50 protein-coding genes and 2 pseudogenes (2 of these 52 only partly in view) are annotated in these 56,934 nt (G+C 70.3%); 24 read left to right on the forward strand and 28 right to left on the reverse strand.

Annotated elements, in window-relative coordinates:
* From macS to QYS60_RS00820, 5 genes are all read left to right on the forward strand, one after another.
* On the forward strand, positions 1-208 hold the end of the coding sequence (gene macS, locus QYS60_RS00800) for a MacS family sensor histidine kinase (protein WP_289378664.1). It extends 992 nt beyond the left edge of the window; the window shows 208 of its 1,200 coding nt (coding positions 993-1,200); the start codon falls outside the window, past its left edge; its stop codon occupies positions 206-208.
* 31 nt (positions 209-239) lie between these two features.
* Positions 240-890: a LuxR C-terminal-related transcriptional regulator gene (locus QYS60_RS00805; RefSeq protein WP_371382186.1), complete on the forward strand. Its 651-nt coding sequence runs from the start codon at positions 240-242 to the stop codon at positions 888-890.
* Between the two features lie 105 nt (positions 891-995).
* Positions 996-3,869, forward strand: a complete 2,874-nt coding sequence (locus QYS60_RS00810; RefSeq protein WP_289378667.1) for a BTAD domain-containing putative transcriptional regulator — start codon at positions 996-998, stop codon at positions 3,867-3,869.
* 53 nt (positions 3,870-3,922) lie between these two features.
* The gene (locus tag QYS60_RS00815) at positions 3,923-5,332 is read left to right on the forward strand and encodes an FAD-binding oxidoreductase (protein WP_371382148.1); all 1,410 of its coding nucleotides are present in this window, start codon (positions 3,923-3,925) and stop codon (positions 5,330-5,332) included.
* A gap of 97 nt (positions 5,333-5,429) precedes the next feature.
* Positions 5,430-6,104, forward strand: a complete 675-nt coding sequence (locus QYS60_RS00820; RefSeq protein WP_371382149.1) for a DUF1707 domain-containing protein — start codon at positions 5,430-5,432, stop codon at positions 6,102-6,104.
* 39 nt (positions 6,105-6,143) lie between these two features.
* Here the strand turns inward: QYS60_RS00820 and QYS60_RS00825 are convergent, their stop codons facing one another.
* Together QYS60_RS00825 and QYS60_RS00830 are read right to left on the reverse strand one after the other, a co-directional pair.
* Positions 6,144-6,545: a hypothetical protein gene (locus tag QYS60_RS00825; RefSeq protein WP_371382150.1), complete on the reverse strand. Its 402-nt coding sequence runs from the start codon at positions 6,543-6,545 to the stop codon at positions 6,144-6,146.
* A complete protein-coding gene (locus QYS60_RS00830; protein WP_371382151.1) occupies positions 6,520-7,794 on the reverse strand; it encodes an MFS transporter in 1,275 nt (424 codons plus the stop codon). Before QYS60_RS00830 ends, QYS60_RS00825 begins: the two co-directional genes overlap by 26 nt.
* A 314-nt stretch (positions 7,795-8,108) precedes the next feature.
* Here QYS60_RS00830 and QYS60_RS00835 point away from each other — a divergent pair, with 314 nt between their 5' ends.
* A complete protein-coding gene (locus tag QYS60_RS00835) occupies positions 8,109-9,935 on the forward strand; it encodes a DUF2339 domain-containing protein (RefSeq protein WP_371382152.1) in 1,827 nt (608 codons plus the stop codon).
* 9 nt (positions 9,936-9,944) lie between these two features.
* On the opposite strand, the gene QYS60_RS00840 is transcribed toward QYS60_RS00835, so the two are convergent.
* From QYS60_RS00840 to trmB, 3 genes are read right to left on the reverse strand one after another with little or no spacing between them, the layout of a single operon-like run.
* Entirely contained in the window at positions 9,945-13,040 is a 3,096-nt protein-coding gene (locus QYS60_RS00840; protein ID WP_371382153.1) for an MMPL family transporter, read from the reverse strand.
* 9 nt (positions 13,041-13,049) lie between these two features.
* Positions 13,050-13,742 carry an NYN domain-containing protein gene (locus QYS60_RS00845; RefSeq protein WP_289382127.1) on the reverse strand — a complete coding sequence of 231 codons (693 nt, stop codon included), beginning with the start codon at positions 13,740-13,742 and terminating at the stop codon, positions 13,050-13,052.
* Entirely contained in the window at positions 13,739-14,521 is a 783-nt protein-coding gene (gene trmB, locus QYS60_RS00850; RefSeq protein WP_193788867.1) for a tRNA (guanosine(46)-N7)-methyltransferase TrmB, read from the reverse strand. The genes QYS60_RS00845 and trmB overlap by 4 nt, the downstream gene beginning before the upstream one ends.
* A 105-nt stretch (positions 14,522-14,626) precedes the next feature.
* Here trmB and QYS60_RS00855 point away from each other — a divergent pair, with 105 nt between their 5' ends.
* From QYS60_RS00855 to QYS60_RS00870, 4 genes are all read left to right on the forward strand, one after another.
* The gene (locus tag QYS60_RS00855) at positions 14,627-15,208 is read left to right on the forward strand and encodes a hypothetical protein (protein WP_371382154.1); all 582 of its coding nucleotides are present in this window, start codon (positions 14,627-14,629) and stop codon (positions 15,206-15,208) included.
* Positions 15,205-16,644 carry a hypothetical protein gene (locus tag QYS60_RS00860; RefSeq protein WP_371382155.1) on the forward strand — a complete coding sequence of 480 codons (1,440 nt, stop codon included), beginning with the start codon at positions 15,205-15,207 and terminating at the stop codon, positions 16,642-16,644. Before QYS60_RS00855 ends, QYS60_RS00860 begins: the two co-directional genes overlap by 4 nt.
* 10 nt (positions 16,645-16,654) lie before the next feature.
* Positions 16,655-16,999, forward strand: coding sequence for a DUF6802 family protein (locus QYS60_RS00865; RefSeq protein ID WP_289382133.1), 345 nt, complete (start codon positions 16,655-16,657; stop codon positions 16,997-16,999).
* 278 nt (positions 17,000-17,277) lie between these two features.
* Positions 17,278-19,107 (forward strand): phosphoenolpyruvate carboxykinase (GTP), encoded by a 1,830-nt coding sequence (locus QYS60_RS00870; RefSeq protein ID WP_003939079.1) that lies wholly within the window; start codon positions 17,278-17,280, stop codon positions 19,105-19,107.
* Positions 19,108-19,186: 79 nt separating this feature from the next.
* Here QYS60_RS00870 and QYS60_RS00875 read toward each other — a convergent pair whose 3' ends face one another.
* Complete coding sequence (locus tag QYS60_RS00875) at positions 19,187-19,663, reverse strand: VOC family protein (protein WP_371382156.1); 477 nt, start codon at positions 19,661-19,663, stop codon at positions 19,187-19,189.
* Between the two features lie 252 nt (positions 19,664-19,915).
* Between QYS60_RS00875 and cysK the strand changes: the two genes are divergently transcribed.
* The gene (cysK, locus tag QYS60_RS00880; protein ID WP_003939081.1) at positions 19,916-20,851 is read left to right on the forward strand and encodes a cysteine synthase A; all 936 of its coding nucleotides are present in this window, start codon (positions 19,916-19,918) and stop codon (positions 20,849-20,851) included.
* A gap of 7 nt (positions 20,852-20,858) precedes the next feature.
* Entirely contained in the window at positions 20,859-21,437 is a 579-nt protein-coding gene (gene epsC, locus QYS60_RS00885) for a serine O-acetyltransferase EpsC (protein WP_040784247.1), read from the forward strand.
* Positions 21,438-21,524: 87 nt separating this feature from the next.
* Here the strand turns inward: epsC and QYS60_RS00890 are convergent, their stop codons facing one another.
* The 6 genes from QYS60_RS00890 to QYS60_RS00915 form a co-directional block, all read right to left on the reverse strand.
* Positions 21,525-22,973, reverse strand: coding sequence for an aldehyde dehydrogenase (locus QYS60_RS00890; RefSeq protein WP_371382157.1), 1,449 nt, complete (start codon positions 22,971-22,973; stop codon positions 21,525-21,527).
* Positions 22,974-23,002: 29 nt separating this feature from the next.
* Positions 23,003-24,142 (reverse strand): hypothetical protein, encoded by a 1,140-nt coding sequence (locus tag QYS60_RS00895; protein WP_371382158.1) that lies wholly within the window; start codon positions 24,140-24,142, stop codon positions 23,003-23,005.
* A complete protein-coding gene (locus QYS60_RS00900) occupies positions 24,139-25,278 on the reverse strand; it encodes a phosphotransferase family protein (protein ID WP_371382159.1) in 1,140 nt (379 codons plus the stop codon). The genes QYS60_RS00895 and QYS60_RS00900 overlap by 4 nt, the downstream gene beginning before the upstream one ends.
* A 70-nt stretch (positions 25,279-25,348) precedes the next feature.
* Entirely contained in the window at positions 25,349-26,263 is a 915-nt protein-coding gene (locus QYS60_RS00905; RefSeq protein ID WP_289380168.1) for a dienelactone hydrolase family protein, read from the reverse strand.
* Positions 26,264-26,343: 80 nt separating this feature from the next.
* On the reverse strand, positions 26,344-27,228 hold the full coding sequence (locus tag QYS60_RS00910; protein WP_289380170.1) for an ROK family protein: 885 nt from the start codon (positions 27,226-27,228) through the stop codon (positions 26,344-26,346).
* Positions 27,228-27,983 (reverse strand): class I SAM-dependent methyltransferase, encoded by a 756-nt coding sequence (locus tag QYS60_RS00915; protein ID WP_289380198.1) that lies wholly within the window; start codon positions 27,981-27,983, stop codon positions 27,228-27,230. Before QYS60_RS00915 ends, QYS60_RS00910 begins: the two co-directional genes overlap by 1 nt.
* Before the next feature lie 155 nt (positions 27,984-28,138).
* On the opposite strand from QYS60_RS00915, the gene QYS60_RS00920 reads away from it, so the two are divergent.
* On the forward strand, positions 28,139-29,374 hold the full coding sequence (locus tag QYS60_RS00920; protein ID WP_003939089.1) for a glycosyltransferase family 4 protein: 1,236 nt from the start codon (positions 28,139-28,141) through the stop codon (positions 29,372-29,374).
* On the opposite strand, the gene QYS60_RS00925 is transcribed toward QYS60_RS00920, so the two are convergent.
* Complete coding sequence (locus QYS60_RS00925; protein ID WP_371382160.1) at positions 29,279-31,036, reverse strand: hypothetical protein; 1,758 nt, start codon at positions 31,034-31,036, stop codon at positions 29,279-29,281. The two genes, QYS60_RS00920 and QYS60_RS00925, sit on opposite strands and share 96 nt — an antisense overlap.
* Before the next feature lie 90 nt (positions 31,037-31,126).
* Between QYS60_RS00925 and QYS60_RS00930 the strand changes: the two genes are divergently transcribed.
* Positions 31,127-32,353 carry a polysaccharide biosynthesis protein gene (locus tag QYS60_RS00930; protein ID WP_371382187.1) on the forward strand — a complete coding sequence of 409 codons (1,227 nt, stop codon included), beginning with the start codon at positions 31,127-31,129 and terminating at the stop codon, positions 32,351-32,353.
* Positions 32,354-32,442: 89 nt separating this feature from the next.
* Here QYS60_RS00930 and QYS60_RS00935 read toward each other — a convergent pair whose 3' ends face one another.
* Positions 32,443-33,663, reverse strand: coding sequence for a DUF3068 domain-containing protein (locus QYS60_RS00935; RefSeq protein WP_371382161.1), 1,221 nt, complete (start codon positions 33,661-33,663; stop codon positions 32,443-32,445).
* Between the two features lie 191 nt (positions 33,664-33,854).
* Between QYS60_RS00935 and QYS60_RS00940 the strand changes: the two genes are divergently transcribed.
* Positions 33,855-35,024: an acyltransferase family protein gene (locus QYS60_RS00940; RefSeq protein WP_371382162.1), complete on the forward strand. Its 1,170-nt coding sequence runs from the start codon at positions 33,855-33,857 to the stop codon at positions 35,022-35,024.
* Here the strand turns inward: QYS60_RS00940 and QYS60_RS00945 are convergent.
* The 4 genes from QYS60_RS00945 to QYS60_RS00960 all read right to left on the reverse strand — a co-directional run bounded on the left by QYS60_RS00945 (position 34,960) and on the right by QYS60_RS00960 (position 41,164).
* Positions 34,960-39,267 (reverse strand): alpha-(1->3)-arabinofuranosyltransferase family protein, encoded by a 4,308-nt coding sequence (locus QYS60_RS00945; protein WP_371382163.1) that lies wholly within the window; start codon positions 39,265-39,267, stop codon positions 34,960-34,962. The genes QYS60_RS00940 and QYS60_RS00945 overlap by 65 nt on opposite strands.
* Positions 39,248-39,421: a DUF2613 domain-containing protein gene (locus tag QYS60_RS00950; RefSeq protein WP_003939230.1), complete on the reverse strand. Its 174-nt coding sequence runs from the start codon at positions 39,419-39,421 to the stop codon at positions 39,248-39,250. The genes QYS60_RS00945 and QYS60_RS00950 overlap by 20 nt, the downstream gene beginning before the upstream one ends.
* Positions 39,422-39,569: 148 nt before the next feature.
* The gene (locus tag QYS60_RS00955; protein ID WP_371382164.1) at positions 39,570-40,652 is read right to left on the reverse strand and encodes an isochorismate synthase MenF; all 1,083 of its coding nucleotides are present in this window, start codon (positions 40,650-40,652) and stop codon (positions 39,570-39,572) included.
* A 44-nt stretch (positions 40,653-40,696) separates the two neighbouring features.
* Entirely contained in the window at positions 40,697-41,164 is a 468-nt protein-coding gene (locus QYS60_RS00960; RefSeq protein WP_010593519.1) for a universal stress protein, read from the reverse strand.
* A 125-nt stretch (positions 41,165-41,289) separates the two neighbouring features.
* Between QYS60_RS00960 and QYS60_RS00965 the strand changes: the two genes are divergently transcribed.
* On the forward strand, positions 41,290-42,465 hold the full coding sequence (locus QYS60_RS00965) for a glycoside hydrolase family 3 N-terminal domain-containing protein (RefSeq protein ID WP_003939227.1): 1,176 nt from the start codon (positions 41,290-41,292) through the stop codon (positions 42,463-42,465).
* 66 nt (positions 42,466-42,531) lie between these two features.
* Entirely contained in the window at positions 42,532-43,140 is a 609-nt protein-coding gene (locus tag QYS60_RS00970) for a TetR/AcrR family transcriptional regulator (protein WP_054371341.1), read from the forward strand.
* Between the two features lie 113 nt (positions 43,141-43,253).
* Here the strand turns inward: QYS60_RS00970 and QYS60_RS00975 are convergent.
* A pseudogene (locus tag QYS60_RS00975) lies at positions 43,254-43,514 on the reverse strand (DUF1016 domain-containing protein); the annotation flags it as partial.
* 8 nt (positions 43,515-43,522) lie between these two features.
* Here QYS60_RS00975 and QYS60_RS00980 point away from each other — a divergent pair.
* The 3 genes from QYS60_RS00980 (at position 43,523) to QYS60_RS00990 (ending at position 44,891) form a co-directional block, all read left to right on the forward strand.
* Entirely contained in the window at positions 43,523-43,699 is a 177-nt protein-coding gene (locus tag QYS60_RS00980; RefSeq protein ID WP_235157738.1) for a DUF4913 domain-containing protein, read from the forward strand.
* A gap of 258 nt (positions 43,700-43,957) precedes the next feature.
* Positions 43,958-44,425 (forward strand): hypothetical protein, encoded by a 468-nt coding sequence (locus QYS60_RS00985; protein WP_152442270.1) that lies wholly within the window; start codon positions 43,958-43,960, stop codon positions 44,423-44,425.
* Between the two features lie 115 nt (positions 44,426-44,540).
* Positions 44,541-44,891 (forward strand): hypothetical protein, encoded by a 351-nt coding sequence (locus QYS60_RS00990; RefSeq protein ID WP_371382165.1) that lies wholly within the window; start codon positions 44,541-44,543, stop codon positions 44,889-44,891.
* A gap of 413 nt (positions 44,892-45,304) precedes the next feature.
* On the opposite strand, the gene istB is transcribed toward QYS60_RS00990, so the two are convergent.
* The 7 genes from istB to QYS60_RS01025 form a co-directional block, all read right to left on the reverse strand.
* The gene (gene istB, locus QYS60_RS00995; protein WP_302071030.1) at positions 45,305-46,150 is read right to left on the reverse strand and encodes an IS21-like element helper ATPase IstB; all 846 of its coding nucleotides are present in this window, start codon (positions 46,148-46,150) and stop codon (positions 45,305-45,307) included.
* Positions 46,147-47,523: an IS21 family transposase gene (locus QYS60_RS01000; RefSeq protein WP_302071033.1), complete on the reverse strand. Its 1,377-nt coding sequence runs from the start codon at positions 47,521-47,523 to the stop codon at positions 46,147-46,149. Before QYS60_RS01000 ends, istB begins: the two co-directional genes overlap by 4 nt.
* 177 nt (positions 47,524-47,700) lie before the next feature.
* Positions 47,701-47,883 (reverse strand): hypothetical protein, encoded by a 183-nt coding sequence (locus QYS60_RS01005; protein WP_371382166.1) that lies wholly within the window; start codon positions 47,881-47,883, stop codon positions 47,701-47,703.
* A 312-nt stretch (positions 47,884-48,195) separates the two neighbouring features.
* Entirely contained in the window at positions 48,196-48,933 is a 738-nt protein-coding gene (locus tag QYS60_RS01010) for a TSUP family transporter (protein ID WP_371382167.1), read from the reverse strand.
* A complete protein-coding gene (locus QYS60_RS01015; RefSeq protein WP_371382168.1) occupies positions 48,930-49,229 on the reverse strand; it encodes a hypothetical protein in 300 nt (99 codons plus the stop codon). Before QYS60_RS01015 ends, QYS60_RS01010 begins: the two co-directional genes overlap by 4 nt.
* 25 nt (positions 49,230-49,254) lie before the next feature.
* Entirely contained in the window at positions 49,255-49,599 is a 345-nt protein-coding gene (locus QYS60_RS01020) for a DUF202 domain-containing protein (RefSeq protein ID WP_371382169.1), read from the reverse strand.
* Entirely contained in the window at positions 49,575-49,997 is a 423-nt protein-coding gene (locus QYS60_RS01025; RefSeq protein WP_235157731.1) for a YidH family protein, read from the reverse strand. The genes QYS60_RS01020 and QYS60_RS01025 overlap by 25 nt, the downstream gene beginning before the upstream one ends.
* 141 nt (positions 49,998-50,138) lie before the next feature.
* Between QYS60_RS01025 and QYS60_RS01030 the strand changes: the two genes are divergently transcribed.
* The 4 genes from QYS60_RS01030 to QYS60_RS01045 all read left to right on the forward strand — a co-directional run bounded on the left by QYS60_RS01030 (position 50,139) and on the right by QYS60_RS01045 (position 55,520).
* The gene (locus QYS60_RS01030; RefSeq protein ID WP_371382170.1) at positions 50,139-50,921 is read left to right on the forward strand and encodes an SDR family NAD(P)-dependent oxidoreductase; all 783 of its coding nucleotides are present in this window, start codon (positions 50,139-50,141) and stop codon (positions 50,919-50,921) included.
* A 124-nt stretch (positions 50,922-51,045) separates the two neighbouring features.
* Positions 51,046-52,194: an alpha/beta hydrolase family protein gene (locus QYS60_RS01035; protein WP_371382171.1), complete on the forward strand. Its 1,149-nt coding sequence runs from the start codon at positions 51,046-51,048 to the stop codon at positions 52,192-52,194.
* Positions 52,195-52,220: 26 nt separating this feature from the next.
* Positions 52,221-54,146 carry an NAD(P)-binding protein gene (locus QYS60_RS01040; protein WP_371382172.1) on the forward strand — a complete coding sequence of 642 codons (1,926 nt, stop codon included), beginning with the start codon at positions 52,221-52,223 and terminating at the stop codon, positions 54,144-54,146.
* A 30-nt stretch (positions 54,147-54,176) separates the two neighbouring features.
* The gene (locus tag QYS60_RS01045) at positions 54,177-55,520 is read left to right on the forward strand and encodes an MFS transporter (RefSeq protein ID WP_371382173.1); all 1,344 of its coding nucleotides are present in this window, start codon (positions 54,177-54,179) and stop codon (positions 55,518-55,520) included.
* Between the two features lie 382 nt (positions 55,521-55,902).
* Here QYS60_RS01045 and QYS60_RS01050 read toward each other — a convergent pair whose 3' ends face one another.
* A complete protein-coding gene (locus QYS60_RS01050; RefSeq protein WP_003939214.1) occupies positions 55,903-56,466 on the reverse strand; it encodes a TetR/AcrR family transcriptional regulator in 564 nt (187 codons plus the stop codon).
* A 399-nt stretch (positions 56,467-56,865) separates the two neighbouring features.
* Positions 56,866-56,934 (reverse strand): annotated as a pseudogene (locus tag QYS60_RS01055) (transposase); its annotated part runs 135 nt beyond the window's last position; the annotation flags it as partial.

Below are 56,934 nucleotides of genomic sequence, written 5' to 3' on the forward strand. Positions count from 1 at the left end.
CGAGGTGATCCTCAGTGTCCGCGACGACGGGAAGGGCATCGCGGAGGGGCGGCTCGCCGAGGCCCGCGCCGAGGGCCGGATGGGTGTGTCGAAGTCGATCGTCGGCCGCGCGCAGTGGCTCGGTGGCGTCGCGGTGCTCGACAGCGCGCCCGGCGAGGGCACCGAATGGGAGATCCGCGTTCCGAAGAGGGGAGCACGAGGTGGGTGAGGACAGCGCGACGAGCGGCCCGATCACGGTGATGGTCGTCGACGACCATCCGATGTGGCGCGACGGCGTCTCGCGGGACCTCGAGGCGGCCGGCTTCCGGGTCGTCGCCACCGCCGACGGCGTCGGTGCGGCCGCGCGCCGGGCCGCGGCGGTGCAGCCGACCGTCGTACTGATGGACATGTCGCTGCCCGACGGCACCGGCACCGAGGCCACCGTCGCCGTGCTCGGGGCCGCCCCGGCCAGTCGCGTGCTCGTGCTGTCCGCGTCCTCCGAGCGTGACGACGTCCTCGGGGCCGTGAAGGCCGGTGCCTCCGGGTATCTGGTCAAGAGCGCGTCGGCCGCCGAGCTGGCCGAGGCCGTGCGGGCGACCGCTGCCGGGCAGGCGGTGTTCACACCCGGACTGGCCGGTCTGGTCCTCGGCGAGTACCGGCGCATGTCCTCCGGCGAGTACCGCCGCATGTCCTCGGACTCCGGCCGGCGAGCCGCCCCGCCCACCCTCACCGAACGCGAGACCGAGGTGCTGCGGCTCGTCGCGAAGGGACTGTCGGCCAAGCAGATCGCCGCCCGGCTCACCCTCAGCCACCGCACGGTGGAGAACCACGTCCAGGCCACGCTGCGCAAGCTGCAGCTGGCCAACCGCGTCGAGCTCACCCGGTACGCGATCGAACAAGGACTGGACTAGCTCACCGGACGCCGCCGATCCTCTAGAATTCGACCGCTTCCGCAGTCCGGTTGCGGCAGTGGCGTGCTCGATCGAAAGGCTGGGCGATCGAAAGGTGGAGCGCCGATGACCATCGCTGGCGTGGCGCTCGGCGTACTGGGAGGCTTCGCCGTCAGCGTCGACGGACGACCCGTCGACCTCGGTGGCAGCCGGCAGCGCGCCCTGCTCGCCGCGCTCGTCGTCGCGTTCCCGGGCGACGTGTCGGGCGAGCGGCTGCTCGAGCAGGTCTGGCACGACGTCGACGACCCGAAGACGAGCTCACTGCACTTCGCCGTCTCCAAGCTGCGCGACCGGCTCAGCCCGCAGCGACCACGTGGGGACGAGGGGGTGATCGTCCGGGAGGGCTCGCGGTACCGGCTCGCCGTCGCCGCCGAGCAGATCGATGCCGTCCGGTTCACCGACCTCGTCGCACGGGGCGACCGGCTGCGCGAGCAAGGTGCCGCTCAGGCCGCGGCCGAGGCGTACGCGACCGCCCTGTCGTGCTGGCGAGGGTCGCCCTACGCCGACGTCGCCGACGCCGAGTTCGTCCGCTCCGAGGTCGCCCGGCTGACGGCCGTCGAGTTGCGCACCCGCAAGGCCCTGCTGCAGATCCGGCTGGACCTGGGCGGCGCCGATGACGTCGTCGAGACCGCCGAGCGGCTCGTCGCCGCGCATCCGCTCGACGAACGGGCCTGGGAACTCCTCGTCGTCGCCCTCTACCGGGCGGGCCGGCAGGCGGACGCGCTGGCGGCGCTGCGCCGCGTGCGCACCGTGCTCGACGGTGAACTCGGCATCGAACCGGGGACCGGACTGCGCGAACTCGAAACGGCGGTGCTGCGGCAGGACGACGCCCGGCTGCTCGGCACGGTGATCCCGCCGTCGGCCGCTGCCCCGCGGAACACGAACTCCACTCTGCCGTCCCCACGCACTGCACTCGTCGCCCGCAACCGTGAACTCGCGGAGGTCGCCGCGGCGCTGGCCCGGGAACCGTTGGTCACGCTCGTCGGCCCCGGTGGGGTCGGCAAGACACGGCTGGCGGTGGAGGTGTGCCGCCAGGGCGGTGAACGTCCCACCGACGGACCGTGGTTCGTGGACCTGGGGGCGGTGGGCACCGATGCGCTGGTCGCCGCGACCGTCGCGGCAGCCCTGCAGATCCTCGGCCCCGGGACCGTCGACCATCTGGCGACGGTCCTCGCGCCCCGCGAGTTCGTCCTCGTGCTGGACAACTGTGAGCACCTGCTCGACGGGGTCGTGGAGCTGGTGACGGCGCTGCTCGAGCGCTGCCCGGGCGTGCGGATCCTGGCGACGAGCCGGGAGCCGCTCGGCATCGACGGCGAGTGGGTCTACGAGGTGCCGCCGCTGGACGAGGACGCGGCCGTCGAACTGTTCGGCGTCCGCGCCGCCGGGGTGGTGCCGGGCTGGACGATCCACGACGAGGTGACCGAACCCGTGCGCCGCATCTGCACCGAGCTCGACGGAATCCCGCTGGGGATCGAGCTGGCGGCGGCACAACTGCGGGTGCTGTCCGAGCAGCAGATCGCCGAGGGGCTGAGCGACCGGTTCGCGTTGCTGCAGGGCGGCTCCCGCACCGCTCCGCCCCGGCAACGCGGACTCGCCGACGCGATCGAGTGGAGCTACCGGCTCCTCGACGACGAGCAGGCGCGGCTGCTGCGCGAGGTGGCGGTGTTCGCGGGCAGCTTCGATCTCGAGGGCGCTGCCGCCGTGCACGGCAGTGCGCCGCCGCTGAGCGTCCTGCCGCCGCTGACCGCACTCGTGCGACGGTCGCTGTTGCGGGTGGAACCGGCGTCGTCGCCGCGGCGGTACTCGATGCTGCAGACGATCCGGGAGTTCGCCCTGGAACGTGTGGACGCGTCCGAACGGGACCGGATCGCCGTCGTGCACCGCCGGTTCGTGCTGCAACGAGCCCTCGCGGCGACGCCCCACCTGCGCGGTTCCCGGGCACGGCAGACGTTCGACGCGCTGACCGCGGACATCGCCGAGCACCGCGCCGCGGCGGCGTCCGCCGCAGCTGCCGGCGATGCCGTCTACCTGCTCGAGCTCGCCGGAGCGCTCTACTGGTTCTGGTACCGGCGCGGGCACATCGGGGAGGGCCTCGGAGTCATCTCGGCGGGGCTCGGAGCGGTGGAGCGGTCCGCCACCGTCGTCCCGGATGCGACGCTGTCGTCGGCGCTGACCGGTCTGGGTGGACTCACCTACCTGGCGGGCGACCCGGCCGCCGCGGCGGCGGCGCTGCACCGGTCCGCCGAGACCGCGGCGCGCACCGGCGATGCCGTCACCGAGGCATGGATGCGCTCCTGGTGGGCCTACTGTTCCGCGATCACGGGACCGTCCGAGGAGTCCCTGCACGCAGCGCACGAGAGTGCCGACGTCCTGCGCCGGGAAGGCGCCGTGTGGCAGCGCGCCGACGCGCTGCTCATCGAGGGGATGATCCTGCGCTTCCTCGGCCGTCCCGAGCGGGCCCGGCAGGTGTTGCGGGAGGCCGTGGAGACGGGCGAGCGCTGCGGCCACGGCTGGGCGGTCGGCTCGGCGTCGTGGACCCTCATGCGCACAGCGATGGACGTGGGGGATACGGATGCGGCGCTCGACGCGGTCCGGGTGATGCAGCCGGTGCTCGAAGCCGAGGGCGACGTGACGTCGTGGCTGGTACTCGTCCACAGCGCCGCGGCCCTGGTGGCCCGGCTCGGCACACCCGACGTCGGCGCGATGCTGCTCGGCGCGGTCCGTGCCCTCGGTGGCCACATCGGCTTCCTGCCCGAGGTGATGGATCCCGTCGACGGCCCGCGTGAGGTGGCGGTCGTCCGCGATGCGCTCGGCGACGCGGAGTTCGAACGGTACGTCGGTCTCGGCGCCGGCCTGGACCGCGCGGAGGTGAGCGCACTGCTCGACCGGCTGTGCCGGACGGGGCACGTCGGTGCCCAGCCGGAGCTAAGCGGCAGCTAAGCCCCGTTCGCTGTCCTGGAGGGGACCCCGAGTCGTCCCCTCCGAGGAGCATCATGTCCCACCAGTCGTTCCAGACCCTGGCCGCCACGTCCGTCGCCGACCGCCTCCGCGCCGCCGTCGCCGGCGCGGTACACGCCCCCGGGGACGAGGGCTACCGCCTGTCCGCCACCGGCTTCAACGTCGCCACCGTGCACCGCAGCGCTGCGGTGGTGGTCGCCTCGAGCGCTGCCGACGTCGCCACCACCGTCCGGATCGCCGCCGAGTGCGGACTGACCGTCGCGGTGCAGGCCACCGGCCACGGCGCCGCCCCCGCCCCGGAGAACAGCATCCTGGTCGACACCGCCCTCCTCGACGGGGTGAGTATCAACCGCGCCGAACGCACCGCCACCGTCGAGGCCGGGGTCCGCTGGCGGCAGGTGCTCGATGCCGCCGCCCCGCACGGGCTGGCACCGCTGGCCGGGTCGTCACCCGACGTCGGTGTGGTGGGGTACACCCTCGGCGGTGGTCTCGGACCGATCGCCCGCACCCATGGCTTCGCCGCCGACCGGGTGCTGCGGATGGAGGTCGTCACCGCCGACGGACAGCTGCGGCGGGTCACCCCCGACGAGGAACCCGACCTGTTCTGGGCGCTCCTCGGCGGCGGCGCGGCGTTCGGGATCGTCACCCAGATGACCTTCGAGCTGCTCCCCATCCAGACCCTCGACGGCGGCGGCCTCTTCTACGACATCGCCGACGCACCGGCCGTGCTGCGCCGCTGGCGGGACTGGATCTCCGCCGCGCCGATGTCCGTGTCCAGCTCGTTGGCGATCGTCAACTTCCCGCCCCTGCCCGTACTGCCCGAGCCGCTGCGCGGCCGCACCGCCGTGCATGTGCGGTACGCGCACGTCGACGACCACGAGGACGGGACAGCACTGCTCGCACCGATGCGGGCGGCGGCCACCCCGATCCTCGACACCGTCGCCGAGATCGTGTACCCGGCGCTGGGCTCGATCCACGCAGACCCCACCGATCCGATGCCCGCCACGGAACGTTCCCTGTTGTTGCGGGAACTCCCGGACGCCGCCCTCGACGCTCTGCTCGCCGTCGCGGGTCCTGCAGGGGCGCTGCCGATCATGCTCGCCGAGCTCCGCGCGATGGGTGGAGCCCTGAGCGCGCCGCCGGAGACCGCCAACGCGGTCGGGGGCCGCGACGCCGCGTTCAACCTCTTCACGGTCGGAGTGCTGGCGCCGGCCGTCGCCGACGCGGTGCCCGGTGCCCTCGAGGCCGTCGTCGAGGCACTCGCGCCGTGGGGCACCGGGGGTGCGTTGACGAACTTCGCCGGCGCAGCGGACGGTGTCCCCGCCGCCCGCGTGGCGAGCGCGTGGACCCCGGCCCAGCGCGCGCGGCTCGCCCGGATCCGCGCGGCCTACGACCCCGCCGGGGTCTTCGCGTCCGCGGCGCGCTGGCCCGCATCGGCGATCTGAACCGACAGTGACGATTCCTCGACTCCACGATCGTCCGGCACTCGCGGCAGCGCTCACCCTGATGACCCCGGGTGCGGCAACGCCTACCCTGTCGATCATGGAGTCGAGGGATCTGCGTGTCTCGGACGCCGAGCGCGAACACGTCGGAACGTTGCTGCAACGTGCGGTCGGGCAGGGGATGCTGTCGCTGGGGGAGTTCACCGAACGCATGGACACCGCGCTGGCCGCGAAGACCCGCGGAGAACTGAACGCCGTGCTCGTCGACCTGCCGGGCGTGCAGGTGCGGCCCGAATACCTGCCGCACCCCGCCCAGCCCGGTCCCGTCCCGGCGCCACCCGTGCCCGGTCCGGGGCATTCCGCCCCACCGATGCCCGGCCCGGTGTATCCCGCGCCGCCCCCGCACATGCAGGTACCCACCATCCGTGGCCGGATGTCCACCCTCAGCCGCAAGGGCCGGTGGGAGGTGCCACCGGTGCTGCGGCTCGACACTGTGCTGTCTTCGGTGACCCTCGACTTCACCGAGGCCGTCATGCGCACCCAGGTCGTGCGAATCCAGGTCGACGACTATCTCAGCTCCCTCACCCTGATCGTCCCCGCCGAGGCCACGGCCGACATCAACGGTCTCGACACGGTCGCCGCGAGTGCCCAGTCGAAGGTGCGCAACGGGCCCCCGTTCGGTCCGCTGCATCTGATCGTCGACGGGACCGTCCGCCTCGGTTCCGTCAACGTCAAACACCCGCTGGGGACGACCCTGCGCAAACTGCTGGGCTGAGCAGCAGCATCCGGGGAGAGACCTGGGATCGGCTTCCGGTCATCGCGCGCATCGCGGGGCGAATCGCCGTTGCGACCGTTCGGCAGCGGGCAGCGGGTCCTGGTTGCCGCTCTGCACCCGACGTTCGGCAAGGACATCGGACAGCGAGGGGTGCGGTGAGTCCTGGTCGGGGCCGGTCGCCGAGTCGATGAGGGAGCGGCCCCGCCTCCACGGCATGAAGACGGCGAACACGATCGCGGTGGCGACGACGCTGGCGACCATGAGCAGCGCCGAGTACTTCCAGCCCTGCATCGCGGCGTCCTGCATCACGTAGACGAGGCTGTTCGGATCGTCCGGGTCGGTGATCATGGGTGGCAGGTCCGTGCGTGCCAAGACGGCGAGGACCGAGACGGGCGAGTTGGTGACGAGGTCGCGTTCACGGTCGGAGACGAGGCTGCCCACCAAGGGACCGTACGAGTCGAGCTTCTCGGAGACGATCTCGTGGTATTTGCCGAACAGCACCGAGCCGAGCACCGCAATACCGAGCGCCCCACCGACCTCGCGGGTGGTGTCGTTGACTGCGGAGCCGGCTCCGGCCTCCGACGGCGGGACAGACGACATGATCGAGTCGGTCACCGGTCCGGTGACGGTGCCCAGACCCAGGCCCATGAAGGATCATCGAGCCGAACGGAATCTCCCAGTACGTCGTAGCCACCGTAGCCTGGCCGGCCCAGTAGAGACCGGTGGCGAGGATCACCATCCCGGCCACGACGACTCCGGCATGGCCGTACCGATAGCCCAGCCAGGTGGCGACCGGGGCACTGACGCCGACCGACAGAGCGAACGGCAGCGAGTGGATACCGAACGTGAGGGGGTCCATCAGCAGGACGGCCTGGAAGTACTGGCTGACGATGAACAGGAAGCCGAACATCGCGAAATATGCCACCGCGAGTGCGAGGGCGGGGAACGCGAAGCGGGGGATCCGGAACAGACGCACGTCGAGCACGGGGTAGGTGGCGCGCAGCTCCCACCACGTGAAGACGGCGAGCAGGCCGAGTGCAGTGGCGATGCCGCCGAGAGTCAGTGGTGAGAGCCACCCGTGTCGAGGCGCTTCGATGAAGCTCCACACCAGCAGGAACACGCCGGCAATCGAGATCACGATCCCGGGCAGGTCGATCGGTCCGGTTGTGTCCGAACCCGATTCACGTACGAAGACGAGCGTCGCGGCAGCGACCACCAGGGCGATGGGGACGTTCGTCCAGAACGCCGAGTGCCATGAGAAGTGGTTCAGCAACCAACCGCCGACGACGGGGCCGATGGCGACGGCGAACCCGGACATCGCGGTCCACGTCGCAATGCCCAGTGCGCGTGCCCGCCGAGTGCGGAATTCCGTGGTGATGATGGCGAGGGTGGCCGGGAAGACCGCTGCGGCAGCGATTCCCATACCGGCACGCGCGATCAGCACCTGCGTGACCGACTCCGCGACGGCCCCGACGAACGACATCACCGCGATGCCGGCGAGACCGCCGAGCAGGATGCGGCGGCGTCCGAACCTGTCGCCGAGGTAGCCGAACATGAGCAGGAATCCGGCGAAGGGCAGCGTGTAGGAATCGACGACCCACTGCAGCCCCCGGAAGCTCGTGTCGAGTTCGTTGGCCAGCGTCGGTAGTGCGACGACGACGACGGTGTTGTCGAGCAGGACCAGCAACACGGCGAGACAAGAGGTTGCCAGTGCGCCGAGGGCCGTCCATCGGCGGTCCGGAAGCGCTTCCTCACGCGTTTTCCTCTGTGACGTATGCACCGCGGCACCTCCATCGAGACAGCATGTTTGTGTTACTTAAAGTTACGTATATTGCGCGCAACTGTAGAGAGGCTGTGGGGGACGGCGCAAGAGGGAGGCGCCACGTCCTGCACGATCTTCCGGTGAGGTGCGTGGTCACCTCCGCCCCCACCGCGGGGGACCGAGCCCGCATTTGCGGTAGTGATACTCATGCCCCCGGACGCCGAGCCACGGACCATGAAGGGATGAGTACGCCGACCCCGCCCGGTCTCGATCCGCGGCTCGTCGCCCAGCTGTCCGGCGAGTGCTACGCGCTCGAACAGCACCTGCTCGCTGTCGGCGCGCACGTCGCGCACCTACGGGCCCAGCTCGACCGCCTCGCTGTCACCCCGGCCCCGGCCCCGGTGCCGGTGCCGGCCCCCGCGCCGTCCGTGTCGCGGACCCCGCCGCCACCCCCACGGCCGGTCCCGCCCGTCGTCCCGCCGCCGCCGGCGTCGGCGCGGGAGCCGTGGTGGCAGCGCGACGGCGTGATCAGCCGGGTGCTCGCCGTCGCGGGAGTGGCGGTCACCCTCATCGGCGTCGTGATGCTGCTCGTGCTCGCCGCGCAGGCCGGGATCTTCGGTCCCGTGCCCCGCGTCGTCTCCGGTGCGGTGCTGGCCGTCGCGCTCGTCGCCGTGGGGATCCGGGTGCACCGACGCGAGGGCGGACGCATCGGCGGTGCTGCCCTGGCCGCGACCGGTTTCGCGGGCGGCTACCTGGTGCTCTTCGCGGCGACCGCGTACTACCGGTGGGTGCCTGCCGTCGCCGGTCTGGCCGCTGCCCTCGTCGTCGCCGGTGCGGGCATCGCGCTCGCGGTGCGCTGGTCGGACCGGATCCTGGCCGTGCTGCTCGTACTCGGTGCCGCTCTGCTCGCCCCGGCCCTGTCGGAGGGCGATCCGCTGCCGCTGCTCGGCTTCCTGCTGGTGTTGCTCGTCGCGAGCTTCCCGGCCCAGTGGCAGCGCAACTGGGCGCTGCTGCATCTCGCGCGGGTCGTGCCGATCGTCGCGGTCCTGCTGGCGACGATCGCCGGGGGCGAATTAGCCGACCGTGGCGAGCTGGCCTGGCTGGTCGGATTCCCGGTGGCGGTGGCCGTCTTCGTCGCCGGCACCGCGGTGCTGCTGCTGCGCCGGGACCCGGGCGACGTCGTCGCCGCGGTGTGCCTGGCGGTCGCGGCGCTGCCGCTGCTCACGGTCGGTCTGCGGCTGGACCGGTGGCCGGCCGTCGCACTCGAAGCCACGGCCGCCGCCGGGTACCTCGCGCTGTTCGCGCTCGCCGGCCCCCGGTCGCGCCCGCTGAGGGTGGCGTCCGCCGCGGTGGCGGCGTTCGCGCTGCTGCACGCATGCCTCACCGGTGCGAGCCCCGATGCGGCCGCCACGGTACTGCTTGCCGTCGCCGCCGGTTATGCAGGCGCGGCCGCATCGATGCGCTCGCGGTTGCTGTTCGTCGCCGGCCTCGGCTTCTGGGTGCTCGGCGGCGCGATGTTCTACGACGGGGCCGAAATCGAGAATCTCACCGACCGGATGCAGGCGGTGGACCGCCTCGACGTGACCACGCTGGTCACGGCGGTCCTGCTCGCCGCGGTCACGCTGCTGTTCGCGTGGACGGCGACACGACTGCATCTCGTCCGGGACCGGGGCGTGCCGTGGATGTGGAGCGGGGTGGCGCTCGTGGTGCTGTACGCGGTGACCACGGCGCTCGTCACGGCCGGCGTGCTCCTGGGGGGCGCGGATGCGGGGTTCGTCGCCGGGCACGCCGCCGCGACCATCTGCTGGATGATCGCGGCGACCGCGATGCTGGCGCTCGGTCTCGCGCGCACCGAGTACGCACACGCCGCCCTGGCCGCGGGGCTGTCGCTGACCGCTGCCGCGCTGGCCAAGCTCTTCCTGTTCGATCTCGCCGCCCTCGAAGGGGTGTGGCGGGTCGTCGCCTTCATCGTCGTGGGCCTGCTACTGCTCGCGGTCGGCACCCGCTACGCCAAGGCGTTCGCCGGTCGGGAAGCCGACTCGGCGGAGCCTGGACACGACGAGGACTGATCCGGCCGGTCAGTCGCGACGCTGCCGCGCGATCAGTTCGCTCACGCTGATCGACTGGCTGTTCTCGGCTCCTCCGTGCCGGCCGCCCTGCGCATCCTGCTCGTCGGTCTGCGACCGCTGCGCCGGGGCGTCGTCGGTGGGGGCGCCGGCCTCCGCCGGGGGTGTCGGCTGCGCCCGATCGTCGGTGACCGGCTGATCCGCCGTCCGCGGGTTGGCCCGTCGCAGCTGTGAGAGCCAGTTCTCGATCGCCTGCGGGTCCCGGGCCGGTGCGCCGGAAGAGCGCCGTTGCGGCTGTGCCTGCGGGCGCACGTAGGTCTGGGTCACCGGCGGTGGCACGTCGCCGCGTTGCCGGCGGGGCAACGGGGGCGTGGCAGGGTGACGGCTGTCCGTGGGGGGAACCCCGCCCCGCTCGCCGCTCGGGGTCGGGGGCGGCGTCTGCGGGTCCGGGACCTGCTGCGGGCGGGGCCGCTGCGGCAGGGGATGCTGTGCCTGCGGTTGCGGGGCCTGCGGTTGCGGGGCCTGCGCCCGCTCGGGGCGTGGCTGGGGTTCGGGTGCCGGCGGGCGGGGACTGTCCGGGGTGGGAGCCGGCCGCGGCGGCGTCGGGATCCGGCCCGACGGATTCGCCGCCGCCGGCTGCTGCGGCCGTGCCTGGGCCGGGGCGGCACCGGTCGGGCGGCGGGGCGGTCGGTCCCGATCCTCCGGGGCCCGTGCCGGCGGCTCCGCCGGGCGTGGTGGGCGAGGGGGCGCCGACCGGCGGACGGGTGGCTGCAGGTCGCGCACGCGCCGCTGCTCGGCGGCCGAGCGGGGTGGGGCGATCTTCGGCAGCGGCTGCGTCATCGGATCGTCCATGGCGACGCCGGCGACGGTCGGCAGGCGATGCGACCCGGTGGCTGCGACGGTGGCCGGACCGAACATGCCGACGGTGATCAGCTCCGGCACGTCCTGCGGCATGAGCTCGTTGTCGAGGATCGGCTCGGCGAGCCCGATCCTGGCCTGGATGCGCTTCATCCACGCCGGTGCCCACCAGCAGTCGTCGCCGAGCAGCTTCATCGTCGCCGGCACGAGCAGCATGCGGATGACGGTGGCGTCGATGATCAGGGCCGCGATCATGCCGTAGGCGATGTACTTCATCATCACCAGTTCCGAGAAGCCGAAGGCGCCGGTCACGACGATCAGGATCAGCGCCGCGGCCGTGATGATGCGGCCGGTGTGGGCCGTGCCGATCCGGATGGACTCGGTGGTGCTCGCCCCCTGCGAGCGGGCTTCGACCATCCGGGAGAGCAGGAACACCTCGTAGTCGGTGGACAGGCCGTAGATGATCGCGATGATGAGCACGAGTACCGGCGACATGATGGGGCCGGGGGTGAAGTTCAGGGCGCCGGCGCCGTGGCCGTCGATGAAGATCCACGTGAGGATGCCGAGGGTGGAGCCCAGGCCCAGTGCGCTCATCAGTGCCGCCTTGATCGGCAGCACCAGTGACCCGAAGGCCAGGAACATCAGCAGGGTCGTGAGCACCACGACCACCGTCACCATCAACGGCAGCGTGTTCATCAGGGCGGCGATCGAATCCTGCTCGATCGCCGGTGTCCCGCCGACGAGTACCTCCACGCCGTCGGGCCACTGCGCCGCGTGCAGATAGTCGATGGTCTCCGCAGAGTTGTTGCGGTCCTCGAGGCCGGCCTTGACGACGCGGACGCCGTCCCGAGCGGGGCCCTCGATGGAGAACTTCTCCACCAGGCCGGGCGCCGAGCTGGCCGTCTGGATGATCTGGTTGAGATCGCCCCCCTCGGCCCCGCGGACGACGATGCGTACCGGCTCGGCGCGCTGGCCGGGGAACAACTCGTCGAACTGCTCCTGAGCGAGCCGGGTCGGGTGGTCGGGCGGCAGGTAGGTCTCGTTGATGCCGCCGAACTTGATGCCGGTCAGCGGCACGATGAGCAGCAGCAGGCCGATCACGGTGGGAATCGTGACCTTGAGCGGGTTGCGCATCACCCAGCGGGTGATGCGTCCCCAGACGCTGTTCTCGATCTGTTCGTTGGACTGGATCTGCCCGAATCGGGACCAGCCCCACTTGTCGATGTTCTTGCCGAGGATGGCCAGCATGGCGGGCAGCAGTGTGATCGAGGTGATCGCCGCGAGGGACACCGTCGCGATCGCGCCGTAGGCGACGGACTTGAGGAATCCCTGCGGGAACAGCAGCAGGCCGCCGAGGCTGGTGACGACCATCGTCGCGGAGAACACCACGGTGCGTCCCGCCGTCATCACCGTGCGGCGGATCGCGGCGGGTGTGGCGTAACCCTCGGCGAGTTCCTCCCGGAACCGGGACACCATGAACAGGCCGTAGTCGATCGCCAGACCCAGGCCGATCAGCGACACCACCGGGGCGACGAACGAGTTCACCTCGGTGAAGTTCGTGATGAGCCGCACGATGCCGTTGGCGGCGACGACCGTCAGTCCGCCGGTGATCAGCGGCATCGCGGCCGCGATCACCCCGCCGAAGACGAAGAACAGCAGGATGCCGACCGCCGGGATGGCGAGCAGTTCCATGCGCTTGATGTCCTGCGCCATCGTGTCGTTGAGGGCGCCGGAGATCGGTTGCAGGCCGGCGAGCTGCACGTCGACCCCGTCGATGAGGAACTCGTCCTTCACGTCGCGGAAGTTGTTGGTCAGCTCGGTGTCGTTGTCGCCGGCGATGGCGATCGACGCCACCGCGTGCTGCCGGGACTCGTCCGCGAGAGCGGGCACCGCGGGGGCCCCGTTCGTCGGCCAGTATGCGCCGTTGATCTTCAGGATCTGATCGGAGTGGTCCGCGACCAGCGAGTTCAGGCTGTCCTTGACCTTCGCCGCGAACTCCGGATCGTCGACCGTCCTGCCCTCCGGCGCCGTGTACAGCGCGAGGACGTCGCCGTTCGTGTCCCGGCCGAAGGTGCCGTCGGCCAGCTTCGCCGCGGCGACGGACTCCGAGCCGGGATCGTCCCAGCCGCTCTGACTGAGATGATCGCTCAGGCCCGCGCCGTACCCGGCGAGCCCGAGCAGACCGGCGACCATCACCGCGATGACGGTGAAGCGCGCACGGTGGACGAGCTCTCCCCAGCGGTCGAACACGAAACTCTCCTATTCGGCCACGCTCTTGCGGCCCACGAGCAGGGCGGACAGCGGTCGGAACGGCTGCAACCAGGCGCCCTCGTCGGGCAGCGAGTCCAGGCTCACGCGTGGCAGCGGCTCGCGGAACACCCCCGGGATGTCCTCGAGGTCGAGGAAGTCGAGCACCTCGGACGTGACCGCCCAGCTGGCGTGCTCGCGGAAACCGAGGACCTGCACCGCCACGCCGGTGGCGGCGATCTCCTCGAGCGGTTCCCGGAACGCCTGCCCGTCGGCGGAGGCGACCATCACCCCCGCCAGACCCTCACTGCGTCGCAGCGCGATGTGCCGCAACATGTCGGAGTCTACGTCGCTGTCCTCGTCGATCTTCGGCTTGGCGAACACCGCGAAACCCACGTTGCGCAACGCCTCGACCCACGGGCGGACCACGTCGGCGCTGCCCGGGGCGATGTTCGTGAACACCGTCGCCTCGGGTTCGAGGGTGGCCGTCGTGGTGCGTGAGAGTTCGGCCGTGCGGCTGAGCAGCCACCGTCCGAGCGCGTCGAACCGCGGCCGGTACGCGGCGGTGGGCCGGCCACCCAGGATGGCACCGAGACCCATGTCCAGGTTCGGCGCGTCCCACACGAGCAGCACCCGCTCGCGCCGCTCGGTGCCGTCCGCCGGGGGAGCCGCGGACACGTCGGACACTTCTCCGTGGACGCTCATGCCCTGATCTTCCCCCAGACGAGCTCCGTGATGCTGCTGCCCACCCGCTGCGCCTTGTCCTCGAACTTCGTGACGGGTCGTTCGTGGCTGATGGGGGACTCCCAGTCGAGGCTCGTCAGCAACGGCTCGGCGTTGCCCGCCTCGGCGATGGCTTCGGCGTACTCGGCGTGGTCGGTCGCGACGTGCAGCACGCCGCCCGGCTGCAGCCGGCTCGCGATCAGGGCGAACGTCGGTGGCTGCAGGAGCCGGCGCTTGTGGTGGCGGGCCTTGGGCCACGGGTCGGGGAAGAACACCCGCACTCCGGTCAGCGACTCGGGGGCCACCATGTGCTCGAGTACCTCGACGGCGTCGCCGCGCAGGATCCGCAGGTTCCGGATCGGCGTGTCGGTGTCGTAGGTGCGCTCGATCTGCTGCAGGGTCTGCGCGATACCGGGCTTGTAGACCTCGACGGCGACGAGATTCACGTGTGGTTCGGCACGGGCCATCGTCACCGCGGCGGTTCCGGTGCCGGAGCCGATCTCCAGCACGACCGGTGCGGAGCGGCCGAACCAGGCATCCATGTCGAGCCGGTCGTCGCCGACGTCGCGGCCCAGCTCGGGCCAGCAGCGGTCCCACGACTCCTGCTGCGGGAGCGTCAGCGCACCCCGCCGCGAGCGGAAACTCGTCACCCGCGGGTACAGACGGTTTCCTCGGGTCGGGCCCTGCTCCAGCGTCTCGGTCGTGTCCAGATCGGCGTCGTTCACCCGACCATTGTCGCGTATCGACGGAGTGTGTGGCAGGAGGGACTGAAGTGACCACAGTGTTTTCTCAGGGTGCCGACGCCCCGGGCCGCTGCCGTCGCCCGCCCCCTCTGTCAGAATCGGCGGCGACACACGGGGGTGGTCATGGTGGGGGATGCGGGGGTCGCGCACGCTCGGTGGCGGCAGATCGTCGAGGACATCGGCCGGTTCGACGCCGGAGCCGGCCGACAGGCCCAGCGCGCCCTGGAGCGGCACGACGCCCCGCTGCGGGTGCAGATCGCCGGTCGCGGCGGGGCCGTCCGTCCCACCCTCCGCACCGCCGTCGAGGCGGCGGTCGCGCGCGTCGAGGCCGCGGAACTCGACTCGCCGGACCGGCCCGAACCGGTCCTCGACGCGGACGTCGTCCTCCTCGTCCTCGCCGCGCGGGCGCACCCCGCCGATCTGGCGGCGCTCCTCACCGTCGACGCCGAACGACTCGTCGTCGTGCTCGATCGGACCGAGGGACTCGACGACGCCGACGCCGCATTCGCCCACGCCGCCGCGCAGGTGCGACGGCCGGTCCTCGCGCCCGGGTCGGCGCCGGCGGCGGTGGCCGACCGGCTCGGATCCGCGCGCCGCCGCCGCGCCGCTGCGCTCGCCCGCGACCTGGCCGGCATCGCGGCCGGCCCGCGAGCCCGCGACGTCATCGAATCCGTCCTCGACGATCTCCTCGGGTCGGAGTGGTGATCCCGGCCGACGTCGGCGACGTCGTGCGCCGCTGGAACCCGGACGGATGGGCTCGGCTGCACGCACCGGCGGGCCCGCCGCGGGTCCGGGTGGCCGGGGTCGACGGTTGCGGTTGCGCAGTCCTCGTCGACGAACTCTCCGCGCTCGACGCTGCCCCGGAGTACGTCCGCGACGGTCCCGCGACTGTCGTACTCATGGTGTTCGAGGCCTCGGCCTACCTCGGCCGGACCGAACTCGCCGTCCTCGAGTCCGCCGGGCGGGGCGCCGGCCGCGTGGTGTGCGCCCTCACCGGCATCGACGCGCACCCGGACTGGCGGGACGTGCACGACAGGGACGTCGCGCTGCTGCAGCGGCACGCGCCCTGGCTCGGTCCGGTGGCCCTGCTGCCCGTCGGGACGTCGCTCGCCGCCCGCGCCCGCGTGGTCGGCGGCGACGCGGGCGCGGTGCTGCGACTCGAATCCGGGATCGTGGACCTGCACGAGGCCCTGACGGCGGCGCTCGTCGCGGGCCCGCACACGGATCGGGCCCTGCGCACCGCCGTCGTCGCCGAGACCCGCCACCTCGTGATCCGCGCGGCCGCCGAGTTGCGCGCCGGCGACGACACCGCGGCACTGCGCGCCGAACGGGCGCGATGGAGCCTGCGCGCGTCCACTCCCACCGACGACGGCAGTCTCCGAGCCGAGCTGCAACGGGCCCGCCTCGACACCGCGCAGGCCGTGGCGGCGGCCGTCCGGGCGGCGTCCGCCGAGGTCCGCGACGCACTCGAGTCGGTGGATCCGGCGCTCGTGCCGGATCTGCTCGACGACGCGGTGCGCGGCCTGTACGTCCGGGTGGACGCGGTCGTCACCGCGCGGCTGGCCCGCCTCGATCCGATCGAACAGCGACCGGCCGGACCGCCGATGGCGCCTCCGCGTCTCGCGCCCCCGTCCCCACGACGTTCCGTGGAGGACCGCCTCACCGTGGTGATCGGTGCTTCGGCGGCGGCCGGACTGGGACGGGTCGCGGTGTCCCCGCTGTCCCTGGTGCCCGGGCTCGAGCTGGCGACGGTACCGCTGAGCCTGCTGCTCGGCGCGGCGGCCGCGTGGTGGCTGGTGCGGATACGGCGCCGGCTCGCCGATCGGGATCGGATGCGCCGGTGGGCGCTCGAGGAACTCGTCGACGTGCGGGCCGAGCTCGAGGCCGTCGCGCTCGAGCGGCTCGTCGACGCCGAGGCCCGGCTCGCGGCCGCCGTCGCCACCGCGCGTGCCGCCCGGATCGCCGCCGCGCGGGAGCGCATCGCCGCCGTCGACGACGAACTGCGACGTCGCGCCGAGGACCGGGCCGGGAAGCTGGCGGCCTGCGAGCGCGATCTCGCGGTACTCGCCCGGGCGGGAACCGCCGGCCGGGCGGGTGCGTCCAACGCGATGACGGCATCCGACGGTGTGGCACGGGAGTGAGGAGCGCACGATGGTGGACGGTTCGATCGACATCGACGACGGGGAACCCGGTCCACCCGTCCCGGGACGTCCGTCGTTCGTCCCGGGACTGGTCCCGGCCCTGCTCGACCCGGTCGGCCCGGGCGCGCTGCCCCCGCCCGTGGACGTCGACGGCGACGGCCTGCCCGAGACCGTCACGTTCACCACCGCGGAGGCCCTCGTCGTCGCGTCGGACACCGACGCCGACGGCTGGTTCGACCGGGTCACCGAACTCGGCGACGACGGACGGTTCGGCGTGTGGCAGTTCCGGTGCGACGTCGACGGGGCAGAGTCCTGGACCCGCATTGACGAAGGTCACCTGGACGGGGGAAAGTGAGACAAATCGCCTGTGCCGAGAGGGCGTGAGGCGGGTACGCTGTCACCCCTCTGAATCGTTTCTGTGACATTTCCGACCGGCCCCGATTGCCATCACCCCGAAGTCCGGCGTTAACCTCTATGAATAGGACATCCGGCGCCCGCCTCGTCCGTTCGGCCACGGAGGAAGCGGGTGGTACCCCTGCCGAGAGGGGGAGTCCGGGTCCGCCGCTGGTCCCTGGGACGGTTCGTCGCAGGTCGGGGGAGGGATCCGGTTCCGGCGCACCCCAGGAGAGTTTGATGACCTCAGTGACCATTCCCGGTCTGAACGGCACCGACGGCACGCCCCCGACCCAGCACGCCGAGCTGCTCGCATGGGTACAGGAGGTCGCCGAACTCACTCAGCCGGACCGGGTCGTCTGGGCCGACGGGTCCGACGAGGAATGGGACCGGCTGACCACCCAGCTGGTCGAGGCAGGGACCTTCACCCGCCTCGACGACGAGAAGAAGCCCAATTCCTTCCTGGGTAACTCCGACCCGTCGGACGTTGCGCGCGTCGAGTCGCGCACCTTCATCTGCTCGCGCAACGAGGTCGATGCCGGACCCACCAACAACTGGATGGACCCGGCCGAGATGCGGGCCACCATGACCGAGCTGTACCGCGGCAGCATGCGCGGACGCACCCTCTACGTGGTGCCGTTCTGCATGGGCCCGCTCGGCGCGGACGACCCGAAGCTCGGCGTCGAGATCACCGACTCGGAGTACGTCGTCGTCTCCATGCGGATCATGACCCGCATGGGCACCGCGGCCCTGGAGAAGCTGGGCACCGACAAGCCCTTCGTCAAAGCCCTGCACTCCGTGGGTGCACCGCTCGAGCCCGGCCAGAAGGACGTGCCGTGGCCGTGCAACGACACCAAGTACATCACCCACTTCCCGGAGGACCGGGAGATCTGGAGCTACGGCTCCGGCTACGGCGGCAACGCCCTCCTCGGCAAGAAGTGCTACTCGCTGCGTATCGCGTCGGCCATGGCGCACGACGAGGGCTGGCTCGCCGAGCACATGCTGATCCTCAAGCTGATCTCGCCGGAGGACAAGGCCTACTACATCGCGGCCGCGTTCCCGAGCGCCTGCGGCAAGACCAACCTCGCGATGATCCAGCCGACCATCCCGGGCTGGCGCGCCGAGACCCTCGGCGACGACATCGCGTGGATGCGGTTCGGTGAGGACGGCCGGCTGTACGCGGTCAACCCCGAGTACGGCTTCTTCGGCGTCGCGCCCGGCACGAACCACGGCTCCAACCCCAACGCCATGAAGACGATGGAGGCCGGCAACACGCTGTACACCAACGTCGCGCTGACCGACGACGGCGACGTGTGGTGGGAGGGGCTCGAGGGCGATCCGCAGCACCTCACGGACTGGAAGGGCAACGACTGGACTCCCGAGTCCGGCACCCCGGCCGCGCACCCGAACTCGCGGTACTGCACCCCGATGTCGCAGTGCCCGATCCTCGCCCCCGAGTGGGACGATCCGCAGGGCGTGCCGATCTCCGCGATCCTGTTCGGCGGTCGCCGCAAGACGACGGTGCCGCTGGTGAGCGAGTCCCTCGACTGGCAGCACGGCACCTTCCTCGGTGCGACGCTGTCGTCCGAGCAGACCGCCGCCGCAGAGGGCAAGGTCGGCACCGTCCGTCGTGACCCCATGGCGATGCTGCCGTTCATCGGCTACAACGCCGGCGACTACCTGAACCATTGGATCAACATCGGCAAGTCCGCCGACTCGGACAAGCTGCCGAAGATCTTCTACGTGAACTGGTTCCGTCGCGGTGACGACGGCCGCTTCCTGTGGCCGGGCTTCGGCGAGAACTCCCGAGTGCTCAAGTGGATCGTCGATCGCATCGAGCACCGGGCCGGCGCCCAGTCCACACCCATCGGCTTCGTGCCGTCGGCCGCGGACCTCGACCTGGAGGGCCTCGACGTCGACCGCGACGACGTCGACGAGGCACTGAAGGTCGACGTGGCGGAGTGGAAGGAAGAGCTGCCCCTGATCGAGGAGTACTTCGAGTTCCTCGGTGAGAAGGTGCCCTCCGGCATCCGTGACGAGTTCGAGGCCCTGAAGCAGCGCCTCGGCTGACGCCTGACCGACCGAATGTCACATCGGATCGCTTGGATCGATCCGATGTGACATTCGGCGTTTCAAGGGTGCCGGCTGTTCAGGACGACCGGCTCGTGAGCCATTCGTCGATGCGACGTCGTGCCTCCTCGGGCGGGACGTCCTCGACCCGCGTCATGATCGCCCACCGGTGCCCGAACGGATCGAGGATCGTCCCGAACCGGTCCCCGGTGACGAACGTCGACGGTTCCTCGAAGACCTGCGCCCCCTGCTCGACGGCCCGGGCGAACGTCGCGTCGACGTCGGTGCAGTACAGCACGTAGGAATGGTCGACGGCGTTCGTCCCGTCCGGGGCGCGCAGGCCCATGGCCGGCGCGGGGTCGCTCAGCTGGAGCCGGCCGCTGCCGAAGTCCAGTTCGGCATGGGCGATCGTGCCGTCGGGTCCGTCGGTGCGGTCGACGACCTCGGCGCCGAACACCGTGCGGTAGAACTCGACGGCGCGGGCCGCACCGTCCACGACGAGGAACGGTGTGAGGGCGGTGTAGCCGGTGGGAATCGGTTTCACGGAATGCGTCATGCGACCAGTCTGGCGTCGTCACGAGCTGCAGTATTGGACGTTTCCGACATCCTTCGTCCCGGGCCACGGACCGAATGTCACACGGGTTCGATTCGATCGAAGGAATGTGACATTCGGTCAGTTCTGCGGCGAGGGGTTCGCGGTAGGGCCGTTGTCGGCTCCCCACGTGAATCGGGCATCCGGCGGAATGATGCAATAGGTGACGACGGAACCAATCCGGTCGGCACTGCGACCGGGAGGAGGATCGGGCCCATGAGCGGTATCTACAACAATGTCACCGAGCTGGTCGGGCGAACCCCGATCGTGCGGCTGAACCGGCTGACCGAGGGGCTCGACGCCCAGGTCGCGGTGAAGCTCGAATTCTACAACCCGGCCAACAGCGTCAAGGACCGGATCGGCGTGGCGATCATCGACGCGGCCGAGAAGTCCGGCGAGCTGCGTCCCGGTGGGACGATCGTCGAGGGGACCAGCGGCAACACCGGCATCGCACTGGCGATGGTCGGTGCCGCACGCGGCTACAAGGTCATCCTGACGATGCCCGAGACGATGTCCACCGAGCGGCGCGTGATGCTGCGGGCGTTCGGCGCCGAGATCGTCCTGACCCCCGGCTCCGAGGGTATGGCCGGCGCGGTGTCGAAGGCGGAGGAGATCGTCGCGAAGACCGAGAACGCGATCCTCGCCCGCCAGTTCGCGAACCCGGCGAACCCGGAGATCCACTACAACACCACCGGTGAGGAGATCTGGAAGGACACCGGCGGGGAGGTCGACATCTTCGTCGCCGGCATCGGCACCGGCGGCACCATCACCGGAGCGGGCCGCAGGCTCAAGGAATACAAGCCGGAGGTGAAGATCGTCGGCGTCGAGCCCATCGATTCGCCGATCCTCACCGGCGGGCAGCCGGGCCCGCACAAGATCCAGGGCATCGGCGCGAACTTCGTGCCGGACGTGCTCGATCGGGCGGTCTACGACGAGATCGTCGACGTCTCGTTCGACGACGCCGTGCGCGTGGGCCGGGATCTCGGCACGCAGGAGGGCATCCTCGGCGGCATCTCGTCCGGTGCGATCGTGTGGGCGGCGCTGGAACTGGCGAAGCGGCCGGAGAATGCGGGCAAGCTCATCGTCGCCGTGGTCTGCGACTTCGGCGAGCGGTACATCTCCACTCCGCTGTTCGAGCACATCCGGGACTGAACGAATCGTGAGTGTTCTGCGCACCCTCCGGGAAGACCTGCAGGCGGCCCGGGGCCACGATCCGGCGTCGCGTGGTGACATGGAGAACGCCCTCGTGTACTCGGGCCTGCACGCGATCTGGTCGCACAGGCTGGCACACCGGATGTGGGCGCGGCCGGCGCTGCGGGGACCGGCCCGCATCCTGGCGCAGTTCACCCGCTTCCTCACGGGCATCGAGATCCACCCCGGCGCGACGATCGGCCGGCGATTCTTCGTCGACCACGGCATGGGCGTGGTGATCGGAGAGACCGCCGAGATCGGCGAAGACGTGATGATCTATCACGGCGTCACGCTCGGCGGACGGTCGCTGGCACGGACGAAGCGGCACCCGACCATCGGTAACCGGGTCACCATCGGCGCGGGGGCGAAGGTCCTCGGGCCGGTGGTGATCGGCGACGACGTCGCGATCGGCGCGAACGCGGTCGTCACCCGCGACGTCCCCGCCGACTCGATCGCCGTCGGCATCCCGGCGACGATCCGGCCGCGCAAGTCGCACGAGGAACTCGTCGACCCGGCGTGCTACATCGATCCCGCGATGTACATCTGACGTCCATCGCCGTCTGACGGCCGAATGTCACATCGGGTCGACTGGATCGACCCGATGTGACATTCGGCCCAGACCCGGGAGAGGGGGTCAGGCGCCGTAGCCGGGCGGGTACAGCACCGACTTGGTCTCGCAGAACGCCTCGACGCCCTCAGGGCCGTTCTCCCGTCCGATACCGGAATTCTTGTAGCCGCCGAACGGCGAGCCCGGGTCGAAGGCGTACCAGTTGATGCCGTAGGTGCCGGTGCGTACCCGCGACGCCACCTCGAGGCCCTTGGCGACGTCGGTGGTGTAGACGGAGCCGGCGAGGCCGTAGTCGGAGTCGTTGGCGATCTTCACCGCCTCGTCCACGCTGTCGTACGGGATCACGCACAGCACGGGACCGAAGATCTCCTCGCGCGCGATAGTCATGGAGTTGTCGACGTCCGCGAAGATGGTCGGTTCGACGAAGTATCCCTTGTCGAGTCCGGCGGGCCGGCCACCGCCGAGCACCACTCGCGCGCCCTCCTCCTTGCCCTTGGCGATGTAGCTCTCGACGCGGTCGCGCTGCTTGGCGGAGATCAGGGGCCCGAGCTGTGCGGATGGGTCGTCGGGGGCGCCGACGGGGAAGAACGCGGCGGTCGCGACCATCTTCTCGACGACCTCGTCGTAGCGCGAGCGCGGCGCGAGGATGCGGGTCTGGCCGACGCAGGCCTGCCCGGTGTTCATCAGACCGGACATCACGAGCATCGCGATCGTCGAGTCGAGGTCGGCGTCCTCGAGGACGATGGCGGCGGACTTGCCGCCGAGTTCGAGCGAGCAGCGTTTGAGGTTGCGGGCCGCGATCTCGCCGATGTGCTTGCCGACGGCGGTCGAACCGGTGAAGGTGATCTTGTCGAGGTCCGGGTGCGAGACGAGGTACTCGCCGGTCTCGGCGCCGCCCGGGACGAGGGAGAGCACGCCCTCGGGCAGCCCCGCCTCGGCGAAGATCTCGGCGACCGCGTTGGTGGTCAGTGGCGACTCGGGCGCGGGCTTGAGCACGACGGTGCAGCCGGCGAGCAGGGCCGGCCCGAGCTTGTTGATCATCAGGAACAGCGGCACGTTCCACGCGATGACGGCGGCGACCACGCCGACGGGTTCGCGCGTCACCCGGGAGCGTCCGAAGGCGCCGGTGCGCTCTTCCGTCCAGGGAAACGAATCGGCAAGGCCCGCATAGTAGTTGATCGTCGCCAGCGACGGCGTCACCTGCATCATCTGCACCGAGGCCGGCGGCTGGCCCATCTCGGCGGACAGCGACGCCGCGAGGTCGGCGCTGCGTTCCTCGATCAGCTTGGCCGCCTTGGCGAGCACCTGGGCCCGCTCGGACGGCGTGGTTCGGGGCCACGGCCCGTCGTCGAAGGCGCGACGGGCAGCGGCGACGGCGGCGTCGATGTCCTGCGGTCCGGCGACCGGCACGGAACCGACGCGTTCCTCGGTGGCCGGGGAGAACACCTCGAGGCGCTCGTCGGTGGAAGGGGCGGCCCAGCGTCCGCCGATGAAGAGCTTGTCGTAATCGGTCATGTCACCTTTCCTCAACGATCTTCGGTTGCTCACTTGTCCGACCGGGCGGGGTGGGTGTCGACGAACCCGGTGAAGCCGTACTGCCGGTGCGGCCCGATCACGGCGACCTCGAACAGCCCCGTGCCGACCGCGTCCGACCCGGTGATCCGGAACCGCGCGAGATGGTCGGTGGGGCAGAACAGCAGCAACGCCGGGTCGATCTCGCGGACGTCGCGGCGCAGCGACTGCACCACCAGCTCGCCCTGCCACATGCCGTGCCGCCAGTCCTGCTCGAGCCCGTAGCCGGTACCGACGGCGAGCAGGTTCGGCACCAGCAGTTCGCAGTCGACGGTCACGACTTCCGACCCGGGCCGGTGGAATGTCAGTACCGCCCCCGTGACGTTGCGGGTGCCCGGCGCGAACACCAGCCGGTGTTCCGGCCGGCCCAGCCACTCGGGCTCGGCGCCGGACCGGATCCGGATCGCCTCCTCGACCAGACGCCGACCCTGGTCGTCCTCCTGCACGATCGTGACGAGCGTGTCGTTCTCGAACTGCATCACCGAATAGATCCAGAAGAAGCCGGGCGTGCCCTCGTGTGCCTTGCGTCCGGGCGGCTCCGGTTCCCCGACCGGGCGCACGCCCCACGAGCGGTCGCGGTTGCCGAGCCACGTCCGCGGATCCACCTGCCGCGTCTGCCCGTCGACCGTGAGAGTGCCCGACCATCGGCCGGACTGCACGAACCGTGACGTGTCCATGACGACGCGCTCGAGCTGGCGCAGTCGCTGCGGTGTCTCCTCGGTGGCCGGGACGGTGCCGTCGAAGGTGATATCGAAGGAGAGGTCGGCGGTCTCGGCGTGACCCGGCTCGAGGACCACCCGCAGCCGCTGCAGTCCCTCGAGCACCTCGACGCGCAGCGGTCCGACGGTCGTGTCGGTCCGATCGGTCCCGAGGGCCTTCGACGCCCGGACGACGAGGTGGTCGTCGCCGCGGCGCAGCACCGCGAAAGCGTCGGCCACACCGAGATTCGGGTACTGGCCCATGCCGACGATCAGGAACAGGTCGGCGGTGTCGGCGGGGTAGCAGTTGAAGTAGTACCGGTCGTAGAAGTTGCGATCGGACGTCGCGACGCGCCGGATCGGTTCGGCCGTCTGGTGGACGGGGTAGTCGTCCAGCGGGGAGAGGGAGCTCACGACGCCGGCCCCTGCCGGTCGGTGCCGTCGAGCATCGCCTCGAGGGTGGCGCGGTGCATGATCCCGTCGTCGGGGTCGTCGGGTGGTTCCGCGTGCCCGAAGTGCACCGCGCGAGTGTGGATGCGCAGCATGATGATCGCGTGCTGCAGCGCCGCGTGGACGGTGTAGAAGTGCAGGTCGCGGGGGACGTGACCGGTGCGCTGCACGTACGTGCGGGCCACGTCGTCGAGACGCAGGAAGTCCGGCAGGCCCGGGAGCCCGGCGGCGACGGCGATGTCCTCGAAGAACCGGTGCAGGAACGTCATCCAGGCCAGGTCCATCTCGCGGGCGCCCAGGGTGGCCAGTTCCCAGTCGAGCACCGCGACGGGCCGGAACCCGTCGAAGAGGATGTTGCCGATCCGCGCGTCGCCCCAGCACAGCACCGCGGGGGAGCGGTCTTCGGGACGGTGGGTGTCGAGCCAGGTGAGCGCCCGCTCGACGAGCGGGGAGCGGGGCCCGCCGGTGCGGGTGGTCCATTCGTAGTAGGCGCGCTGACGATCCAGGTGCGCCCGGACGGCGTCGGCGACGGTGCCGGCCGGTCCCAGCCCGGCGCTCGCCGGCGGGACGCCGTGGACCCCGGCGAGCACCTCGACGCAGGCGTCCTGCATGGCGGCGCGCTCGGCGTCGCCGGCCTCGGTGACCCAGGAGCCGAAGTTGTACGGCATCACGTCCGGCGGTACGCGACCGGCGACGCGGGTCATGACGAAGAACGGGGCTCCGAGCGGTGCGGGGTCGGGTTCGTACCAGTGCACAGCCGGGACGGGCACACGGGAGTGCTCGGCGACGGCGCGCATGACACGGGCCTGGCCCTCGAGGTCGTAGGTGGGGAAGACGGGCACGGCGGTCTCGGCCGGGGCGACGCGGGCGACGAGCGGACGGTCGACGCCGTCCCAGCGGGCGTCGAACAGCAGCGTCTCGCTGGACATGCCGGTGGTCTCGGGGATGTGCACGTTCTCGACGACCGGGTCGGTCACCTTCGTCGCGAGCCACGAACGCAGGTTCTCCCGAACCTGCTCGGGATCGCGCCGGGAGTCGCTGGGCCGGGCGACCTCGGCGTCGTGGCCGGCGGACGTCGACGCGGCAGGGTCGATGCTCACGCGCTCTCCTTCCGGCCACCGGGGACTGTGACCTCGAACACTAGAACACGTTACAGGTTTTCGGAAGGGGTCAGGCCAGGTGGGTCCCGAACCAGGCGAGCATCCGGTCGTACGCCTGGGCGGCCGCGTCCGCGTTGTACCGGGGGCCGGTGTCGTTGAAGAAGGCGTGGTCGGCGCCGGGGTAGGTGACCACCTCGTGGGCGAGGCCCGCCCGCTCGAGCGCCGCGGTCGCCGCGTCCCGCGAGGCGTTCACCCGCTGGTCGAGTTCGGCGTAGATCGCGAGGACGGCGGCGCGGGAGCCGGCGAAGTCGGCAGCGTCGGGCAGCGGTCCGTAGAACGGGACGGCCGCCGCGACGCGCGGGTCGCCGGTCGTCAGCAGCAGCCACGTCATACCGCCGCCGAAGCAGAATCCCACGGCGCCGATGCCCCGATCGGGTACCCGCCGGGTCAGTTCGTCGATGCCCGACCGCATGTCCTGGGAGAACCGTTGCGGCGGAACGGTGCTCAGCGCCGCCGTGGCCTGTGCCGGGTCCGTGAACACGGCCGTGCCGCCCTCCTCGGAGAGGAGGTCGATCGCGAGCGCCGAGTAGCCGGCCCCGGCCAGGCGCCCGGCCACCGAGCGGATGTGGTCGTTGAGCCCCTTGTTCTCGTGGATCACGAGCACGGCGCCCCGTGGGTCCGCCGCAGGCGCCCATGCGCCCTGCAGCGTTCGTCCTTCCGGCCCGGCGAACGTGATCGGCTCCGTCGCCACGGCCTCCGCGGTGCCCGGCGGCGGCCGGTCCGGCGATGCGGGGGCGGCCCCGGACGGGGTGGAAGATGTTGCAGACGAATCGTTCTCGGTCGCACAGGCCGCCAGCAGCGCGGACGACGCGGTGAGGCTCAACCCCAGCAGCCCCAGCCGGCGCAGCGCCTCGCGGCGGGTGAGCAGACCGTCGGCGTGATCCACCGCGATCTCCTCGGCGATGTAGCGCTGGAAAGGCGTCATGGCCGCTCCCGTCCCCGAGGGCAATACCTTCGTATTGTGACGCGAGAAGGGGCCGCGGCGCGGGCGATTCGCGCCGAAGCTCAGTCCGCGACGGCGAGGAACCCGGCGCCGGCCAGGGTTCCCGTGGCGGCGAGCCGCGCCGGGACGAGCCGCAGCCCGGACAGGAACGGCAGCCGCGCGTGCCGGGACGCAGCCGCGCGCATCGGCTGCCACAGCGGCGCGCCGGCCTGGGCGAATCCCCCGCCGACCACCACGAGGTCCACGTCGACCAGCGCCGCGGCCGACGCGATCACCTCCCCCAGGGCCGTCCCCGCCCGTTCCAGCGCGGCCACCGCGACAGGATCGCCCGCGCCCGCGTCGCGGGCCAGCGCCGTCCCGTCGGCACCGGACCAGCCGTGCGCCCGCGCCCACCGCACCGCGGCGGGCCCGCTCGCCACGGTCTCCACGCACCCGACGCCCCCGCACGCACACGGATCGGTACCCGAGCTCGACACCATGTGCCCGATGTGGCCCGCGTTGCCGGTCCGGCCCCCGGCGATCCGGCCGCCCAGCACCAGGCCACCGCCGATGCCGGTGGAGACCACCACGCCGACGAGGTCGGCGGCGCCCCGACCCGCCCCGAGCCGGTGCTCGGCCAGCGCGGCCGCGGCCCCGTCGACCGCGAGCCGCACCCGGGAGCGCGGGAACAGCCCGCGCACGGCATCGGCCAGATCGAATCCGCGCGCCCACTCGCCGATGTTGATCGGCGCCACCGAGCCGGCGCCGGCGTCGACCGGTCCGGCACTGGCGATCCCGACGGCCGTCACCTCGCTCCCCGCGGCGGCCTGCCGCAGCAGCTGCGCGCACGCCGCCCACACCCCGTGCACCGGCGTCGGCACCGTCCGTGGTGTGCCGAGCGTGCCGTCGGCGCGGACGCGGGCGGCCGCCATCTTGGTGCCGCCGACGTCGAGGGCGAGCGCGACCATCAGCGCCGGCGCAGCACGAGCACCAGGTTGCTGACCAGGAACTCCCGCAGCGCGGGGACCCGGACCAGCCACCACGCCCAGCGCGGGTGGTACCGGGGGAACGCGGCCAGCAGCTCCCCGTGCGGCGTCGACCGCGCCCATTGCAGCCCGTCGCGGCAGCCCACCTCGAACAACGAGACCCCGTACCGGTTCTTCGGTTCCCGGCCGTGCCGGCGGGCGTACCGCCGGGCCGCGTACTCGCCGCCGAACGCGTGCCACGGGCCGGTCTCGTGCCCGCCGAAGGGGCCCCACCACAGCGTGTACGACAGCACCGTCAACCCACCCGGCCGTGTCACCCGCAGCATCTCCTCGGCCATCACCCACGGCTGCGCCACGTGCTCGGCGACGTTCGACGAGAAGCACACGTCCACCGACCCCGTGCGCAGCGGCAGCGCGAGGCCCGAGCCGCGGACCGACCCGCCCACGGCGAGGCCGGCCGCGTGCATCTCCGACGGATCCGGCTCGACCGGCACGTAGCGGGCGCCCGCCGCGCCGAACACCTCCGCGAAGTATCCCGGTCCGCCGCCGACGTCGACGACGGTCGTGCCGGTGAGGTCCCGGCCGGTCAGGCCCGCGTACAGATCACCGATCAGGTCGACGGTGTCGCGTGCGAGCGAGCCGTAGAACAGCTCGGGTGCGGACTGCTCGTGCCGGAAGTCGCCGAGCAGTCCGACGGACCGGCGCAGGGTGGCGCGCCGGGCGAAGGTGCGGGCCACCGGGGGGACGGGCAGGGTCGGAACAACCACGAGGAGCAACCATAGCGGCACTCGCACTGCACTACCCGCCGGTAACCCTCCACCGCGGGTGCCCCTGCACCCGTTAGTGTGTTCCGGGATACAACCGTCGACGACGAACCACAGGGGGTCGCCACGTGCGCGAGGTTCTGTTGCTGTGCTGGCGCGATACCGGGCACCCCCAGGGCGGAGGCAGCGAACGGTACCTCGAGCAGGTCGGCGCCCAGCTCGCCGCGCGCGGCATCCGCGTCACCCTCCGCACCGCCGCCTACCCCGGTGCCCCCCGCCGCGACGAGATCGACGGCATCACCGTCAGCCGCGGCGGCGGACGGCTCACCGTCTATCCCCGGGCTCTCGCCGCGATCGCCGCCGGACGTCTCGGCTTCGGCCCGCTGCGCCACCTCCGGCCCGACGCGGTGATCGACACCCAGAACGGCATCCCGTTCTTCTCCCGGCTCGTCGCCGGGGCGCCCGTGACCGTGCTCGTGCACCACTGCCACCGCGAGCAGTGGCCCGTCGCCGGCCGCGTCATGGCCGCACTGGGCTGGTGGATCGAGTCCACGCTGTCGCCGCGCGTGCACCGCGACGACCAGTACCTGACCGTGTCGCTGCCGTCCGCCGACGAGCTGATGGCCCTCGGGGTCGACCGCGACCGCATCGCCGTCGTGCGCAACGGTGCCGACGCCGTGCCCGCCGGCGTCGAACCCGGCGACGAACACACCCGCACCGCGCACCCCACCGTGTGCGTGCTGTCGCGGCTCGTACCGCACAAGCAGATCGAGGACGCCCTCGTCGCCGTCGCCGCGCTGCGCGACCGCGTCCCCGGCCTGCACCTCGACGTCATCGGCGGCGGCTGGTGGGAGCGGAACCTGCGCGCGGCCGCCGCGGACCTCGGCATCACCGATGCCGTCACCTTCCACGGCCACGTCGCCGAGGACCGCAAGCACGAACTGCTCGCCCGGTCCTGGGTGCACGTGATGCCGTCCCGCAAGGAGGGCTGGGGGCTCGCCGTGGTCGAGGCCGCCCAGCACGGTGTGCCCACGATCGGCTACCGCAGTTCCAAGGGCCTGACCGACTCGATCATCGACGGCGTCACCGGCGTGCTCGTCGACTCCGCGGACGAGCTCACCGGTGCCGTCGCCGACCTGCTCGCCGACGCCGACCGCCGCCGCACCCTGGGCGGCAAGGCCCGGGTGCGCGCCGCCGAGTTCTCCTGGTCCGCGACCGGGGACGGGGTGCACGAGGTGCTCGCCGCGACGGCCGCGGGCCGTCGCGTCTCAGGACTGTTCCCGCGCCCGGCGCCGACCGCCGTGGTGCTCGCGGCGCCGGACGCGCCGTCGCAGGACCAGCAGGCCCACGAGCCCGCCTGCTGACACCGCCGCCCACAGCGCGTGCGCGGCGAGCGCCGCCGTCCGGTCGTCCGACGGGGTCCCGGCGACCCCGGGCACCCGGTACAGCGACAGCGCGGCGTCGGTGACCACCGGCTCGAGCTGCTCGAGCGTGCGGGCCGAGTCGCCGAGATCCCCGGGCGTGCCGTGCTCGACGAGCACCCATCCCACGCCGTGGGCCGCGAGGTCGGCCGGTGCCGCCCCCGCCAGCAGCAGGCGTTTCACCTCCGCGGCCCCCCGGCCCTCGCCGGCAACGGTGCCGCCGGCGACGACCAGTTCCCCGGACTGCAGCACGTCCGCGCGCAGCATCCGGGGGGCCGGATCGAGAACCGGTGCGGCGCCGCTGAACTCGAATCGGCGGAACATGCCGGCCGGCAGCACCGCCACATCGCCGTCGCCGGACGGGACCGTCGCCGCGACCCGCTGCCACGCGTCCGGATACTGCACCGGACGCACGCGTCCACCCACGCCCCACGCCAGGTCCGGAAGGGCCAGCAGCACCGTCAGTGCGGTCGCCGTGGCCCAGACGCCGGCTCGCCCGCCGAAGCGTGCGTGCAACGTGCCGACCCCCGCCGCCGCGGCCAGCGCGTACAGCGGCACCGCCCAGGCCACCCACTTCTGCGTGTCGCGCAGCAGACCCGCACCCGGGACGTGCACCATCGCCCACTCGCCGGCCTGCAGCCCCGGCCCGGTCGCCGCGAGGGCCGGACCGAGCACCGCGACCGCGGCCAGCGCCGTCAGCACGCCGAGCACCGGGTTGCGCCGCCGCCGCCACAGCGCCGGCACCCCGCACGCCACCACCAGCAGCAGCGCCGCCGTGCCGACCAGCGCCCACACCGTCGTCCGCGACGCGGGCACCGCGTCGGCGTTCCAGATGCCGCCGAGCCCCGCCACGCTGCCGAGCGTGCCCAGCGCGGGTTCGGCCCGTGCCGCGAAGGCGCGCACCCCCGCCGGATCCGACCCGTCACCCGCACCGCCGGACACGGCCGTCGCCACCAGCCACGGCGCCGCCACCGCACCCGCCAGCGCCACTGCACCGGCCAGCCGCGGCACCAGCCGGGACCGCCCACCCGGGGGCGCGAGCACGGCCAGCGCCGTCACCGACGCCAGCAGCGCACCCGTCGGGGTCAGGCCCGCCACGCCCAGGCACACCGCCAGCGCCGGCCACCCGGAGCGGGCGCCCCGCCGCACCGCCACGGCGGCCACCACCGTCCACGGCAGCGCCGCGTAGCCCACCAGCAGGCTCCAGTGCCCCTGCAGCAGCCGTTCCGCCACGTACGGGTTCCACACGCCCACCGTCGCCGCCACCAGCCGGGCCGGCAGCCCGGCCGTCGGCAACAGCACCGCCACCAGACGGGCGCTGCCCCAGCCGGCCGCCCACAGCGCGCCGGTGAGCAACGCCGTCACCACCAGGCCGCCGTCCACCACCGAACTCGCCGCCGCCAGCAGCGCGTCCTGCGGCACGGCCCGCGCCGCGGCATCGGTAAGGCCCAGCGCCGAGTCCGTCGGGAACGACCGTGGAGTGCTCACCGCGTCGCGCAACAGCAGGTAGCCGGGGGAGGTGAGCAGCGGCCCGAGCACCACGGCCGCCAGCGCGAGGCTGTAGAGGGCCGGGACAGCGGGACGCAGCGACACCGGCCTGGGCATGGCCGCACAATACCCATCCCGCGCCGGTGTCCCGGCGCCTCGTCGCCCGCACCTGCCGCGTGCAACCATGGTCCGATGCCGCGACCTGAGATGCCGCGCTCGGCCACCGGAACCGCCGTCGCCGGGATGACGATGGTGACCGCCGGTGCCATGACCGCCAACCTGGCGTCCTACCTGCTGCACCTGCCGGCGGCCCAGTGGCTCGGGCCCGCGGGATACGGCGAGTTCGCCAGTCTGCTGGCCGCCCAGCTGGTCCTGGCGGTGCCGGCCCTCGCCCTGCAGACCGTCGTCGCCCGGGAGACCGTGCGGGGGGCCGGCACCGCGGCTCTGCGCCGCCTCGGCTATCGCTGCGCCGGCCTCGCCGGGTTCGTCGCGCTCGCCGTCGTGCCCCTCGTCGCGTGGGCTCTCGACACCAGCGTCGCCGGGGCTCTCGGCTCGCTCGTCACCGCACCCCTGCTCGTGCTGCTCGCCGCCGAACAGGGCCTGCTGCAGGGCCGGGGACGGTTCGGCGCGCTCAGCGTCGTTCTCGCCGCCGCCGGCGTGGCGAAGGTCGTGCCCGCCGTCGCGGTGCTCGCCGTCGGCGGCGGGCCGGGGGCGGCGCTGTTCGCCGGTGCGGTCGGCACCGGATTCGTCGCGGCCGCGGCCGCCCTGCTCGTGTCGCGCTCCCCGGCGGGCCCCGGATCCGGGGCCACTCCGGTAGTCGGTGTGCTCGCGGTGCTGCGCGCCTCGCAGGTGCAGCTGGCGCTGATCGCGCTGACGTCGCTGGATCTGCTGCTCGCCCGCACTGTGCTCGACCCGCGGGACGCGGGACTGTATGCGCTCGGCGCCGTCGCGACGAAGGTCGCGTTCTGGCTGCCGCAGGCGGTCGGGGTGGTGCTGTACCCGCGGATGGCCGACCCCGCCCAGTCCGCGGCCGCGGTCCGATCGGCCCTGACCGTCCTCGTCGGGATCGGCGCGGCGCTCGTCGCGGGCGCAGCCGTGGGCGCGCCGCTGGTGCCGCTGCTCGTCGGTGAGGCGTACGCCCCGGTGCAGTCGCTGCTGTGGCTGTTCGCATTGCAGGGGGCGTGCCTGGCGGTCCTGCAGGGCGCGCTGCTGTCCGCGATCGCCGGCGAACGCACCCACCTCGCGGCCGTCGCGTGGGTCGGTCTCGCGGCGGAGGCCGCGCTCATGCTCACCGTCGCCACCACCACGCGGCAGTTCGTGCTCGTCGCGGTGGCCGTCGCGGCGACGACGGCCACCGTGGTCTCCGTTCTCGCCGTGCGCGCCGCCCGCACCGTCGGGCCGGATACGAGGCCCGCCCCCTCTGACCGAATGTGACATCCGTTCGATCCAACCGACGCGATGTCACATTCGGTCACACGACGATGCCCCTCCCGAACGGATCGGAAGGGGCATCGGCCGGGTAGTTACTGCTGCGGCGGTTCCTTGCGCAGGTCGGTGCGCGGGATCTCCTGCGTCTGGTCCGTGGTCCAGTCCCGCTGCTGCGGGGGAGCGTCCGTGCGGGGGATCTCCTCGGTGCGGTCGCTGGTCCAGTCGCGCTGGCCCGGGGCGGCGTGGGCCGGTCCGGCCGGGGCGGTCGGGCCACCCGTCGCGGCGACGGGACGGCCGCTGCGGCCGCTGCCACCGCGCAGGCCGAGCACGATGCCGGCGATCAGCGCGAGCAGGCCGAGGATGCCGAGGATGATCGGCACGGTGCGGCCGAACAGGTTCAGCGTGTCGATGCCGTTCTTGGCCTGTTCCACCTGGAACTCGATGGTGTCCTCGTTGAACGGCAGGGACACCTGCAGCACCGTCACCTCGGGACGGTCCGCTTCGCGGGCGTAGTACTGGTACTGCTGCTCCTGGCCCTTGATGACGACGCCGGTCTCCGGCTCGACCCACAGGTCACGAACGTTGGTGTACCAGCGGGTCATGGTCACCGGCGTCTCGCCGCCCTCGACACCCCACGTCGAGGCGGGCAGGCTCAGCTTGTAGGTCGGCACCGACGGATCGACTGCGGACAGGTCGACCGGCTCGATCTCGTGCCGGAAGTGGTAGACCTCCACGCCGTTGATCTCGGTCTCGTCGACGTAGTCGATCGGGTAGGTCTCACGCGCATTGAGGTCGAAGTACGGGTAGGACTTCTGTTCGGTGCCGAACGGGAAGCGGTACTGCAGGCCGTCGCGGTCCGGGATCTCCGTCGGGGGAGCCGTGGCCGAGGTCTGGATGGTGCTGACCGCGTCCGGGTTCTCCTCCTTGGTGACCGGCATGCCGCTGACCCGGTCCACCGTGACCCGGTCGACGGTGGCGGAGACCAGACCCGTGTCGCCCTGCATGTCCAGACGACGGACCGTCTGGCCCGCCTGCAGGGTCATGATGTCCGCATCCGCCGGGTCCTCGACGGTGACGAACCGCTGCGCCACGATCGGCACGTCGGTGTCGACCTGCGCCCGCCCCGACAGCAGCGCCCGCGCGTTGAGGATGTCGCCCGTGCCTTCGGCGACCGTGGTCACCTCGAGGTCCAGCGGCGTCTTGGCGAGTTTGCCGACGGTGTACGTCGGGATCAGTATTGCCGCGACGATGAGGAAGGCGCCGAGGCCCACCAATACCAATGCCAGTTTCCGGCCCGAGCCCGAACGCTCAGCCATGCTGTGTCTCCTCACTCAACGGTTCCATCGAGTACCCCCACCGGCAGCCGGTCTGCACGGATCGCCTGGCATCCGGCTCGCGAATACCACGTGAGCCCAGACACTAACAGGGCATCCGCCCGACGCGCGCCACCGTTCGGACTCGAGATCCCGGCTTCCCCGCCCCGAAGCGACCGGGCAGACTGTCGTCGATGACCAGCAGCGCCCCGCCCACCGCCTCGGCTCCCGCCGTCTCCGGCTTCCTGCCGGCGCTCGAGGGCATGCGCGGATTCGCGGCCGTCGGCGTCCTGATCACGCATGTGGCATTCCAGACCGGCGCCGTGCACGACCCGGTGCTCGGCCGCATCTGGGGGCGGTTCGACCTGGCCGTCGCCCTGTTCTTCGCACTGTCGGGCTTTCTGCTGTGGCGGCCGCACGCGGCGGCCGCGCGCGGTCTCGGGGCCGCGCCGCCCGCCGGGCGCTACCTGCTGTCCCGGGCCACCCGCATCCTGCCCGCCTACTGGGTGGTGGTGTGCATCGTGCTGCTCCTGCTGCCCGAGGCCGGCAGCGGGTGGCGGCTGTGGCTGGCGAACCTGACCCTGGTGCAGGTGTTCGTGCCGCTGAGTCTCACCGAGGGGCTCACCCAGATGTGGAGCCTGTCGGTGGAGGTGGCCTTCTACCTGCTGCTGCCGCTGTTCGCCGCAGCGCTCGCCGGTCTGCGTGGCGAACGGGCCCGGTTCCGCGTCCCGCTGCTCCTCGCCCTGAGTGCGCTGTCGCTGGTGTGGGCGTGGCTGCCGGTTCCCACCCCTGGCCACATCAACCACGACAACTGGCTGCCGGGCTATCTGCCGTGGTTCGCCGCCGGCATGGTGCTCGCGGAGCTCGTCACGGGCGAGTGGACCTGGGTGCACCGCCTCGCGGCGCACCGGGTGCTCATGGCGGTGGTCGCCGTGACCGCGTTCGCGCTGTCCACCACGGCCCTCGGCGGGCCGGAAGGACTCGTGAAGATCGATCCGTGGCAGTACAACGGCAAGATCCTGCTCGGCGCGCTCATGAGCTTCGCGCTGCTCGCGCCCCTCGTCCTGGCGCCGCGCGCCGAGCACCGCATCCTGGCGAGCGGACCGGCGCTGACCGTGGGCCGATGGTCGTACGGCATCTTCATCTGGCATCTGGCCGTGCTGTCCATCGTGTTCCCGGTCTTCGGCATCATCCCGTTCCAGGGCGACTTCTGGTTCGTGCTCGCGGTGACCCTCGTGCTGAGCATCGCCGTCGCGTCGGTCAGCTACGCCCTCGTCGAGGAACCGGTGCGCCGGGAGGTCAGGCGCCGGCAGAGCCGCGTCGCCTCCACCGCAGAACGCGTCGCAGACTCCGCCGCGCCCTGACCGAGACCGGCAGCGCGGCGAGTCCCAGCGCGACGAGCCCGCACAGCGCGGCGAACTGGACGACGAACGAATGCCCGACGTAGCCGCCCGGGGCCCGCCACGGCCCGGTGGACAGCAACGCCATCGCCGTCATGGTGGCGCATCCGGTCACGACGACCAGCGTGCGGGCCGCCACGTCGCGGCCCCAGCGCGCACCCACCGCCACGATCGCCGCTGCCGCCACGATCGTCGTCGCCGCCCCCACCGCGCCGGCCGCGAGGACGGCGACGGCCAGCACGCCGGCGAACCCGACGGTGGTACTGCCCCAGACCCGGGGCGCGGGCCCCGGATCGGCGACGGGGCGCCGGCGCGGCCACGCCGCGAGCGCGAACAGCGGCAGCAGCAGGAGCAGACCGCCGAAGATGCCGAGGCGATACCACCGGTCGGTGGCGAACTCGAGCGTCACGGTGCCGCCGGTGCCGGCGGGCACGACCCAGCCCTGCTGCCAGCCGTCGACCACCACGGGTGTCAGCTCGGTGCCGTCGGCGGCCGTGGCGACCCAGCCGACGTTGGTGCTCTCCGGCACGACGACGATCCGGTCCCGTTCGGACGCAGGCACCTCGAGCTCGCGCAGGTTCTCGGTCCAGGTGCCGACGGCGAGTTCGGTGGGTTCGGGGGCCGGCGGGCTCGCGGCGCCCGGAACCGGGAGCCGCAGCGTCCCGACGGTGAACGCCTGACCCGGATCGATCTCGACGTCGACGTGCCCGGCGGGCAGCGGTGCGACGGTCTCGTCGCACAGGGTGGTCGGCACCTCGACGCCGGCGGCGAGGTCCGCGACGGTCGCGGTGACCGAGGTCCGGTAGCTGCGGCCGTCGACGGTGAGCACCGGGCCCGTGTCGCAGCCGACCGTGACCTGCCGGTCGTACACCGAATCCTGCGGGCCGATCGGACCGTCCGGGCCGAGGACGGTCACTTCCGCCAGACCCGGCGGGACGACCTTGGCGAAGCCGAGCACCGTCTGGTCCAGCACGTCCTCCCAGCCGACCAGGCCGAGCACCACCCGATCCGTCACATGTGGTTCGAGATCGATTGTCGCCGTTGATGATTCGACGTCGCGCACCTGGGGTCCGTTGCCGAGGTCGACGGCGACGCGGGTCGGGCGCGCCGGCAGCGGTCCCAGGCCCGCGGCCACCTCCAAGCCGGTCACCAGCTGCGGGGACGGCAGGTCGAGCGTGACGGTCGGTCGCGGTGCGCCGGGACGCACCGACTCCTCCGACGCCGTCCACGTGGTCCGCGGATCACCGTCGGTCGCGGCGAACGCGGAGCCCTGCAGGTCGACGACGTCCGCGGCGCCGCGGGCGACCACCCGGTCCGGCAGCGCGACGATCTCGGCGAGGGCCGGGCCGGGCCGGGCCCGCACCCACGGCTGCGGCGCCACCGACGTCGCTTCCGGCACCGACAGGGTGCGGGTGAAGAGGTTCGGCTCCTCGGCCGCGACGGCCAGACCCCGCGCACACCGCACCCGATCGGGGGTGTCGACGCAGCCGCCGCGTCCGGGCAGTTCCTGACCGAGATTCCAGCCCCGCACCGTCGCCCCGGCGACGACGTCCGGCAACACGATCCGCTGCCGGATCTCGACGGGCCGGGGGTTGTCGCGGTCGGTGAAGTCGTCCACCGCCACCTCGGTCAGCCCGAACTGGTTGCCCACCGACCCGTCCTCGGTGCGGGTAGAGGTGATCCGGATCCAGGTCGTCCGTCCGAGCGGCAGCGCCACGGTCTGTTCGCGGCCGGGCTTCTCGACGCGCACGGCGGTGCTGCCGCGGTCGGTGGTCACCTCGAGCCATTTCACGGCGGGGCCGAGCGCGCCGGGGCTGGTACTCAGCCGCAGCAGCCCGGCCTCGAGGGGCCGGTCCAGGTCGAGTTGCAGCCACTGGCCGACCGCGGACTCGAGGCCGTTGCTGTGCCAGCCGGTCGTGGGATCGCCGTCGACGGTGGCCGCCGGTCCGCTCCCCACGGAGGTGCCGCCGAGCTGGGTGGCGTCGGCCGCGGAGCTGGACACACTGATCCGGGCGCCCTCCCATTCGGCGTGCACGAGGTCGGTGTCCGGCACCGGATAGTCCGGCACGAGGTTGTAGGTGCGCCGCGGGTCACCGGCGGCACGGATCGCCGAACTGTGGTGGTCGACCTGGCCGTAGTCGGTTTCGCGGGCGGTGGGGGTGTCGGTGACGAGGACGTCGTCGACTGGCAGACCGGCGCGGTTCGCGTCGGCGGCGAGCAGGACGGGGCCGGTGCTGCCCGGCTCGGCGTCGTCGAGGCGCAGCAGGGCCTCGGGGCCGCCCTGCACACGGGGCACGTCGGCCGCGTCCACCGCGTACGGCCCGACCGGGGCGCCGGGCAGGTCCACGCGGTAGATCTCGATCGCCGGGTACGCCGGCCGCAGGTCGGAATCGGCGGTGAAGCCCTCCTCGAAGTTCCGGGTGATCTCGTTGCCGAACTCCGCGACCCGGACCAGCCCGGAGGAACCTTCGATCGCCCGGTGCACGAGCACCGGCCGCGCCGACGGCGACGTCTCCGGGTCGAGGTCGTTGCGGATCACCACATATCCGATGCCCTGACCGCGCAGCGTCGCCGCCAGCCCCGGGGTGGGCCGGCCGTCGGCGATGTGCCGCTGCACCGAGTCCAGGGCCCGGATCGCGCCGGGCGGCACGAGGGGCACGGCGTCGCGGGAGGCCCACGGCGTCGACGCGAGGGCCTGGATGGGCTCGTCGCGGGTCAGGCCCCAGATCTGGCTGCCGAACGGGGCGCCCGGCACGATCAGCGCGCGTTCCCCGCGGGTGTGCTCGTCGAGCCACGCGGCGGTCTCGTGCCAGTATCCGGGCACCGCATCGTAGGCACCGCGCGGGGCGAGCCGGCCGGTCCACGCCAGCGACGTCGCGAGGGTCAGCGCCACGAGGATCAGGGTGGTGAACGCGACCATCGGCTGTCGCTCGGGGTGCGCGAACGCGGTCCGGGCCTGCCGCCACGGCACCGCACCGGGCAGCGGCACCCGGCGCAGCAGATGCGCGAGCCCGAGCACGAGCGGCAACCGCACCAGCGGCTCGAGCTTGTGCACGTTGCGCAGCGGGGCGCCGGTCGAATCCAGGAAGAGCCGGACCTGCTCGGCGATCGGCGAGCCGAGGTCACCGACGTACCCGGCGGCCAGCCCGGCGATGCCGGCGAACAGGATCAGCGTCCACCGCCCCCGGGCGGGCATCGAGCGCGTCGCCAGTCCCGCCAGGCCCGCGGCCGCGAGCAGCCCGGTGACCAGGACTGCCGCCGGTTGGGTGACCAGCACCGCGCCGGCGATGCGCTCGGGGGAGACGAACGGGGTCCAGCTGTCGGTGCCGCGCAGCACCTCCGCCAGTGAGGTCCACTGCGTGGTCACCCCGGACGATTCGATGTAGTCCAGGAACGGGGGACTGACGCGGCCGAGCAGCAGCAGCGGCACGATCCACCACAGCACCGCGACGACGCAGGCCGGGATCCACCACAGCGTGAACCGCCACCAGCGCCGGTTCGGGCGGTGCGCCAGCCACCACAGTCCGGCGACGAGGCACGCGGCGACGGTGGCGACGGCGTTGATCGCGCCCATGAGTGCGACGGCGACGGCGGACTGAGCTGCCGTTCGACGAGCGGAATACGACCCGTCGCCGTCGAGGTAGCGCACGAGCGGCAGCAGCACCCACGGCGCCAGCATCATCGGCAGCGTCTCCGACGAGATGGATCCCAGGGTGGTCAGCACGCGGGGAGAGAGCGCGAACGCCGCCGCGGCGATCAGCCGGGAGCCACGATTGCCGACACCGAGCGCCTCCGCGAGCCGCACCACGCCCCAGAACCCGGCGAGCAGCAGCAGCGCCCACCACACCCGCTGGGTGATCCACGGCGGGATGTGCAGGAGCTGGCCGACGGCGAAGAAGGAACCGTGCGGGAAGAAGTAGCCGTACGCCTGGTTCTGGACCTGGCCGAGCGGCGCGATACTGCTCCACTGGTGGGCGGCGCGGGCGAGGAATCCCAGGGGATTCTGGGTCAGGTCGTACTTGGTGTCGGCGACGATCAGGCCGGGGGCCTGCGCGAACGCCAGCAGCAGCGACACCACGGCGGCCCCGTACAACCACCGCCTGGAGAAGGGGTCGGCGGACGGTGCCCCACCGGGGTGGGGTGCCGTGCCGTGGGAAGTGCGTGAACTCGTCGCGTGGACGGCGCCGTCAGCGGCTGCCGTACTCAACCTGGTTCAGCAGGGAGGAATCGGCGTTGCCGCTGCGGTCGACCTGCGGGCGGGTGTTCTCCTGAACCGCCGCCGTGACGCCGAACACCGCCACGGCGCCGAGGACGGCACCGATCGCCGCGCTGGCCAGGCCCGGGCCCACGAACTTCGCCATACCCATCTCCCCATCGTCCATCGTCGGCTCCCGTGTGAGCCGACATCCGTCGCGCGCGCCGTCGCCGGGTCCGACCCGGTGTCGTCGCGCTCCGCGTCAAGGTATCACCCGTACGGGGACAACTGTGGCGTGCTCCACTCGTGGCGGCCTAGAGGCCGAGCGCGCCCAGCAGTGTGCGCAGCTTCGCGGTGGTCTCGTCGAGTTCGGCCTGCGGATCGGATGCCGCGACGATGCCCCCGCCGCCCCACGCGAGGGCGCGCCTGCCGTCGGCGCTGAGTTCGGCGCAGCGGATCGCCACCAGCCAGTCCCCGTCGCCGTTCGCGTCGCACCATCCCACCGCCCCGCCGTAGAAGCGACGGTCGCCCTCCGTGCCGCGGATCGCGGCGAGCGCGGCCTCGGTGGGGGTGCCGGCCACGGCCGGGGTGGGGTGCAGCGCGGCGGCCAGGGTCAGGACGTCCGTCGCGGGATCGCGCAGGGTGCCGGTGATCGGGGTGGCCAGGTGCCACACGTCGCTCGTCGCGGTCAGCACGGGTGTGCCGGGGATCTGCAGGTCACCGCACAGCGGGGCCAGGCGGGCGCGGATCCACTCGACGACGAAGGCGTGCTCGGCAAGGTTCTTCGCCGAGGCGAGCAGCTGCCGGCCCGCCTCCCGGTCGGCGTCCGGGTCGGCGCAGCGCGCGACGGTGCCGGCGAGCGGACGGCACGTGACGGCGTCGCCGCGGCGGCTGACCAGCAGCTCGGGCGTCGCACCGACCAGGGTGTGACCGCGGTACCGCTCGCCGGCAGCGCTCAGATCCGCCGCATAGACGTGGGCGGTGGGGTGGCGTTCGGCCATCCGGGCCGCGAGGGCGAGCGGGTCGACGGGTGTGTCCGCGACGAGCGTGACCGAGCGGGCGGCGACGACCTTGTCGAGTTCGCCGCGGCCGAGCCGGTCGCGCAGCGCCGCGACCCGCGCGACGTGTTGCTCGGGCTCGGGGGTCTGCGCGGCGATCCGCACCGTGGGCAGGTCGGGCAGGGTGTCCGGCGGCTGCCAGGCCGTGCCGGTCACCTCGGCCGTTTCGGGCTGGGTCAACGCGGCCGGACGCTCGGGATCGAAGGGCAGGGCGCCCACGATCAGGTCGGCCTCCCCGCGGCGCAACGCGAGGGAGGCCTCGGCGATGTCGGTGAACCGGCGGCGCGTCCCGGTGGTGTGCACGGTGCGATCGGCGCGGGAGAGGAGGAAACCGTCCATGGTGGGTCGACGATATCCCCGCCCGCATGCGGTTCGCGCCGCGGCTAGCGTCCCGGCGGGACGATCAGCACGGGCCGATGGCTGTGCCGCAGCACATGGTCGGCCACCGACGACTGCAGCAGCGAGCGCAAGCCCGTGGTGCCGCGGGTGCCGGTGACGATGATGTCGACGTTCAGCTCGTCGGCGGCCTCGACGATGGCGGTCCACACGGCACTGACCACCTCGAGGGTGCGGCCCTCCGCGGCGAGCCCGGCGGAGCGGGCCAGATCGAGTCCCTCCGCGTTGATCACCTTCGCGTCGGTGAGTGCGACGTCCTCGGTCTCCTCGTCGGGGACCCATTCCGGCTGCATCACCCCCGACAGCCCGGACATGCGGGCGGCCTGACGGACCATCGGTTCCCAGGCCGTGACGACGACGGCGCGGCACGAGGCGAGGAATCTCCCCGCATATTCCACGGCCCGCTTGGCGTTCTCGGAGCCGTCGTAGGCGATGAGGATGAGATCTGCGGGCATCACGAATCCCTGCTGTCGTGGCGGTCCTTGGGGGACACTTTACCGGCCGTCGTAGGCCGTGGGGACCACCCGCCGCCGCGGGTCGTGGGGACCGCCACGGTGGTGGTCGGCTACCGTCGGAGGCCATGCGGATCCGTCACACCCTCACCGTCGCGGTCGCGGCCGTCCTCGCCGTCGCCGGGTGCGGAGGACAGGACGCTCCCCGGGCTGCCGAGTCCACGCCGCCGCCCACGGACACCTCGGCCGTCGCGCCGCCACCGTCGCCCGCCCCGATGGCGACCGCGTCTGCCGCGCCGGCGTGCGGCGACGAGCTGCTTGCGTCGCTGACGGTGCGGCAGCGGCTTGCGCAGCTGCTCAACGTCGGCGTCACCGGCACGGCCGACGCCCTCGAGGCGGTGCAGTCCGAACAGATCGGCGGGATCTTCGTCGGCAGCTGGACCGATGTGTCGATGCTGGCGAACCGGGAGATCCCGCAGGTGGCGGCGGCAAGCCGGCTGCCGCTGATGGTCACCATCGACGAGGAGGGCGGCCGGGTCTCGCGCGTCGGGGCACTGCTGGGTCCCGATCCGTCGGCACGGGTGACGGCGCAGACCATGACGGTGGAAGAGACCTACCGGATGGCGCTCGAGCGGGGCCGGGAGCTGCGCGAGCTCGGCGTCACCGTCGACTTCGCGCCCGACGTGGACGTGAGCAGCCAGCCCGACGACGCGGTGATCGGCGACCGTTCCTTCTCCGCCGATCCGCAGGTGGTGGTGCAGTACGCCGACGCTTACGCGCGCGGGCTGCGCGATGCGGGAATCCTGCCGGTGCTCAAGCACTTCCCGGGCCACGGCTCGGCGTCGGGCGACTCGCACACCGGTGCGGTCACCGCGCCGCCGCTCGACCAGTTGCAGCAGGTGGACCTGGTGCCGTACCGGGAGCTCGTCGATTCCGGTGTCGCGGTGATGCTCGGGCACCTGGACGTACCCGGTCTGACCGAGGGGCTGCCGGCGAGCATCAGCCCGCAGGCCGTGCAGTTGCTGCGCTCCGGAACGGGCTACGGCGCCCCGCCGTTCGACGGGGTGGTCTTCACCGACGACCTGTCGGGGATGCAGGCCATCACCGACACGTACGACATCACCGAGGCGGTGCAGGCGGCGCTCGCCGCCGGGGTGGACCAGGCGCTGTGGCTGTCCACCGACGACGTCCCACGGGTGCTCGACCATCTCGAGCAGGCGGTGGCGACGGGAGCGCTGCCGGCCGCGCGGGTGGACGACGCAGTACGCACCGTCGCGCGCGCCAAGGGCGCGCTGGACTGCTGAATCGACGTCGGAAACCCCCTCCTTACTCTAGAGTAAGGAGGGGGAGCATCGGGACTTGGAGGACACATGGCCGGCGGTACCAAGCGACTGCCTCGCGCGGTGCGGGAACAGCAGATGCTGGATGCCGCGGTGGAGGTCTTCTCCGAGAACGGATTCCACAACACCTCGATGGACGCCATCGCGGCCCGGGCGCAGATCTCCAAGCCGATGCTCTACCTGTACTACGGCTCGAAGGACGAACTGTTCGCCGCGTGCATCAGCCGGGAGGGGCAGCGGTTCGTCGAGGCGCTGACACCCGCCGGCGACCCGGGGCTCACGCCGCGCGACCAGCTGCGGGTGGCGCTCGAGTCGTTCCTCGGATTCGTCGACGCCCACCGCAACTCGTGGATGGTGCTCTACCGCCAGGCGATGTCGCAGCAGGCGTTCGCCGGGCAGGTCCGCAGCAGCCGGGACCGGCTCATCGAGCTCACCGCTCATCTGCTCGAGTCGAGCACCCGCGACCCGGAGCCCGGGACGGACTTCGTCATCATGGCGGTGGCGCTGGTCGGCGCCGGTGAGGCGGTCGCCGACCGCATCGCGGGCGGCGAGATCGACGTGGAGAAGGCCGCCGATCTGCTCGAGAATCTCGCCTGGCGCGGCCTGGCCGGCAAGAAGCGCACCGACCAGCACGGCTGAGCAGCCCCGAGGCCCCGTCGGGGCCGTCCGGAGACGACCCCGACGGAACCGGGGGTCCTTCCGCCGGATGGGGGGTCGGCGGAAGGAGCAGGCGCCCGGACCTCGCCCGGGCGAGCCGAGGTGGCTTCCCGTTCGGCGACGCGATCGCTGAAGAGGAAGTCGAAAGTGTATGGGTCCCGGACTAGCTGCTGGGCCAGATCCGACTCCTGCGGCGGGAGATGGTCGGGGAAGTTCGACGGTGCTGCTCCGATCCGCCGATGCAGCTGTCCCACGATCTGGTGGGTAAGGACGTTGCGCGACCAGCCGTGCTCGGCGGCCTGGGAGGCATACCAGCTGCGTTCGTCCTGCCTGTCGAGCTTGTCCAGCAACACCGATGTCCGCGATGTCCTCATGGTGGATCCAACACCTCGAACCGCACCTGCGGCCTATCCCCGACGGCGACACGGGACCGATGGCCAACGCCAAATCCGATCACAGCTTCATGGGACGGCCGGCCATGCCCTCGGACCCTGTACCTACAGCCGTTCTCAACGTGATCCTTACGCAGCACAGCGGGTGAGTGTCAAGGGAAATCCGCGTAGAGATACTTGGACTGATTTCCAGGGGTGCCAACGTCTGAGGTACTGCCAACCCCCTTAGATTGCGAATAGGGTAAACGAATTCTGGTGCAGCACTTAGAGTGAGAGCTGCCCACAAGTGAGCCGTTTCGGCGAGCACCTCGGAGCACATCGATGATCCTCACCGAATCTTGCAGAAATGGGGATGCATGAATATGACACGCAGACAGCGACGCAGTGACAGTGGTAGTGCGCGGAGAGTGGCGATCGCCTTCGCTGCCGGAACAGTCGCGATGGCGGTTGGTTTCGTCGGCCCAGCGGGCACTGTGTCTGCGGCACCGGTCGAGCGCAGCACCGAAACCTACACCTTTTCCTTTACGTTCGAGGGGCCGGTGACCTGCAACGGGGGACCCACCTACACCTTGACCGACACCGTCACTGCCACTGACTATTACCTCGAAAATCCAGGTGGAAGAAGAGTTTTCCGGTCAGTTTTCATGGAGTCGCTCACCGGCGTCCCGCTGGATCCGTCGCTGCCGACCGTCACCGCGACTACCGAAGGCCAAGCCACCGCGAGCACGTCGACGCAGGGGGCCTTCACCAACACCTACCACGGGAAAACAATCGCGACCTACTCCGACGGGAGCACGGAAAGTGCCTCGTTCATCGGTCATGCGACCGTGAGCCCGTATCACCAAAAAATCTTGAACTTCGACAGATGCCACTGAATCGCCACTTCCGAGGTTCTTCGACCGAGTCCCGGAGCTTTCTCAGACCGGTCTCAGCGCCAATACACTGAGGCACAACGGATCGAGGATCCACGTCCTCTCCCGAGATGAACGGGTGACGGCGGTGAACTCGGTGTATATCCACGACCGTGTGATTCTGCTGCCGATGGTGACCGCCATATCGATCCACAAGCAGGGGATCTCGGGGTGCGGTTCGGACACGTCGCCGCGTTCGCTCGGAACGGCCCCACTGGTCATTTCCGGCGTGCGCTGGCGACTGGCAGTCCCCTCGAGGCTGGCGATAGGAACCTCCCAGGAGCAGGAGCAGGAGCAGGAGCAGGAGCAGGAGCCGGTCGCGGCAGCGTCAAGCGCCACATCCGATCGCAGCTTTATGGGCTGTCCGGCCATGCCCGCCGACCCGGTTCCGTCGACCGTCCTCGACAAGATCCTCAACAAGTACACCTAGGAGACAGCGATGAGCATCCAGATCGTCGCGTCTTAGCTCAACCCATCGACCCATGATCCCGCTGGGCTATAAGACCATGCCAAGTACGCCGCCGGATGCAAATGTGAACTCGACTCAAGAATTGGTTCTGACCCACTTTCCGTGATGATCCAGGGGCTCGGTCAGCGTTACCGGCTAACGGATTCCTGGCTGTTCTGAAACCACGAAAACGCCCAACCGAGGGCGGTATCCCTGGACCAGTTCAGGTGATCTTCGGCCGACGCTCCGGGCCCGGGCCTGGTGTCCAATGCGTTCGGGGTGCGGGCGGCGCCGAACACCGACCGCTTCGCGGATTCGGTGACTTCGCTGCCGTGACGAGGCTCGGGGAAAATCCCCAGCTGTGCTCGACGAAAGTCCCCACCTGTGAGCGGTGTTCACTGTAGCGGTTGCCGGGTGCCGGTGGTGGCTTTGCGGAGGTTCTCCGAACGTGCGTGATGGTCTCGCAGCCGGTAGGAATCACCGTCGAGGTTGAGCACCACCGACCGATGCAGGAGCCGGTCGAGCATGGCGGCGGCAACGGTCGTGTCGCCGAGGACCTCACCCCATTCCCCGACCCCACGGTTGGTGGTCATGACGATCGAGGTCTTCAGATAGCGTTGCGCAACAACCTGAAACAACGCCGATGCGGCCTCCCCGGGTAACGGCAGATAACCGAGTTCGTCGATGACCAACAGGGTCGGGCCGGCGAAGAACCGCATCGTCGTCGCCCACCGACCCTCGATCGCGGCGCGATGACAGCGAGCGGCGAGGTCGGCCGCGGTGGTGAAATAGGTGCGATACCCGGCATGGACCGCAGCACGGGCCAATCCCACCGACAGGTGGGTCTTCCCGACCCCGGGCGGGCCGATGAGCAGCACATTCGTCGCCGTTTCCAGGAACCGGCAGGTCCCGAGTTCGGCGATGAGCGGTCGGTCGAGGTTCGGGGCGGCATCGAAGTCGAAGTCCTCCAGCGAGGCCGGCGTGGGCAGGCAGGCGAACCGCAGCCGGCCCGCCAGCCGGCGCGCCTCGGTGGCGTCGACCTCGATCGCCAGCAACTGCTCGAGGGTGGCGGTCATCGACAGGTTGTTCTTCTGGGCCCGGTCGAGCACCGCCGGTAGCGCTTCGGCGGCGTCGTGCAGTTTGAGCACGGCCAGATGCCCGCGCAACCGCTGATAGAGACTGGCGGCTTCGCTGGTGGCGGGTGCCGGGATCGGGTCCGGCGGGGTAGATGCGGTGCTCATGCCAGGGTGTTCCTTCCGCGGGCGGCCCGTTCGTAGGTCGACAGGTCGATCACCGTCGAGGCGGCCGGGACCGGGGTCGGTTCGCTGTCACCGGACGATGAGGTGGTGGTCTCGTCGCTGGTGCGGAGCTTGCGTGCTGCAGCGATCGCCTCGGGTCCCGGTGGGATCCGTTCCTTGCGGCGGTGCGGACGGCCACCGGTGCCGGCGGCGGCCATCGCCACCTGTTCGAGGGCGAGCACGTGCCCGTGGTCGCGGACCATCACTCCGGCTCCGTCCGGCGCCAGGCGGTGTCGAGCGATGGTGATCTGCGAGGTGGTGACGATGTCGATGACCTCCGATCCCAGCACCCGGGTGACGGTGACCTGCGCCGACGCCAACTCCGGTGGCACCGAATAGCGGTTGCCGCGATAGGACACCAACGCCTGCCGCGACACGACCCGGGACTCGGTGAGGATCGCCGGATACGGCACTGTCGGTGGCGGTGACAACGCTTCGGCAGCGGCGAGTGCGGCCACCGTGGTCCGCCCGTCGGCGGTGCGGCGGGGTCGGGTGTCGCTGCGCACCCGGCAGAACTCGTCCAGCCTCGTCTGCGCCTGCTCGACGGTGACGTCGTCGGGCAGGGTGCGCCACCACCGCCCAGCGGCAGTATGGTTGGCCTTCTCGACGACTCCTTTGCGGTTGCCGGCCCGGGGTGGGCAGATCGTCACCGTCACGCCGTAGTGTTTCGCGACCCCGGCGAAGCTGGCGGTCATCCGTCCGCTGTCGGGGTGGCAGACCGTGGCCATGCGGTCGAAGCGCCAGCTGCGGGTCAGCCCACCGAGACCGCGGCAGATGCGGTCGAGACCGTCGACCAGATGCGGCTGGGTCATCGCCGGCGCCAGCATCCCGCGCCAACGCCCGGAATGCGCGAGCGAGCCGACCAGCAGATGCGCCATCGAACCCCACCCCCAGGATGCGGGTGGGTTCGGCAGATCGACCCAGTCCCACTGGGTTTCCTCACCGGGCGGGTGCTCGATCACCGCGTTCGGCCGGTCGGTGGCGCTCGCGCAGTGCTCGCACACCGGCCGGAGTTCGCGGTCGCGGATCTGCCGGGTCAGCGTCTGATACGACATGCGGTAGCCCAGCTCTTCGAGTTCGTCGCACAGGGTCCGCGCCCACAGGTGCGGATCTTCCCGCAGCCGGCAGGTGATGTAGTCGACGAACGGTTCGAAGGGGTCGGGTTCGGTGCGTTTGCGCACCCCAGGGGTGCGTTCGTTGTTCAGATAAGCCCGGATGGTCTTGCGGTCTCGGCCGGTGTGACGGGCGATCGCCGAGATCGTCCAGCCTCGATTGCGTAGGGCGTGTACTTCCACATCGTCCTCCCATGTCAGCATGAGAATGCGGGTCTCCTTCGACTGGCTGATGTGTGGTCAGAGACCATCAGCATCGGAGGAGACCCGCCCTCGTTGGCGGTGCCACACGGGTGGGGAATTTCGATGAGCGTTACTGGGGAATTTCAGCGAGCGCCGTCAGCCGACCTCGACACCGACCTTCTCGGCCAATTTGCCGCACTAGGTGCCGGGCGGAGTGCCCATGGCGACGTAGTAGTCGACCGCATCGGGTTTGTGGGACTCGGTGGCGTCGCCCTTGGCGACGTGCTTGGTGAGATAGACATAACCGTCCCCGGCACGATCCGGCCCCGTCGTCTTACCCGCGACGGCCACGCCGGTCCCGGCGCCTGCTACCGACGACACGCAGCCGGTGCCCGCAGCGTCCTGACATTCCGCCGGTCAGGATCACCCCCGGCGAACCGCTGCTCGCGTTCGAACTTCCCGATGCCGAAGTCGAGTACGTCGGCATCGGAGCCGTCGGATCAGCCACGGTGGATGCGGCTGCCGGACAACTCGTTGCGGCCGTCGACGGCGAACGTCTCGCGTGAGATCGAGTCGCTGGTGTGGTCGCTCATGTGGGCCTCGATGAGGGGCCTTTGCGCGTGACGCCGCGGAAGAACCGCTGCCGTTCGGTGCGGGACACGGAGTCGGGTGTCAACCTCATCCGATGCCTCGTCACAACGCGGTGACGCAGGTGCCGATGCCGGCGACGATGACAAGCGTGGCAACGATTGCCTGGAAGGTGGCGCCTTTGACGTGGTGGGCGATCTTGAGTCCTAGGCGGTTGCAGACGACAGCTGTGACGATCAGGGCGGGCATCCATGGCCAGAACGAGATGCCGGTGAGTCCGCCCTGGACTGCGAGAACGGCCAGTGTGGCGGCGCAGGCGACGATGAGGTAGCCGGAGATGTTGGCGATGAAGACGACTGGGGTGGTGCCCGAGCGCAGTAGCATGAGCGCAGGCGCGGGCCCAGTAAGTGATGTGGTCGCCGATAGGTACCCGCTCAGCAGGCCGGTCAGGAACTGGATACTCCTTGTCGGCTGACGTACACCCGCTCTAACTCGGCGAGCCATCATTACGCCGCATACGATGACAGCGATTCCTGCGATGAATTTGAGTAGGACTTGAGGTGTGATGTCGAGGGTGATCGCGCCGACCAGGATCCCGGGGAGGCAGCCTGCGCTGAGTAGGGCGACACAGCGCCGGTCGATCGCGGCGAACAGTTGAGCAGCCGTTCCGCAGCGCGTGGCCAGCCCGATCATCAAGTTCACGACGACTGTGTCGGTGACGTCCATGCCGATCACCAACAGAAGCGGTGTTGCGAGTAGGGCAGCACCGAAACCGGTTACTCCCCCGAGAACCGACGTCGCCCCCACGACCACGCACACCACCGCCGCCATGGTCACAGTCATGGTCGCGTCCTGGGTGTGGGGCGCGCACTTTCCGCCTCGCGGTAGTTGCGGCGGCGCGGACTGTCGACCGTGTCGAGGCGAGCGTCGCGGTGCCGTTCGCGATACTGCTGGTATTTGACGTGGCAGAAGGACCGCATCGCGCGGCGCTGAGCGTCGTCCAAGCCTGCGCCGATCGGGTTGGCCGCGAGAATGGCATCCACGCGGGTGTAGAACTCGAGCGGGCTGAGGCCGAAGGTGACGTAGATGTCGTCGTCTGCGCCGCCGTAGCGCATCCATATGCGGACGTAGGTGAGCATGTGGTGTTCGTGCGGAGTCATATGGCTAGGTGTGCTGGATCGTTACGAGAAGTGACATGCCGACGCCGGCGGTCACGGCGATGGTGACCACAAATAGCGAGGTCGGCAGGACCGCGGGCGAGGCATGGTCGAGTCGGTAGCGGCGCGTGCGGATCGCCATGCCCACACACAACAGCGCAACCACCAGCGCGCTGAGGGTAAGCATCGCGCTCGCCGCCCAGCAACGGTCCGAGGTCCAGGCGCGGTAACACATGAATGTGAGGCATGCGCCGGTGAGAGTTGTTCGACGCCACGCCAGGATGGTCCGCTCCGGCTGAAGCCCAGGATCTCGTCGCGGTGAGGATTTCACGCAATCACCACCAGCGCACATACCCCTGCCACAACGCACACCCCACTGACCGTTACGCGCACTATGAAGGCCGACGGCAACGGTGCACTGCGGCGCATCGCTGCCTGTACGCGGCGCCATCGGTGGAAGGCACCGAGGGACAACGCGGTTGCTACGACGACACAAATCACCGCCAATACGGCATGTCCGACGCCGTCTGACACGTCGGCGAACAACTCACCCACTGCTACGCCGGCGGCCAATAGAGCGAGGCTGGTCCGGATCCAAGCGAGGAAGGTGCGCTCGTTGGCCAAGGTGAAGCGATAGTCCGGCTCTTCGTCGCGCCCCTTACCGCTCTCCCGCGCAGCAACCTCCTCGAAGTCCGACCCCATTCGGCCGCCGTTGTTCTCATGCTTCGCCGTCTGTCCGTGTGGCGTCATCGCATCCTCTCCCACTGGGTTGACTGATCTGTCAGTCAGTCCTATCTTATCAGTGGGCTGCATCACACCTAGCAGCTCCCGCGGGCCCCTCTCACACTTCCGGCGCTCGCCACGACCACCGAGAAAAGGCAGGTAGAACACATGGATGCAGCACTGGAAGGTCGAGTCATCGTGGTAACCGGGGGTGCTCGCGGACAAGGACTAGAAGAAGCCGAGCTGATGGCGGCACAGGGAGCGACGGTTGTCGTCACCGATCTTCTCGAGCCCGAAAGAGACCTGCCCAGCGGCGTGACATATCGGCACATGGACGTGACGTCACCCACCGACTGGTCACAGCTGGCGGCCGAGCTCGAGAAGTCCTACGGCTCGATCTTCGGGCTGGTCAACAATGCCGGCATCGTCGGAGCGCGCGGGAAAGCCGGTCGCTTGGAGCACATCTCACTTGAGGACTGGAACAAGCTGCTCGCGGTCAACACCACCGGTCCGTTGCTGGCGATTCAGGCTCTGGCGCCTCTGATGTCTTCCGGTGAGGGGTCGATCGTCAACATCAGCTCGATCGCAGGCGTCGGCGCGCACCTCGCCGCCGGCTACGGCGTGAGCAAGTGGGCGCTGCGCGGACTCTCGCGGATTGCCAGCATGGAGCTGGGCCCCCGCGGTATCCGCGTCAACAGCGTTCTTCCGGGCTACATCCACACCCCCATGCAGAACAACACGCCGCAGCATTTCATCGACGCACACCTCAGCTTGATCCCGCTCGGCCGGGTCGGAGCGCCCGCTGACGTCGCCCCCGTGGTCGCCTTCCTCATGTCCGACGCCGCCTCGTGGATCTCGGGAGTCGACATCCCCGTCGACGGCGGCGCGGTCGGTCACGTCGGTCTGCGCATCATCTCCGACGCGATGACCGCGGCCACCAACGGGGCCTGACCAGCCCGGACCAGCGCCCCATCCCACGCCCCGCGCATCACTGCGGCGGCGCCATGAAACCTGCCCGACTGCCTGTTTGTCGCAGTCGGTGGGGTTTGCCGATCACTTTCGAAGGAGGATGCCCGTGACCTCGAGTGCACGATCCGCACTCGTCGACGACTTCAGTTACCCGACTGGGATCGCAGCGACACCCGACGAGGCGAGCGCGACTGAGGCTGCGCTGCGACAGTTCACCTTGCATCGACTACACGCGTACGGCGTCGAGCTCGGTGACGGGCTGCGGTTGATGGAACTGGCCGCAGAGACCAATGCGTGGAAACGGTCGGCGTTGGCGCTGGCCGATCAGCTCCTGACTCGCGCGGAGGCGCCGCAGGCGCCCAAGACCGCGCTCGGCCAATCGACTCTGTACGCACGCGCATCGTCGCTGCAGCGCGTCAGCCAGGTGATGGACCTCGAAAACACCGCCGAGCGCCGCGCAACGTACCTCGCGGCGGCAGCCAACTTCGCCAAGGCGCGAGAACACGATTCCCGGTACGAGCACGTCGTCATCGACACCGCCGGCGGACCGATGGCAGCGTGGGTCATCACGCCGTCGACGCCGGGCCCCCACCCGGTAGTGCTGGTGCACGGCGGGGTCGACGGATGGTCGATGGACTGGGAAGGTACCGCTCTGCCGCTGGTCGACGAGGGCTTTGTCGCCGTGGTCATCGACGGACCGGGACAAGGTGAAACACGGTTCGTCCACGACCACTACCTGGCGACCGGGTGGCTCGATTCCTACGAGCAGGTCTGCGACTACCTGGTCCTGCGCGCCGGCGGAATGCCGGTCACGGCCGTCGGAAACAGCATGGCTGGTGCCCTCGTCGTTCTCATCGCCTCGCGCTATCCGGTGTTCGCGGCCGTATGCAGCAACGGCCCCGTCCTGTCGATGGCCGCCACGCTGGTGCGTCGCAGCTACGCCCGTAAACTCGGCACCTTCTGCGGCAACGACGTCTCTCCCGAACACGTGCGAGCGGTGTTCGAGTCGATGGAACTGTCGGCCGACCGCATTGACCTCCACTGCCCCTACCTGCTCCTGCAGGGTGACGCCGACCCCATGGTCTCTCTCGAAGACGGCGAGCGACTACTCGAACATGTCGCCTCACCGGACAAACAGATGGCGCTGTTCGAGCGCGGTGAACACGTCATCAACCGCTATCCAGCCGACAAACACCACATCACCCGGACATGGATGCGCGACCGCGTCGACCGCGTCCTGACCACCGCCCACTAGCGCCACCTCAAGGAGAAATCGAGATCATGACCGACCCGAAGACGATGAGCCGCGACCACCTCGTGGCATTGTTGCGCGACGGCGAACCGGCGAGCCTGCTGCTCACCCTGTGCGAGCTGACCAATGACATCGCATTGGCCGACCGATGGGCAGGCCACATCGTCGGCGCCAACCCCTGGGATCACACGTTCCCCGACGATGCCCTCGAAGAAATCCGCGAACGACTGGCAGAGGCCATCGTTTCCAGCGACATCCACGGAACACCCGAACTGTCGCTGGTGGACGCCCTCCTCGACCGGGCCAGGGGTACCGCTCTGCCGGCCGCTGAGCACGCGATGTTGCACAAAGAGATGGGCTTGTCCGACACGGCCGAGGTCGAGTGGTCGGCGGGGCGGCCGGAAGCAGTTGACGATTTCCATGTCGTCGTCATCGGTGCCGGATTGTCCGGGATCGCCGCCGCGCGGCGATTCAAGAGGCTCGGCATCTCCTTCGAGGTCGTGGAGAAGAGCGACAACTGCGGCGGCACGTGGCATCACAACACGTACCCCGGTTGCGGCGTCGACATCGCCAGCCACTATTTCTCCTACTCGTTTGCCCGCAATCCCGAATGGGAGCGGTACTACGCCAAACAACCCGAGATCCTCGCCTACATCCGCCGATGCGTCGAACTCGAGGGGCTCACGGACTTCATCAGTTACAACACCGAGGTACTCGCTGCCGAGTGGCACGAACAGGAGGGCGTGTGGCTGGTGACCACCCGCACTGCCGACGGACAAGCTCGCGAGATCCGCGCCAACGTCGTCGTCAGTGCCGCCGGCCTGCTGCACCGTCCCAGCATCCCGGACCTACCGGGGCTGGCCGACTTCGAAGGACCGGCTTTCCACGCCGCCGAATGGGACCACTCGGTGGCGGTGGACGGCAAGCGGGTGGCGCTGATCGGCACCGGGGCCAGTGGCAATCAGATCGGTCCGGCACTGGCCCCGGTCGTCGACAAGCTCACCGTTTTCCAGCGCAGTGCTCAGTGGAACGTCGGCGTCAACAACTACAGCCACAATGTCACCGACGGCGAAAAGTGGTTGCTGGCGAATGTGCCGGCCTACGAACGATGGTTCCGGGCACGCACCCTCCTGTCGCAGAACGACGTCATGCGCCCAGCTCAGACGGTCGATCCGAATTGGCGCAGCGACGACGGTTCGATCAGCGCGGAGAACGCACGCATGCGTGAGGTGCTCACCCAGTACATCGTGGACGAACTCGGGGACCGCCAGGATCTGCTGCCCAAGGTACTGCCGGACTATCCGCCCTTCACCAAACGCATGCTGCGTGACAACGGCTGGTACCGCATGCTTCGCCGCGACAACGTTGAACTGGTCAACTGCCGCACTCCCCGCTTCGAATCCGATGCCGTCATCGACGACGACGGCCAGCGCCACCCCATCGACATCGCCGTGTTCGCCACAGGGTTCGAAGCATCCAAGATGCTGGCCTCCTACTCGATCTACGGCCGCGACGGACGGTCGATACGCGAGGTCTGGGGGGATGACGATCCGCGCGCCTACCTCGGCATGGCAGTGCCGGGATTCCCGAACTTCCTCATCATGTACGGGCCCAACACCAACATCGGCACCGGGGGAAGCATCTTCTTCCAAGCCGAAAACTGGTCGCGCTACATTGCTGACGTCGTGACGACCATGCTCGAGCATGATGCCGGCGTGATCGAAGTGAACCACGAGGCCTTCGAGGAATACAACGAAGCTCTCGACCAGCGACTCGGTGAGATGGTCTGGTCGGTCTCGTCAGGCGGCACCTGGTACCGCAACAGCGCCGGCCGAGTCACCACCAACATGCCGTGGACCTCGTTCGAGTACTGGGCCATGACTCAGGAGGTGAACCTCGACCACTTCACTCTCACGAGCAACTCCACGTCCCCACAAGCCACCTCGGCCCGATAACATGGCCACCAGAATCGAAGGTTGATCGGCATGCCCCTTGAAGTCGGCGCGCAAGCCGCCCCCATCGCCGCCGCCCCTGCGGTGCCTCGCTCCACCGGACGAGCCTGGGCAGTGACAGCCATGCTTGTCGCACTCGCCCTGGTCAACTGGGCAGACAAGGCAGTTCTCGGCCTCGTCGCCGTCCCGCTCATGGAAGATCTCAACATCAACGCGAGCCAGTACGGCTTGCTCGCCAGCTCGATCTACTTCCTGTTCTCACTCTCTGCGGTCGTAGCCGGCTTCCTGGCCAACAAACGCAGCATGAAATGGCTGCTGTTCATCATGGTCGCGATCTGGTCGATCAGCCAATTCTCCATCTGGCTGGCACCCGGGTTCCTCGTCATCCTGCTTTCACGCATCATCCTCGGCCTCGGCGAGGGCCCCTCCGCCGGATTGTCGTTCCACACAGCCACCCAGTGGTTTCGCGACCACGAGCGCACCATGCCTATCGCCCTGCAGAACGTGGGGGCGTTCGGTGGCATCGCGGTCGCAGCCCCCGTGCTTACTTGGATCATCAGCAATCACGACTGGCACTGGGCATTCTTCGCCGTCGGTGTCGCCGGTTTGGTGTGGATGGCGATCTGGTACTTCGTCGGCAAGGACGGACCCTACACCGGCGGCGCCAAGAGTGCCGAACTGAGCGGATCCATCTTCGACGGCGGCGGACGCGTCCCCTATCGCACACTCTTGTTGAGTCGCACCTACATCGGCACCGTGTGCGTCGGATTCGCCGCCTATTGGGCACTCGCGATCGTCTCCGCGTGGCTGCCGGCCTTCCTCCGCCAAGCCCAGGGCTACTCCGCGCAAGGCGCTTCGACCATCGTCATGGCGGTCTCGCTCACTGCGATCTTCTTCCTCCTAAGCCAAGCGTTCGTCACACGCAAACTCATGGAGAACGGTGTCAGCAGTAAGGTCGCACGAGGCTACATGGCCGCGGGCAGCGTCACCCTCGCCGGCGTCTTCGTCATCATCAGCACACAGATGGCTCCAGGAGCTGTGCAGATCGTCGCTCTGTGCATCGGTTTCGGACTCGGACTGGTCACCTTCACCACCGGAGCCACGCTGCTCTCCGAATTCCTGCCGGTTCTGCAGCGAGGGGCAGCTCTAGGCATCTACGTAGCAATCATCACTTCCGCAGGCGTCGTCTGCCCCACCGTGTTCGGATGGATCGTCGACGCCGCCGGAGGCGGACAAGGCTACACTCAAGCCTTCATCGTGTCTGGCATCCTCGTCCTGCTAGGCGGATTGGCCGGCTTCCTCTTGATCGACCCAGGACGCGAAGCCAAGCAACTCGGCAAACTGCTTACGGCGGACTCGGCATCGAAGATCGCCTAGATGCCCCCGACCGGGACGTTGATGGCGCGCGTGTCGGCGTGATGTGAACAGAAACCTCCGAGTGGAGTGTGCCTCATCGAAGGCCCACATCCGCTCGGAGGTTCTCACGCCCGCCGCACGGTGCCCGCACGCACCCCCTCTCGCGGCAGGGTGCTCATCATTGAGCGCTGTCGCCACCGCGGATCCAAGGCTCAAATCGCCAGTGCAATCGGCACTCCACTTGCGACACCGAACGGACCGCAGCTCTTGCGTCCCGGCTCGAGCACTACAACACTCGACGTGGCCATAGTGCACTCGGAGGGTTTCCCGGCGGTCAGCCGCCTGACACCAACCCGAGACCGGGCCCACCCTTACGCGCTAGAGCGTCGATAGGCGAGGGGGCTTACCGCTCCGAGATGAAATGTCCCAGCTCCGCCATTTGCTCTTCGCTCAACTGCATGCCACGCGCCAGCGTCTCCTTGAAGAACATCCACCCGAAATTGAGACATACTTCCCGGACGATATGAGATTTGGCCTCGAACTCCGACACTTCCGGATGATGTTTGAGGATCTCCTTCAGCTCGTGATTCATCACCGGATACGTCCACCCCAACGATGTGTACGATGCACCACCGTCCGCGGAAAAGTTGGCGGCCGCCCTCCACCACAACTCGTGACCTTCGAAGGGCAACCGAGGTAGGGCTATTGCGCGGTCAACCGTAGCGTCACGATACGCAATGTAGTCTGCCGTCAGTTCCTGCATCGCCGTCAGAAACAGCGCGTCCTTCGACTCGAAATAATGATAAATCAGTCCATAGTGGACGCCGGATTCCTTTGCAATCTGCTTGCCAGTAATCGCACTCGGCGGGCGCTGGGCTAGCAAACGCTGAGCACCCCGGATGAGTGCAGTCCGCGAATCCGTGTCGCCAGCCCCCTCAGTCGCGAGAGACTTCTTCGAACCTGTCACTCCTCAACTCTATCGTCCGCCCCGGTGCCTGCCCGGAGAGCTCTGCGCGTCATGATGACCACAATACGCCCACTCGGGCCTATTGCGCACCCGACTGGGTGTAATCTGGACGCGTGACGGTTCGCGGATTGTCCATCGCAGAGTTCGCAGCGCGAGTCAATTGCTCGGTGAACACCATCAAGAGCTACCGCGCGAAGGGGATGCTTCCGCCAGCCGATGTTCGTATCGGGGCAATCGACGGATGGCTACCCGAAACGGTCGACAACTGGCTTCTGCACCGTCCCGGCCGCGGAAATCGCTACTACGCACGCGCAAACTCGTCAGCCACGACTTCGACGACACATCCGCCAGCATCGGCGGCACCCTGGCCGCCCATGCGGTGATCGCGTTGATAGCTCCTCAACGCGAAAAGCAGTCCCGCAAAGCCCTGACCTCGCGGGACAACATCAGACAAGCCAAAGACATGCG

The organism is Rhodococcus sp. GXMU-t2271, assembly GCF_041414735.1.
GTDB lineage: Bacteria > Actinomycetota > Actinomycetes > Mycobacteriales > Mycobacteriaceae > Rhodococcus > Rhodococcus indonesiensis.

What these genes read in the sequence shown, in the direction of transcription:
- QYS60_RS00810 (WP_289378667.1), top strand. Translation starts at nt 996, where the DNA reads ATGACCATCGCTGGCGTGGCGCTCGGCGTACTGGGAGGCTTCGCCGTC.
- QYS60_RS00950 (WP_003939230.1), bottom strand. Translation starts at nt 39,421, where the DNA reads ATGGCGAAGTTCGTGGGCCCGGGCCTGGCCAGCGCGGCGATCGGTGCC.
- QYS60_RS00970 (WP_054371341.1), top strand. Translation starts at nt 42,532, where the DNA reads ATGGCCGGCGGTACCAAGCGACTGCCTCGCGCGGTGCGGGAACAGCAG.
- QYS60_RS01015 (WP_371382168.1), bottom strand. Translation starts at nt 49,229, where the DNA reads ATGCTCACCTACGTCCGCATATGGATGCGCTACGGCGGCGCAGACGAC.
- QYS60_RS01000 (WP_302071033.1), bottom strand. Translation starts at nt 47,523, where the DNA reads ATGCTGACATGGGAGGACGATGTGGAAGTACACGCCCTACGCAATCGA.
- QYS60_RS00940 (WP_371382162.1), top strand. Translation starts at nt 33,855, where the DNA reads ATGACCAGCAGCGCCCCGCCCACCGCCTCGGCTCCCGCCGTCTCCGGC.
- QYS60_RS00980 (WP_235157738.1), top strand. Translation starts at nt 43,523, where the DNA reads ATGTCCTCATGGTGGATCCAACACCTCGAACCGCACCTGCGGCCTATC.
- QYS60_RS01025 (WP_235157731.1), bottom strand. Translation starts at nt 49,997, where the DNA reads ATGACGCCACACGGACAGACGGCGAAGCATGAGAACAACGGCGGCCGA.
- QYS60_RS00805 (WP_371382186.1), top strand. Translation starts at nt 240, where the DNA reads ATGGTCGTCGACGACCATCCGATGTGGCGCGACGGCGTCTCGCGGGAC.
- QYS60_RS00925 (WP_371382160.1), bottom strand. Translation starts at nt 31,036, where the DNA reads ATGCCCAGGCCGGTGTCGCTGCGTCCCGCTGTCCCGGCCCTCTACAGC.
- QYS60_RS00935 (WP_371382161.1), bottom strand. Translation starts at nt 33,663, where the DNA reads ATGGCTGAGCGTTCGGGCTCGGGCCGGAAACTGGCATTGGTATTGGTG.
- QYS60_RS00905 (WP_289380168.1), bottom strand. Translation starts at nt 26,263, where the DNA reads ATGACGCCTTTCCAGCGCTACATCGCCGAGGAGATCGCGGTGGATCAC.
- QYS60_RS00815 (WP_371382148.1), top strand. Translation starts at nt 3,923, where the DNA reads ATGTCCCACCAGTCGTTCCAGACCCTGGCCGCCACGTCCGTCGCCGAC.
- QYS60_RS01010 (WP_371382167.1), bottom strand. Translation starts at nt 48,933, where the DNA reads ATGACTGTGACCATGGCGGCGGTGGTGTGCGTGGTCGTGGGGGCGACG.
- QYS60_RS00890 (WP_371382157.1), bottom strand. Translation starts at nt 22,973, where the DNA reads ATGACCGATTACGACAAGCTCTTCATCGGCGGACGCTGGGCCGCCCCT.
- cysK (WP_003939081.1), top strand. Translation starts at nt 19,916, where the DNA reads ATGAGCGGTATCTACAACAATGTCACCGAGCTGGTCGGGCGAACCCCG.
- QYS60_RS00835 (WP_371382152.1), top strand. Translation starts at nt 8,109, where the DNA reads ATGAGTACGCCGACCCCGCCCGGTCTCGATCCGCGGCTCGTCGCCCAG.
- QYS60_RS00865 (WP_289382133.1), top strand. Translation starts at nt 16,655, where the DNA reads ATGGTGGACGGTTCGATCGACATCGACGACGGGGAACCCGGTCCACCC.
- QYS60_RS00870 (WP_003939079.1), top strand. Translation starts at nt 17,278, where the DNA reads ATGACCTCAGTGACCATTCCCGGTCTGAACGGCACCGACGGCACGCCC.
- QYS60_RS00910 (WP_289380170.1), bottom strand. Translation starts at nt 27,228, where the DNA reads ATGGTCGCGCTCGCCCTCGACGTCGGCGGCACCAAGATGGCGGCCGCC.
- QYS60_RS00820 (WP_371382149.1), top strand. Translation starts at nt 5,430, where the DNA reads ATGGAGTCGAGGGATCTGCGTGTCTCGGACGCCGAGCGCGAACACGTC.
- QYS60_RS00930 (WP_371382187.1), top strand. Translation starts at nt 31,127, where the DNA reads ATGCCGCGCTCGGCCACCGGAACCGCCGTCGCCGGGATGACGATGGTG.
- QYS60_RS00955 (WP_371382164.1), bottom strand. Translation starts at nt 40,652, where the DNA reads ATGGACGGTTTCCTCCTCTCCCGCGCCGATCGCACCGTGCACACCACC.
- QYS60_RS00845 (WP_289382127.1), bottom strand. Translation starts at nt 13,742, where the DNA reads ATGAGCGTCCACGGAGAAGTGTCCGACGTGTCCGCGGCTCCCCCGGCG.
- istB (WP_302071030.1), bottom strand. Translation starts at nt 46,150, where the DNA reads ATGAGCACCGCATCTACCCCGCCGGACCCGATCCCGGCACCCGCCACC.
- QYS60_RS00960 (WP_010593519.1), bottom strand. Translation starts at nt 41,164, where the DNA reads ATGCCCGCAGATCTCATCCTCATCGCCTACGACGGCTCCGAGAACGCC.
- QYS60_RS01020 (WP_371382169.1), bottom strand. Translation starts at nt 49,599, where the DNA reads ATGTGCGCTGGTGGTGATTGCGTGAAATCCTCACCGCGACGAGATCCT.
- QYS60_RS00875 (WP_371382156.1), bottom strand. Translation starts at nt 19,663, where the DNA reads ATGACGCATTCCGTGAAACCGATTCCCACCGGCTACACCGCCCTCACA.
- QYS60_RS00965 (WP_003939227.1), top strand. Translation starts at nt 41,290, where the DNA reads ATGCGGATCCGTCACACCCTCACCGTCGCGGTCGCGGCCGTCCTCGCC.
- QYS60_RS00855 (WP_371382154.1), top strand. Translation starts at nt 14,627, where the DNA reads ATGGTGGGGGATGCGGGGGTCGCGCACGCTCGGTGGCGGCAGATCGTC.
- QYS60_RS01045 (WP_371382173.1), top strand. Translation starts at nt 54,177, where the DNA reads ATGCCCCTTGAAGTCGGCGCGCAAGCCGCCCCCATCGCCGCCGCCCCT.
- QYS60_RS01040 (WP_371382172.1), top strand. Translation starts at nt 52,221, where the DNA reads ATGACCGACCCGAAGACGATGAGCCGCGACCACCTCGTGGCATTGTTG.
- QYS60_RS01030 (WP_371382170.1), top strand. Translation starts at nt 50,139, where the DNA reads ATGGATGCAGCACTGGAAGGTCGAGTCATCGTGGTAACCGGGGGTGCT.